Annotated in this window: 61 protein-coding genes, 1 rRNA gene, 1 pseudogene and 1 riboswitch (1 of these 64 only partly in view); of the genes and pseudogenes, 10 read left to right on the forward strand and 53 right to left on the reverse strand. The window is 45.5% G+C overall.

Annotation, left to right across the window (positions count from 1 at the left end):
- Positions 1-214: 214 nt before the first annotated feature.
- Both KCTCHS21_RS22955 and KCTCHS21_RS22960 read right to left on the reverse strand, forming a co-directional pair.
- A 16S ribosomal RNA gene (locus KCTCHS21_RS22955) occupies positions 215-1,771 on the reverse strand.
- A 427-nt stretch (positions 1,772-2,198) separates the two neighbouring features.
- Positions 2,199-3,080, reverse strand: coding sequence for a nucleotidyltransferase-like protein (locus KCTCHS21_RS22960; RefSeq protein ID WP_130613724.1), 882 nt, complete (start codon positions 3,078-3,080; stop codon positions 2,199-2,201).
- Between the two features lie 210 nt (positions 3,081-3,290).
- On the opposite strand from KCTCHS21_RS22960, the gene KCTCHS21_RS22965 reads away from it, so the two are divergent.
- Entirely contained in the window at positions 3,291-3,668 is a 378-nt protein-coding gene (locus KCTCHS21_RS22965) for a DUF2614 family zinc ribbon-containing protein (protein WP_130613727.1), read from the forward strand.
- A 109-nt stretch (positions 3,669-3,777) separates the two neighbouring features.
- On the opposite strand, the gene KCTCHS21_RS22970 is transcribed toward KCTCHS21_RS22965, so the two are convergent.
- The 8 genes from KCTCHS21_RS22970 to gatC form a co-directional block, all read right to left on the reverse strand.
- A complete protein-coding gene (locus tag KCTCHS21_RS22970; RefSeq protein WP_232057932.1) occupies positions 3,778-5,517 on the reverse strand; it encodes a glycosyl hydrolase family 18 protein in 1,740 nt (579 codons plus the stop codon).
- A gap of 169 nt (positions 5,518-5,686) precedes the next feature.
- The gene (locus KCTCHS21_RS22975; RefSeq protein WP_130613729.1) at positions 5,687-6,118 is read right to left on the reverse strand and encodes a Fur family transcriptional regulator; all 432 of its coding nucleotides are present in this window, start codon (positions 6,116-6,118) and stop codon (positions 5,687-5,689) included.
- A gap of 127 nt (positions 6,119-6,245) precedes the next feature.
- Entirely contained in the window at positions 6,246-6,911 is a 666-nt protein-coding gene (locus KCTCHS21_RS22980) for a DUF6677 family protein (RefSeq protein WP_130613731.1), read from the reverse strand.
- A gap of 20 nt (positions 6,912-6,931) precedes the next feature.
- Positions 6,932-7,636 carry an MgtC/SapB family protein gene (locus KCTCHS21_RS22985; RefSeq protein WP_130613733.1) on the reverse strand — a complete coding sequence of 235 codons (705 nt, stop codon included), beginning with the start codon at positions 7,634-7,636 and terminating at the stop codon, positions 6,932-6,934.
- A gap of 111 nt (positions 7,637-7,747) precedes the next feature.
- Positions 7,748-8,230, reverse strand: coding sequence for a GNAT family N-acetyltransferase (locus tag KCTCHS21_RS22990; RefSeq protein WP_130613735.1), 483 nt, complete (start codon positions 8,228-8,230; stop codon positions 7,748-7,750).
- 84 nt (positions 8,231-8,314) lie between these two features.
- On the reverse strand, positions 8,315-9,748 hold the full coding sequence (gene gatB, locus KCTCHS21_RS22995) for an Asp-tRNA(Asn)/Glu-tRNA(Gln) amidotransferase subunit GatB (protein ID WP_130613737.1): 1,434 nt from the start codon (positions 9,746-9,748) through the stop codon (positions 8,315-8,317).
- Positions 9,749-9,760: 12 nt separating this feature from the next.
- A complete protein-coding gene (gene gatA / locus KCTCHS21_RS23000) occupies positions 9,761-11,221 on the reverse strand; it encodes an Asp-tRNA(Asn)/Glu-tRNA(Gln) amidotransferase subunit GatA (RefSeq protein ID WP_130613739.1) in 1,461 nt (486 codons plus the stop codon).
- 18 nt (positions 11,222-11,239) lie between these two features.
- On the reverse strand, positions 11,240-11,527 hold the full coding sequence (gene gatC / locus KCTCHS21_RS23005; RefSeq protein WP_130613742.1) for an Asp-tRNA(Asn)/Glu-tRNA(Gln) amidotransferase subunit GatC: 288 nt from the start codon (positions 11,525-11,527) through the stop codon (positions 11,240-11,242).
- Positions 11,528-11,676: 149 nt separating this feature from the next.
- On the opposite strand from gatC, the gene KCTCHS21_RS23010 reads away from it, so the two are divergent.
- A complete protein-coding gene (locus KCTCHS21_RS23010; RefSeq protein ID WP_157994107.1) occupies positions 11,677-12,738 on the forward strand; it encodes an EAL domain-containing protein in 1,062 nt (353 codons plus the stop codon).
- A gap of 105 nt (positions 12,739-12,843) precedes the next feature.
- Here the strand turns inward: KCTCHS21_RS23010 and KCTCHS21_RS23015 are convergent, their stop codons facing one another.
- From KCTCHS21_RS23015 to KCTCHS21_RS23060, 11 genes and pseudogenes are all read right to left on the reverse strand, one after another.
- Positions 12,844-13,230 carry an ATPase gene (locus tag KCTCHS21_RS23015; protein WP_130613746.1) on the reverse strand — a complete coding sequence of 129 codons (387 nt, stop codon included), beginning with the start codon at positions 13,228-13,230 and terminating at the stop codon, positions 12,844-12,846.
- 103 nt (positions 13,231-13,333) lie between these two features.
- Positions 13,334-14,104 (reverse strand): ABC transporter permease, encoded by a 771-nt coding sequence (locus KCTCHS21_RS23020; protein ID WP_130613748.1) that lies wholly within the window; start codon positions 14,102-14,104, stop codon positions 13,334-13,336.
- On the reverse strand, positions 14,101-15,012 hold the full coding sequence (locus KCTCHS21_RS23025) for an ABC transporter ATP-binding protein (protein WP_130613750.1): 912 nt from the start codon (positions 15,010-15,012) through the stop codon (positions 14,101-14,103). The genes KCTCHS21_RS23020 and KCTCHS21_RS23025 overlap by 4 nt, the downstream gene beginning before the upstream one ends.
- Complete coding sequence (locus tag KCTCHS21_RS23030; RefSeq protein WP_130613752.1) at positions 15,009-15,206, reverse strand: PLD nuclease N-terminal domain-containing protein; 198 nt, start codon at positions 15,204-15,206, stop codon at positions 15,009-15,011. Before KCTCHS21_RS23030 ends, KCTCHS21_RS23025 begins: the two co-directional genes overlap by 4 nt.
- A 5-nt stretch (positions 15,207-15,211) precedes the next feature.
- The gene (locus tag KCTCHS21_RS23035; protein WP_130613755.1) at positions 15,212-15,445 is read right to left on the reverse strand and encodes a sigmaY antisigma factor component; all 234 of its coding nucleotides are present in this window, start codon (positions 15,443-15,445) and stop codon (positions 15,212-15,214) included.
- Entirely contained in the window at positions 15,438-15,776 is a 339-nt protein-coding gene (locus tag KCTCHS21_RS23040) for a YxlC family protein (protein ID WP_130613757.1), read from the reverse strand. The genes KCTCHS21_RS23035 and KCTCHS21_RS23040 overlap by 8 nt, the downstream gene beginning before the upstream one ends.
- Positions 15,760-16,293 carry an RNA polymerase sigma factor SigY gene (gene sigY, locus KCTCHS21_RS23045; RefSeq protein ID WP_130613760.1) on the reverse strand — a complete coding sequence of 178 codons (534 nt, stop codon included), beginning with the start codon at positions 16,291-16,293 and terminating at the stop codon, positions 15,760-15,762. The genes KCTCHS21_RS23040 and sigY overlap by 17 nt, the downstream gene beginning before the upstream one ends.
- A gap of 148 nt (positions 16,294-16,441) precedes the next feature.
- A complete protein-coding gene (locus tag KCTCHS21_RS23050; RefSeq protein ID WP_130613763.1) occupies positions 16,442-17,653 on the reverse strand; it encodes a M24 family metallopeptidase in 1,212 nt (403 codons plus the stop codon).
- Between the two features lie 566 nt (positions 17,654-18,219).
- A pseudogene (locus KCTCHS21_RS32175) lies at positions 18,220-18,598 on the reverse strand (hypothetical protein); the annotation flags it as partial.
- 106 nt (positions 18,599-18,704) lie between these two features.
- Entirely contained in the window at positions 18,705-19,607 is a 903-nt protein-coding gene (locus KCTCHS21_RS23055; RefSeq protein WP_130613765.1) for an aldo/keto reductase, read from the reverse strand.
- Entirely contained in the window at positions 19,604-20,263 is a 660-nt protein-coding gene (locus tag KCTCHS21_RS23060) for a GGDEF domain-containing protein (protein ID WP_130613767.1), read from the reverse strand. The genes KCTCHS21_RS23055 and KCTCHS21_RS23060 overlap by 4 nt, the downstream gene beginning before the upstream one ends.
- A 231-nt stretch (positions 20,264-20,494) precedes the next feature.
- On the opposite strand from KCTCHS21_RS23060, the gene KCTCHS21_RS23065 reads away from it, so the two are divergent.
- On the forward strand, positions 20,495-20,683 hold the full coding sequence (locus KCTCHS21_RS23065; protein WP_130613769.1) for a hypothetical protein: 189 nt from the start codon (positions 20,495-20,497) through the stop codon (positions 20,681-20,683).
- Between the two features lie 339 nt (positions 20,684-21,022).
- On the opposite strand, the gene KCTCHS21_RS23070 is transcribed toward KCTCHS21_RS23065, so the two are convergent.
- The 12 genes from KCTCHS21_RS23070 to KCTCHS21_RS23115 all read right to left on the reverse strand — a co-directional run bounded on the left by KCTCHS21_RS23070 (position 21,023) and on the right by KCTCHS21_RS23115 (position 29,105).
- A complete protein-coding gene (locus KCTCHS21_RS23070) occupies positions 21,023-21,505 on the reverse strand; it encodes a hypothetical protein (RefSeq protein ID WP_130613771.1) in 483 nt (160 codons plus the stop codon).
- Between the two features lie 24 nt (positions 21,506-21,529).
- On the reverse strand, positions 21,530-21,940 hold the full coding sequence (locus KCTCHS21_RS23075; protein ID WP_232057933.1) for a hypothetical protein: 411 nt from the start codon (positions 21,938-21,940) through the stop codon (positions 21,530-21,532).
- A gap of 11 nt (positions 21,941-21,951) precedes the next feature.
- Positions 21,952-22,083, reverse strand: coding sequence for a hypothetical protein (locus tag KCTCHS21_RS31990; protein ID WP_269472730.1), 132 nt, complete (start codon positions 22,081-22,083; stop codon positions 21,952-21,954).
- Between the two features lie 34 nt (positions 22,084-22,117).
- Entirely contained in the window at positions 22,118-22,267 is a 150-nt protein-coding gene (locus tag KCTCHS21_RS31415; protein ID WP_170211441.1) for a hypothetical protein, read from the reverse strand.
- Positions 22,268-22,282: 15 nt separating this feature from the next.
- Positions 22,283-23,176, reverse strand: a complete 894-nt coding sequence (locus tag KCTCHS21_RS23080) for a hypothetical protein (protein ID WP_232057934.1) — start codon at positions 23,174-23,176, stop codon at positions 22,283-22,285.
- Between the two features lie 22 nt (positions 23,177-23,198).
- Positions 23,199-24,134 carry a hypothetical protein gene (locus KCTCHS21_RS23085; protein ID WP_130613775.1) on the reverse strand — a complete coding sequence of 312 codons (936 nt, stop codon included), beginning with the start codon at positions 24,132-24,134 and terminating at the stop codon, positions 23,199-23,201.
- Entirely contained in the window at positions 24,128-25,543 is a 1,416-nt protein-coding gene (locus KCTCHS21_RS23090) for an ATPase, T2SS/T4P/T4SS family (protein WP_130613777.1), read from the reverse strand. The genes KCTCHS21_RS23085 and KCTCHS21_RS23090 overlap by 7 nt, the downstream gene beginning before the upstream one ends.
- Positions 25,540-26,376, reverse strand: a complete 837-nt coding sequence (locus KCTCHS21_RS23095; RefSeq protein WP_232057935.1) for a CpaE/TadZ family protein — start codon at positions 26,374-26,376, stop codon at positions 25,540-25,542. The genes KCTCHS21_RS23090 and KCTCHS21_RS23095 overlap by 4 nt, the downstream gene beginning before the upstream one ends.
- Before the next feature lies 1 nt (position 26,377).
- Entirely contained in the window at positions 26,378-27,082 is a 705-nt protein-coding gene (locus tag KCTCHS21_RS23100) for an SAF domain-containing protein (protein ID WP_130613782.1), read from the reverse strand.
- Between the two features lie 171 nt (positions 27,083-27,253).
- Positions 27,254-27,880, reverse strand: a complete 627-nt coding sequence (locus KCTCHS21_RS23105) for an MBL fold metallo-hydrolase (protein ID WP_130613784.1) — start codon at positions 27,878-27,880, stop codon at positions 27,254-27,256.
- 13 nt (positions 27,881-27,893) lie between these two features.
- Positions 27,894-28,460, reverse strand: coding sequence for a thioredoxin family protein (locus KCTCHS21_RS23110; RefSeq protein WP_130613786.1), 567 nt, complete (start codon positions 28,458-28,460; stop codon positions 27,894-27,896).
- Between the two features lie 36 nt (positions 28,461-28,496).
- Positions 28,497-29,105, reverse strand: a complete 609-nt coding sequence (locus KCTCHS21_RS23115) for an undecaprenyl phosphate transporter UptA (RefSeq protein WP_170211463.1) — start codon at positions 29,103-29,105, stop codon at positions 28,497-28,499.
- 209 nt (positions 29,106-29,314) lie between these two features.
- Between KCTCHS21_RS23115 and KCTCHS21_RS23120 the strand changes: the two genes are divergently transcribed.
- Positions 29,315-29,776, forward strand: a complete 462-nt coding sequence (locus KCTCHS21_RS23120; RefSeq protein ID WP_130613790.1) for a cupredoxin domain-containing protein — start codon at positions 29,315-29,317, stop codon at positions 29,774-29,776.
- Positions 29,777-29,829: 53 nt separating this feature from the next.
- On the forward strand, positions 29,830-30,141 hold the full coding sequence (locus KCTCHS21_RS23125) for a dehydrogenase (protein ID WP_130613792.1): 312 nt from the start codon (positions 29,830-29,832) through the stop codon (positions 30,139-30,141).
- 98 nt (positions 30,142-30,239) lie between these two features.
- Here the strand turns inward: KCTCHS21_RS23125 and KCTCHS21_RS23130 are convergent, their stop codons facing one another.
- The 9 genes from KCTCHS21_RS23130 to yyaC form a co-directional block, all read right to left on the reverse strand.
- Positions 30,240-30,596 (reverse strand): hypothetical protein, encoded by a 357-nt coding sequence (locus KCTCHS21_RS23130; RefSeq protein WP_130613794.1) that lies wholly within the window; start codon positions 30,594-30,596, stop codon positions 30,240-30,242.
- Between the two features lie 123 nt (positions 30,597-30,719).
- On the reverse strand, positions 30,720-32,948 hold the full coding sequence (locus tag KCTCHS21_RS23135) for an O-antigen ligase family protein (protein WP_145988974.1): 2,229 nt from the start codon (positions 32,946-32,948) through the stop codon (positions 30,720-30,722).
- A 587-nt stretch (positions 32,949-33,535) separates the two neighbouring features.
- Positions 33,536-34,780: an IS4 family transposase gene (locus tag KCTCHS21_RS23140; protein WP_130613799.1), complete on the reverse strand. Its 1,245-nt coding sequence runs from the start codon at positions 34,778-34,780 to the stop codon at positions 33,536-33,538.
- A gap of 833 nt (positions 34,781-35,613) precedes the next feature.
- A complete protein-coding gene (locus KCTCHS21_RS23145) occupies positions 35,614-36,321 on the reverse strand; it encodes a PilZ domain-containing protein (protein ID WP_130613801.1) in 708 nt (235 codons plus the stop codon).
- 266 nt (positions 36,322-36,587) lie between these two features.
- Positions 36,588-36,675: riboswitch (cyclic di-GMP riboswitch) on the reverse strand.
- An 83-nt stretch (positions 36,676-36,758) separates the two neighbouring features.
- A complete protein-coding gene (locus KCTCHS21_RS23150) occupies positions 36,759-38,417 on the reverse strand; it encodes a histidine kinase N-terminal 7TM domain-containing diguanylate cyclase (RefSeq protein ID WP_130613803.1) in 1,659 nt (552 codons plus the stop codon).
- A 175-nt stretch (positions 38,418-38,592) separates the two neighbouring features.
- On the reverse strand, positions 38,593-39,756 hold the full coding sequence (locus KCTCHS21_RS23155; RefSeq protein ID WP_130613805.1) for a class I SAM-dependent methyltransferase: 1,164 nt from the start codon (positions 39,754-39,756) through the stop codon (positions 38,593-38,595).
- Complete coding sequence (locus KCTCHS21_RS23160) at positions 39,756-40,415, reverse strand: DUF6483 family protein (protein WP_130613807.1); 660 nt, start codon at positions 40,413-40,415, stop codon at positions 39,756-39,758. Before KCTCHS21_RS23160 ends, KCTCHS21_RS23155 begins: the two co-directional genes overlap by 1 nt.
- Before the next feature lies 1 nt (position 40,416).
- A complete protein-coding gene (locus KCTCHS21_RS23165; protein WP_130613809.1) occupies positions 40,417-41,214 on the reverse strand; it encodes an alpha/beta fold hydrolase in 798 nt (265 codons plus the stop codon).
- A 22-nt stretch (positions 41,215-41,236) separates the two neighbouring features.
- Positions 41,237-41,755, reverse strand: a complete 519-nt coding sequence (gene yyaC / locus KCTCHS21_RS23170) for a spore protease YyaC (RefSeq protein WP_130613811.1) — start codon at positions 41,753-41,755, stop codon at positions 41,237-41,239.
- Positions 41,756-41,958: 203 nt separating this feature from the next.
- Between yyaC and KCTCHS21_RS23175 the strand changes: the two genes are divergently transcribed.
- A complete protein-coding gene (locus tag KCTCHS21_RS23175) occupies positions 41,959-42,180 on the forward strand; it encodes a DUF1128 domain-containing protein (protein ID WP_130613813.1) in 222 nt (73 codons plus the stop codon).
- 88 nt (positions 42,181-42,268) lie between these two features.
- Here KCTCHS21_RS23175 and KCTCHS21_RS23180 read toward each other — a convergent pair whose 3' ends face one another.
- The 4 genes from KCTCHS21_RS23180 to KCTCHS21_RS23195 all read right to left on the reverse strand — a co-directional run bounded on the left by KCTCHS21_RS23180 (position 42,269) and on the right by KCTCHS21_RS23195 (position 46,712).
- The gene (locus tag KCTCHS21_RS23180; protein WP_130613816.1) at positions 42,269-42,739 is read right to left on the reverse strand and encodes a DUF4362 domain-containing protein; all 471 of its coding nucleotides are present in this window, start codon (positions 42,737-42,739) and stop codon (positions 42,269-42,271) included.
- A 190-nt stretch (positions 42,740-42,929) separates the two neighbouring features.
- Positions 42,930-44,525, reverse strand: a complete 1,596-nt coding sequence (locus tag KCTCHS21_RS23185; protein WP_130613818.1) for a UDP-glucose--hexose-1-phosphate uridylyltransferase — start codon at positions 44,523-44,525, stop codon at positions 42,930-42,932.
- Between the two features lie 15 nt (positions 44,526-44,540).
- Positions 44,541-45,527: a UDP-glucose 4-epimerase GalE gene (gene galE, locus KCTCHS21_RS23190; protein WP_130613820.1), complete on the reverse strand. Its 987-nt coding sequence runs from the start codon at positions 45,525-45,527 to the stop codon at positions 44,541-44,543.
- A 3-nt stretch (positions 45,528-45,530) separates the two neighbouring features.
- Positions 45,531-46,712, reverse strand: coding sequence for a galactokinase (locus tag KCTCHS21_RS23195; RefSeq protein ID WP_130613822.1), 1,182 nt, complete (start codon positions 46,710-46,712; stop codon positions 45,531-45,533).
- A 178-nt stretch (positions 46,713-46,890) separates the two neighbouring features.
- Between KCTCHS21_RS23195 and KCTCHS21_RS23200 the strand changes: the two genes are divergently transcribed.
- On the forward strand, positions 46,891-47,754 hold the full coding sequence (locus KCTCHS21_RS23200) for an AraC family transcriptional regulator (RefSeq protein ID WP_130613824.1): 864 nt from the start codon (positions 46,891-46,893) through the stop codon (positions 47,752-47,754).
- 79 nt (positions 47,755-47,833) lie between these two features.
- Here the strand turns inward: KCTCHS21_RS23200 and KCTCHS21_RS23205 are convergent, their stop codons facing one another.
- Genes KCTCHS21_RS23205 through KCTCHS21_RS23215 form a run of 3 tightly spaced genes read right to left on the reverse strand, consistent with a single transcriptional unit; the run spans position 47,834 to position 51,707 of the window.
- Positions 47,834-48,847, reverse strand: a complete 1,014-nt coding sequence (locus KCTCHS21_RS23205) for an asparaginase (protein ID WP_130613826.1) — start codon at positions 48,845-48,847, stop codon at positions 47,834-47,836.
- 46 nt (positions 48,848-48,893) lie between these two features.
- The gene (locus KCTCHS21_RS23210; protein WP_197726479.1) at positions 48,894-49,895 is read right to left on the reverse strand and encodes a glycosyltransferase family 2 protein; all 1,002 of its coding nucleotides are present in this window, start codon (positions 49,893-49,895) and stop codon (positions 48,894-48,896) included.
- A gap of 15 nt (positions 49,896-49,910) precedes the next feature.
- The gene (locus KCTCHS21_RS23215) at positions 49,911-51,707 is read right to left on the reverse strand and encodes a glycosyltransferase family 39 protein (protein ID WP_130613828.1); all 1,797 of its coding nucleotides are present in this window, start codon (positions 51,705-51,707) and stop codon (positions 49,911-49,913) included.
- Between the two features lie 150 nt (positions 51,708-51,857).
- Here KCTCHS21_RS23215 and KCTCHS21_RS23220 point away from each other — a divergent pair, with 150 nt between their 5' ends.
- Complete coding sequence (locus KCTCHS21_RS23220; RefSeq protein WP_130613830.1) at positions 51,858-52,190, forward strand: YtxH domain-containing protein; 333 nt, start codon at positions 51,858-51,860, stop codon at positions 52,188-52,190.
- 87 nt (positions 52,191-52,277) lie between these two features.
- Entirely contained in the window at positions 52,278-52,772 is a 495-nt protein-coding gene (locus KCTCHS21_RS23225; RefSeq protein WP_130613832.1) for a hypothetical protein, read from the forward strand.
- Positions 52,773-53,857: 1,085 nt separating this feature from the next.
- On the opposite strand, the gene KCTCHS21_RS23230 is transcribed toward KCTCHS21_RS23225, so the two are convergent.
- The 4 genes from KCTCHS21_RS23230 to KCTCHS21_RS23245 all read right to left on the reverse strand — a co-directional run bounded on the left by KCTCHS21_RS23230 (position 53,858) and on the right by KCTCHS21_RS23245 (position 55,862).
- On the reverse strand, positions 53,858-54,202 hold the full coding sequence (locus KCTCHS21_RS23230) for a hypothetical protein (RefSeq protein ID WP_130613834.1): 345 nt from the start codon (positions 54,200-54,202) through the stop codon (positions 53,858-53,860).
- An 88-nt stretch (positions 54,203-54,290) separates the two neighbouring features.
- Entirely contained in the window at positions 54,291-55,067 is a 777-nt protein-coding gene (locus KCTCHS21_RS23235; protein WP_130613836.1) for a sigma-70 family RNA polymerase sigma factor, read from the reverse strand.
- Complete coding sequence (gene rsbW, locus KCTCHS21_RS23240; RefSeq protein ID WP_130613839.1) at positions 55,064-55,504, reverse strand: anti-sigma B factor RsbW; 441 nt, start codon at positions 55,502-55,504, stop codon at positions 55,064-55,066. The genes KCTCHS21_RS23235 and rsbW overlap by 4 nt, the downstream gene beginning before the upstream one ends.
- A gap of 34 nt (positions 55,505-55,538) precedes the next feature.
- Entirely contained in the window at positions 55,539-55,862 is a 324-nt protein-coding gene (locus KCTCHS21_RS23245; RefSeq protein WP_130613842.1) for an STAS domain-containing protein, read from the reverse strand.
- A 264-nt stretch (positions 55,863-56,126) separates the two neighbouring features.
- On the opposite strand from KCTCHS21_RS23245, the gene KCTCHS21_RS23250 reads away from it, so the two are divergent.
- On the forward strand, positions 56,127-56,305 hold the beginning of the coding sequence (locus KCTCHS21_RS23250; protein ID WP_130613845.1) for an NAD(P)/FAD-dependent oxidoreductase. Its footprint extends 1,054 nt past the window's final position; 179 of the gene's 1,233 nt are visible here — the first part of the coding sequence; its start codon is at positions 56,127-56,129; its stop codon lies beyond the right edge, outside the window.

Genomic DNA, 56,305 nt, shown 5'->3' on the forward strand with positions numbered 1-56,305 from the left:
ATCCAGTTTTCAAGGTACAAGATTTCCTGCTTCTTCGGCAGGGAAAAACATATTATCATGTTTTCGATCAAAGATTCAACCCACAAAGATTGACAATCGAGGAAAACAAGATGGTTGAAAGATTGCTCTTTCAAAACTGAACTTGAGCGTAAGAAACGAATTGCCATCCTACCGAGGTAGCTATGGACTTTTATAACCCCGAAGGGTTCCTTAGAAAGGAGGTGATCCAGCCGCACCTTCCGATACGGCTACCTTGTTACGACTTCACCCCAATCATCTACCCCACCTTCGGCGGCTGGCTCCCTTGCGGGTTACCCCACCGACTTCGGGTGTTGTAAACTCTCGTGGTGTGACGGGCGGTGTGTACAAGACCCGGGAACGTATTCACCGCGGCATGCTGATCCGCGATTACTAGCAATTCCGACTTCATGCAGGCGAGTTGCAGCCTGCAATCCGAACTGAGACCGGCTTTGTTGGGATTGGCTCCACCTCGCGGTTTCGCAGCCCGTTGTACCGGCCATTGTAGTACGTGTGTAGCCCAGGTCATAAGGGGCATGATGATTTGACGTCATCCCCGCCTTCCTCCGGTTTGTCACCGGCAGTCAACCTAGAGTGCCCAGCTTAACCTGCTGGCAACTAAGTTTAGGGGTTGCGCTCGTTGCGGGACTTAACCCAACATCTCACGACACGAGCTGACGACAACCATGCACCACCTGTCTCCTCTGTCCCGAAGGCCGCCTCTATCTCTAGAGGATTCAGAGGGATGTCAAGACCTGGTAAGGTTCTTCGCGTTGCTTCGAATTAAACCACATACTCCACTGCTTGTGCGGGTCCCCGTCAATTCCTTTGAGTTTCAGTCTTGCGACCGTACTCCCCAGGCGGAGTGCTTAATGTGTTAACTTCGGCACCGAGGGCATGATACCCCCAACACCTAGCACTCATCGTTTACAGCGTGGACTACCAGGGTATCTAATCCTGTTTGCTCCCCACGCTTTCGCGCCTCAGCGTCAGTTACAGTCCAGAGAGCCGCCTTCGCCACTGGTGTTCCTCCACATCTCTACGCATTTCACCGCTACACGTGGAATTCCGCTCTCCTCTTCTGCACTCAAGTTCCCCAGTTTCCAGTGCATCACGGGGTTGAGCCCCGCACTTAGACACCAGACTTAAAGAACCGCCTGCGCGCGCTTTACGCCCAATAAATCCGGACAACGCTTGCCCCCTACGTATTACCGCGGCTGCTGGCACGTAGTTAGCCGGGGCTTTCTTCTCAGGTACCGTCATCGGATGAGCAGTTACTCTCACCCTTATTCTTCCCTGGCAACAGAGCTTTACGACCCGAAAGCCTTCCTCACTCACGCGGCGTTGCTCCATCAGGCTTTCGCCCATTGTGGAAGATTCCCTACTGCTGCCTCCCGTAGGAGTCTGGGCCGTGTCTCAGTCCCAGTGTGGCCGTTCACCCTCTCAGGTCGGCTACGCATCGTCGCCTTGGTGAGCCATTACCCCACCAACTAGCTAATGCGCCGCAGGCCCATCCACAAGCCGCAGATTGCTCCGCGTTTCCCAATTCGACCATGCGATCAAATTGTTTATCCGGTCTTAGCATTCGTTTCCGAATGTTATCCCGATCTTATGGGCAGGTTGCCTACGTGTTACTCACCCGTCCGCCACTAACCAAGTTTAGAAGCAAGCTTCTAAACAAGATCCGTTCGACTTGCATGTATTAGGCACGCCGCCAGCGTTCGTCCTGAGCCAGGATCAAACTCTCCATAATAGTGAAGCCGAAGCTTCGCATTAAAGAGCCTTTGAGGCTCAATCTTTACAACTGGTTTGTCTTCCAACAACCGAAGTTGTCTTCCAACGATTTGTTCGTTCTTTATGACGACTGTGCGCGATGAAACATCGCTGGCAATCAGTCACATCTTACGCTCAATGTTCAGTTTTCAAAGAACAATTCGTTTTGGTATTATGTATACTCCGCAACTATCAGCGGCTTTATAATATACCACAGCTTGTATCAACATTGCAAGCTCTTAATTTGCAGCGTTTGATTTATGCTGTTTCCGCTTTGCACTACTTTTTCAGCGGCGAGATATAATTTATCACAGAATGATATAACAAGTCAACAGTTTTTTCGACATTTATTTTAAGCCTCTTATAATCGACCTTCTGAAGCATACCGCGCTCTACTATTCCAATGATTATAATCGGCCTGCTGAAGCGTATTGAAGCTCTACTATTCCACTGACGCGATTACGTGCAGGCTTAGCTAGTTCACGAATGCAGCCCCGTCTAACAAGCTTCTGAAGAAGCACGGATAGCTCCAAAGTTAAGCCTGCTAAATCAGGATGCTGCAGCAGCTCTGCAGGTGTCCACGACTCTTTACGACTTTCTATTAAACGAATAAGCAGCACGCACGAGGATTCCATTTTATTAAGAATAGAAAACTCACAAGCCAGCAATACAAGCTGTACTCGTTGTTCTAGCGTTTCTCCACTGGTCGTCAATTGCTCTAACAATTTGTAAATACCAGGATTAACCCTTCTCATCTGCTCCCAAACCGTCAGCTCCGGATGCATCCCCTGCTCTACCAATGTAATATGGGCTAAATTGTGAAGAGAGGCTAACAATTGAGAATAAGCATCTAATACCTGACCATCTTGAATATCTTGTTTAGCTTGCAAATAAGTTCGGACGAACTGAGAAAACTCGCATAACAATTTTTGTTCCCGCAGCAGTGGAGACCATTCCATTAGTCTAGAGCGCAAATCCGTTAAATAGCTATCTTGGTCAATGAGAATGTCACCTTGGACTAACCAATGTATAACATTGCGATTATGCCCGCTAACGATCCAGCTTTCCAGCATCTCTGGGGTTACTCTTCTTACTTGAATGCGAGCGTCATTCCATATCCAGTGCTCCATTTTCTTATCTGCATCAGCTACATTCGTAACAATTAAAGCCAAACGATCCATTCCATCAATTAATGGCTGGTACGAGAAAGGGTTGGCAACAAGAAGTAGACTGATTAAGCCCTCCTCCTGCCCCAATTGCTCTAAGTAGAAAATCCCGCTATTATCCATTTGAACCACCCTAATCACATCCTTATAAACTTAAATCACCTCTTTTGAGCTGGCCAAGGTGGTCTGTCCACAAAATGTGAGCTATAATTAAAATCACGAGTATGGTCTAGTTCTACAATGCACCTCCTGTTTCCTGCCTAATCGAGTGAGACAGATTAATCTGTAGCGTAAAACGACCATTTAATGTGCTCTATAGAAGGAGATAACAACATGAAATGGAAAGCCAGTAAAATATCGACTATGCGTACTTGGGGACTATTGCTAGTACTAGCCGGTATGGGAATTATGATTTTTGGAACAAGCGGCATTCTGCTCTTCGGCGAAGTCGGGAAAATAATCGCTGCCATCTTCATGGTCTTCGGCATAATTAGCTGCTTTGTAAGTATGGGGATCTATTTCTGGGTCGGAATGTTATCTACAAGCGCTCCTGTAATCGATTGCCCAGAATGCAGCAAGCGAACAAAAATGCTTGGAACAACGGATCGTTGTATGTACTGTCACACGATTCTAACTCTCGACCCTGAGAAAGCTAATACGAACATTCAGCCTATCACTAGCGATGATACTCCCATTCAAGCTCAGCCTTAAAAGCTTAATCAGTAGTCCCGCAAATGAAAAATCTCCGGATACAATGACGATTACAGTCAATGTATCCGGAGATTTTGTTTTATAGCTTCTGCTTATGAACACTTCTGTGTTAAGGGCGGCTTTGTAGCGATTTATCCAACACAGACCAAATATCACTTGATTCGAATCCCCTGCGCCATGAGGCGACACCTGCTAGATCGTACTTCTTTGCTAGCTCAGCACGTGCCTTAATGGAGGACGCATCCTCAATCCATATTTTCTTAACTAGGTTACCTTCCTTAAACTCCACATATTGCTGACCTGTTTCCTCCGAGAAAACCGGTGTTAGCTTCTTCTCTTTAATTAATTTCTGTACTGCATCCATATTCATCGTCTTAGAGGAAACCTTGACGCCATCTGTGCCTTTTGGCTCCTCTGTCCATATCCGCGTGTAAAATGGAACGCCCAGAATTAATTTACTCGCTGGAACCCTGTCTTCTTCTAATATACGCTTGATGGATTTTTCTGAAAAGGATAGCGAAGAAACCGAGCCTGACACTGGACTTGATGCCCAATGCTCATCATAAGCCATCACCATCATAAAATCGACAATTGAGCCTAATCGCTCTCGATCCAGAAAAACAGACCATAGCTCACTATTCGATTTTGGAGTCACATCAATAGAAACAACCAAATTTTGTTCATGTAGCAGCGGAGTCATTTCTCGCATGAATTGTACGAGATTTTCCTTGTCCTTCGTATATACATTTTCGAAATCAATATTAACACCTTGCAGCTTAAACGTTTTTGCATAAGCTAGCATCTGCTGAATCATAGCAAATCTAGTCTCATATGAGGCTAATGCTGTGTGAGTCCTGTCTGGATCAAAACCATTGCTAAACAGCGCCCAAACTTGAATACCTTTGGCATTTGCCCATGAAGAATACCCAGCGTCCGCTTTACTGCGAATATTTCCTTTACCATCCAGCAATTCGAACCAGGTAGGACTCACTACATTAACACCAGTCATCTCACTTATTTTATTAGTATCGGGATTCGAGGAGTAGACTGGCTCCCAGGTCAAATTAATACGTTTCCCGCTTCCTTTCCAAGCAGCAAAAGATTTCTCCGAGGATGCTGTTGTAGGAATCTTCTCAATGCTGAGCAGAGTAACGCTTCCTTTGGAAATGTATCCGATATTCCCTGACTTGGATTGAGCTAAATACCAGCCTTCCTGCTCTCCCCACAATCGCATATCAGAGCCAGCTGTTATATCCTCGATGATAGCAAAAGATTTATTAGGCCCTTCACGAAGTTTAATTCCTTTTGTTTTCGTTTCAGGAACTCCTGCGTGTTGAATTGCTTCTCCAGGCATCGTTAACGTAACAATTCCAGTCGTTTCGGCAAGCTCAATTCGAGCCCCGAACAATTCCACAAGCGGGGCACTAGGCAAATATAGAACATCATCAATCTTCTTAGCAGCAAACCTCAAAGAGAATGGTTTACGATTTAACGTAGCATCCAATTCTCCAGTCTTAAAATGAAGCACCTTAGTATCCGTAGTCAATATTATGGAATCTGTTTTTTCCTCATAGTGAATCCCTTCCCCCATCACCTGCTGTGCAACAGATATAGGAATGAGCAAGCCTTCTGCTGTTCCTTGAGCAAAGGATGAGGTCCACTTCCCTTGTATCATAATCGGAAATGGCTTCGAGGAATATTCAGGCTTAATATAAGAAGAATTAGGTGCATTAGATGCATTCCACCATATGACGGCAACAGCCGCTAACACGAAAAGCAGAAGAAAGAGCATCCAAGGCCTAGATCGTTTTTTGGAACGACGAGGTTCCGTTGACAAATTGCTGTTCAAAACTATTCACTCTCCGTTTCTGCCTATCTAGCTGTAAGAAGGCTTGTCTTCTAAAAAAGGAACGTTTCAACAGGGAAGAAAGTTGCTTGCTGTATGTTTGTTTAAGGCTCTAAATAATAAAGCACGCCAAGGTAGTCATCCCTGCGTGCTCATGAAATTTAAAATTTAATTAGGAATGCATACCTTTACATGTAGGGCAAAGACCGTATATCTCCATCCGATGACCAAGCACACTGAATCCTGTAGAAGCAGCCGCTGCATCCTCGACCTGTTTTACAGGGGGATGATCAAAATCGACCATTGTTCCACAATTCGTACAAGTGACATGATAATGATCGGACATATCGGCATCAAACCGACTGGAATCATCCCCGTAAGTTAGCTCTCGAACAAGATCGGCATCTACAAAAACCTTTAAGTTATTGTAGACAGTAGCGACACTTAAGCTCGGGTATGCGGGAGAGAGCGCACGAAATATATCATCTGCAGTCGGATGAGTATATGATTCCATAAGATAACGTAATATAGCGTACCGTTGAGGAGTCATCCGGACACCGCCGGATCTGAGCTGGTCCACGGCATGCTCAACCCTGGATTCCATGCTCTCACAGCCTTTCATAATGAACGCCTGCATTAAAGTAACAGGTATAGCTTTATTCTACGTTCCATTTCCGAACATTGTCAATGGAAGATACACCCCGACCCCATTCGCTTAGCTAAATGTTCTTCTATCTCCTGCTTTGGTTCTGTATTTTGGATTCCCACAGCCACAGAGCTACTCCAGCACCAATAAGTACAATAGCCCCGAACATAGAGCCTTTGGAATTAAACAGCCAGTGTGTCCATCTCGTATTTACTATCACAAGGATGATGACTCCCGCTACTGCAAAGAGTAGGATACCCAATGGAGGAACTCCGCGAGCCATTCTCTCTTCTGCTGACGGATTAACCATCCCTTCTGACCATCCTCTTTGAGCGTTCAAAGCAAAGTTCGCGTTTCGTTCATTGACAGTATCCGTGCTTTGAAGGGCATCAAACAGGTTAAAGAAGTAGACAATTGGAACCAATAAACTTACTAATACAATAGATAGTACATTATCTCCTTCAACGGATACGTATACGATAGCCGTAATATTCAGCGCAAGAAGCAGCATGAGCACGATACCCTTAACCATCAAACCTAGATACATATGACCAACACCCGGAATTAGAAAGGCCAGTAAGCCGGCAATCCACTTCCTTCTTCGGCCCACCTGTTTACTAGGCTCTTGCGAATAGGCTGGTGGGGTTCCAAAGCCCCCCTGCCATTGCTCCTGTCTAGCTCCTTGAGTATTAAACCCCGGAGCTGGTGGCAATGGATAACCCTTGCTGTTGCTCTCATCCGACTCTATCATCTTCCCTACCTCCGACTCTACTATTCCGCTGTAACAGACCTAATTCCATTAATCCGGTTAAGCTCATCCGCTATTACAATTAAAAGCTCCCTATGGGGGAGTACGACCGATATCATTATTCTTTGAGCTTGAAGATCTGATCCCATTGGAGTAGCTTCTATGTCAAGGAAACGAACCTTGATCAATTTAACTCCATGCTGTGTCAATACGCTTTGAAAGGATTCCACATAAGAAGTGTCTGACGAAGCGGTTAAAATAAATGTACATTCCTTACGATTATTGACATATCGCTTCTCTACAATGTTTAACCCCCATAAGATGAGAAGAACCATAGCCGCGGAAAGAACAGCTGGCAAGTAAAATCCAGCGCCTACTGTGAGCCCCACAGCCATAACAACCCAGATGGAGGCAGCTGTAGTTAAGCCCGTAATTGATTTGCCAGTAAATAAAATAGTCCCCGCTCCCAAGAAGCCAACACCCGTAATCACTTGAGCGGCAAGGCGAGCAGGATCCAATCGAACATTCGGCTCACCTACGAAATCTGCAAATCCGTACATGGAAAGGATCATAAGCAAACAGGAGCCCAAGCAAACCAATGTATGAGTCCGTAAGCCAGCCGCATGGTTTTTGCGCTCTCTTTCAAAACCAACAAGCCCACCAAGTACAACAGATAAAAATAAACGTAACACAAGATGAGTGTTCTCTATAACCCAAGGATTATGCATAAATATCCCTTCTAACTATTTTTATAGTATCATATTGGAATTTGGCCAAACAATGGTTTGGGGACGGGGATAAACCTAGGCTGAGGTCTGAGTTGACAGGAAAAATGAATGTTAGCAGGGTGGACGAACTAGACTTACCATCTGGATGCCTTGAACAGGCTTGAATGTCTCTGCAAGCTCAAAACCGAAACGCTTATACATGTGAATGGCGGGTAGATTACGGATCTCTGCTGTTACGGACCAGGTTGGAGTGACATCATTCCTCTGATTTAATATATACGCCATTAGTAAACTCCCTATCCCTTGGCGAAAATAATTAGGGTGAACCATCATCCTACAAATGGAATAAAAACCGACCTTATCTTGCTGATAAGAAACGACGCCTATAAGATCTCCATCCTTGTCACGGTATCCCCAGAATGTTTCTTTACAAGCCTGAAGATCTTTGACCGTATCTAGAAGGGGAGGCAAATCAGCCACACCAATCAATGCAGCCTCTACTCGATAAGCATGATGCTGCAGAGACCAGATTTCCTCCGCAATCTCCCATTGCCTGATATCCAATGAAACAATTCCAGCTTCTATTGCAGCCACCTCCTCTTCTCAATTAACACGGCTTCATCGTCATTTATAAAACGACAAACCCGCTAGTAGCGAATTTGCCGTTTTCCTTACTATTTATGCATTCAAACGATCAATCAGTAGCTTGTTAACGAGTCCTGGATTTGCTTTGCCCTTCGTTTCCTTCATAATCTGACCCACGAGGAAACCAATGGCTTTCTCCTTACCGTTTCGGAAATCTTCTACCGATTGCGGATTAGCCGCAATAATGGCATCAACGATCGATAGTATCGCGCCTTCATCACTGATTTGCACCAAACCTTGCTCTTCAACGATTTGTTGCGGCGATTTACCCGTTTCGATCAAGGCCTTGAAGACGGTTTTAGCAATTTTGTTGCTTATCGTGCCCTTCTCGATTAATTGAATCATCTCACCTAAGCCGTGACCTGTAAGTTTAACGTCAGCAAGCTCCAAGCTATTAGCATTCAAATAACCGAGTAATTCTCCCATGATCCAGTTAGCGGAAGCTTTCGCATCGCTTGTATACTTAAGGCTTTCTTCGAACAAATCAGCCAGTTTCATTGAAGCAGTTAGAACACTGGCATCATACGAAGACAACCCATATTGTTGAATATATCTAGCTTGACGAGCATCTGGTAGCTCTGGAATAGAAGCTTGAACACGCTCACGCCATTCGGAATCAATATGCAGTCTTACTAAGTCCGGATCAGGGAAATAGCGGTAATCATGAGCTTCTTCCTTACTCCGCATGCTTATCGTCTTACCTTGACCTTCATCCCAGCGCCTAGTTTCCTGCACGACTACTCCGCCGCCATCAAGCACCTCAGCTTGACGAATTTCTTCATACTCTAAGCCGCGTTGAACACCTCTGAAGGAGTTCATGTTCTTCAATTCCGCACGAGTACCGAATTTCTCTTGCCCATACGGACGAATGCTTATATTAGCGTCACAGCGTAAGCTGCCTTCTTCCATCTTCACATCGGAAACGTCGCAATATTGCATAATCGCTCTGAGCTTCTCCAAATAAGCTTTTGCTTCCTCAGGCGAACGGATATCAGGCTCCGACACGATTTCCACAAGAGGTGTGCCCACGCGATTAAAGTCTGCTAAGGTGCCGAATCCCCCGTCGATATGTGTCAGCTTACCTGCATCCTCCTCTAGATGAAGGCGGGTAATACCAATTCGTTTCGTCTGACCATTCACTTCAATGTCAATCCAGCCATTCTCGCCGATCGGCTGGTCGAATTGTGAAATTTGATAAGCCTTAGGCGAATCGGGATAAAAATAGTTTTTCCGATCGAATTTGCACCATTCAGCAACCTGGCAATTAATAGCCATGGCTGCTTTCATAGCATATTCCACCGCTTGACGGTTTAATACGGGTAATACGCCGGGATGGCCTAAGCATACCGGGCAAGTGTGAGTATTAGCTGGTGCTCCAAAAGAAGTCGAGCATCCACAGAAAATTTTGGATTTCGTATGCAGCTCAACGTGTACTTCAAGACCGACTACCGTTTCATATTTGGACATATTGTGCTCCTCCTAAGACAGAGCCGGACGCAGGTTGTGAAACCCGGTTTGGCTTTCGAATGCGTGCGCCGCTCTCAGAACCGTCTGCTCATCAAACGGCTTACCGATAATTTGCAGTCCAACAGGTAAACCTTCTGCTGTTCCGCAAGGTACGCTAATTGCAGGCACACCCGCCAAGCTGACGGGGATCGTGCATATATCATTTAAATACATCGTAAGCGGATCTCCAACCTGCTCGCCCAATTTGAAAGCCGTTGTCGGGGCAGTTGGTCCAATAATGAGATCATACTTCTCAAACACTTGATCAAAGTCTTGCTTGATCAAAGTACGTACTTGCTGGGCTTTCTTATAATAAGCGTCATAATATCCAGAGCTAAGCGCATAAGTACCTAACATGATCCTGCGCTTTACTTCTGCTCCGAATCCTTCGCTGCGAGAACGACGATACAGATCAAGCAGGTTCGACGGATTATCAGCACGCACACCATAACGCACACCATCAAAACGAGCCAGGTTGGAGGATGCTTCCGAGGAAGCGAGCAAATAATAAGTCGCAATTGCGTATTCTGTGTGCGGCAGGGATACTTCTTCCCATACAGCGCCGAGTGATTCGAACACTTTTAAAGCTTCAAGCACACGTTCCTTCACTTGGGGATCGATTCCTTCTCCCAAATATTCTTTAGGAACACCAATTCGCAAGCCCTTAACATCACCTGTCAATGCAGACAAATAATCGGGGATCTCAACATTGGCTGAAGTGGTATCTCTGTCGTCGTGACCTGCAATAGCTTGCAAAACATAAGCAGAATCTTCAACATTTTTCGTAATCGGTCCGATCTGATCAAGTGACGAAGCAAATGCCACAAGCCCAAACCGGGAAACAAGACCGTATGTCGGCTTCAATCCAACGACGCCACAGTAAGCAGCTGGCTGACGGATTGATCCACCAGTATCGGAGCCAAGTGTAAAATAAACCTGTCCAGCAGCAACCGCTGCCGCAGATCCACCACTTGATCCACCTGGTACACGTTCAAGATCCCATGGGTTACGCACAGCACGGTACGCCGAATTTTCGTTGGACCCTCCCATAGCGAATTCGTCCATGTTCAGCTTGCCGATTGTAATCGATTGTGCGTCACGAAGCTTAGATACAACAGTCGCATCATAAATGGGATCATAGTTTTCCAGAAATTTGCTACCGCATGTTGTACGAAGGCCTTCAGTAACAATATTGTCCTTAATTCCTGCTGGGATACCGAACAATAAACCGCGATTTCCGCCTGCTGCAAGCTGTGCATCCAAAGCTAATGCTTCCTTACGTGCTCCCGCTTCATTCAAAGTAAGAAAAGCACCTATTTTGTCATCCGAGTCAGAAATCTGCTTAATGGAATGCTCCACTAGCTCAGCAACGGATAATTGTTTATTCTGAAGACGATTATGTATCTCTGATAGTCTCAAATCAAAAACCGACATTCTAAGTCCTCCTAATCTTTATTCCAAAACCGCAGGTACCTTGAAATGGCCGTCCTCATCTTCCGGAGCATTGAGAAGTACTTTCTCAATCGGCAGGGAAGGCTTCACCTTGTCATCTCTCATGACGTTAGCGAGGGGCAACACATGGCTTGTTGGCTCTATGCCGTCTGTATCCAGTTGATTCAATTTTTCCGCATATTTAAGAATAGCGTTTAATTGTCCCTCAAATTGTTCCTTCTCTTGTTCCGACAGCTCTAGACGCGCCAAATTCGCAACGTGCTCTACATCATTTCTAGTAATGCTCATACTTGTACTGACCTCCTTGAATCCACAATTCTGCTCATTCTTTTCATTATATCGGACAAACTAAGGGAACTCAATGAATCAATGCAGCTTGACTCTATAGAGAAATGGGTAAAATAACAGCGTACACCTATTTGTTAGGAGGAAATTGTATGCCCCGCTACCACAACTGTAAGTCTTCCACACCTTTACGGGACCATGGCTTGGTCGAGTTCGCCGCAGAAAATCCAGTTGAGCGAACCTTGTTACGTAAAGCGATATATGATGCAGCTGAACCCGAGGATTTGCCCCTAAATGTCGGGTACCATAATCAACAGCAATTACTCCAGTTAATGAGTAAGCTCCAGAAGCAATTATCGAGCTCTACTGCCCAAGATGTGAATTGCCGTATCTCTTACGCGAATGACCTGAATCAAGCGGAAGAAAATGAACCTGACGATGATAATCAAGGTTGGCATTCTCTGTCTCAGCTTTTTGGAGAAGTTAACGGTAGGAGTGTTTCGGACTATATATTGCATCACACCTTTACCTCCCATTTGCAGCCCATTGTACAACCCAGCGGTAAAATTATGGGATACGAATTTCTACTGCGCCCGTTGCCGGAGCAAATGCCTTTCAGACCAGCGGAGCTATTCGAGAAAGCTCGGAAGATCGGGCAGCATTCCTTTCTCGATCGGGAGGCCAGACATTCTGCCATTCGCCTTAGCGCTGCTCATCTTGAGAAGGGAATGAAGCGTTTCATTAACTTCCTACCCTCCTCGCTTCATAGCCCCTATTCTAGCCTTAAGGACACCTTTGAGTTGATGAAGGAAACCGGAACAGATCCAAGCGATTATGTATTTGAAGTGATTGAATCCGAGCCTCTGGATGACCCCGAGCTGTTGAAAATATTTGATGTGTATCGACAACAGGGGGTTCTACTTGCACTAGATGACGTTGGAACGGGTTTTGCAACCTTGGATACCGTAGAGCGACTACAGCCTGACTATGTAAAAATGGATCGAAAGTGGGTAAGCGGCTGCGACAAGGATGAAGGGAAGCAGCGTTACATCGACAATCTGCTTAATCGTGTTTCTCGCTTTCATGGCATTGTGTTAGCAGAAGGCGTGGAGAGGCAGGAGGAATGGGACTACGTCAGAAGGGCGGGTGTTTCCTTGTTCCAAGGTTACTTGTTTGGGCGTGCCTCTCCCGTTCCAGCTGCAGTTAGAGTGTAAATAGAAAAAGAGGTGTGTTACAAAGATTAAAGCATCCCTGTAATACACCTCTTACGTTTGCATGTGAAGCATTTTTTAAGAAAAATAGCTCGTTATTGAAAATCATCAAATCCATGCCTTCAAGTTAACTTGACGAATGAACTCATCACGAGTCAGCACTTCTTTGCTTGTTTCTTCTTCAATCGGCTGTTCCTCTTCTTTACCGCCATTCATGATTCTCTTGAATAGCTCTTCATTTCTAGTAACCAATGCGTAGTCAATGAGTGCCTCTCTCTCGATACGGTCCACCTCAAGCTCTAGCAAAGTTTCTTCTAATTCAATATCCTCGCAGGGCACATAAAACTGTCTATTAGCTTTTGGTACACGAATAATATAATCGAAAGCACTATCGTTATTACGGTCATACGCGATAACAAAGCCATATTCGCCTATAGGCAAATTCTGCTCGAACCGGTCATCCACGATAATGATTTTTTCCCCCAGCTTCAGCATACCGATTCTCCCCTTCTCTATGCATACTTTAGTAATACTTATATCCTACTAAAAAAGTATCACACTATGCAAATGGTGTCACATGGGGGGATATGGAATAGGTTTACTCTATGCTTCTCCTTAACCCTCTAACTGCCACTATCATAAGTAAAATGATACTTGCAGCTGCGGTTAAAGCTGAGCCAATCCAGCTCGAGAAATCTCCCATTGTGAGACGGGAAACAGCCTCCATGCCTAAACCAGAGGGTAACCATGATAGATCCCGTTCAAACAATCCACGGATCAACTGCATTAAAGTCGCGCTTCCGATGGCAACGAATGCCGCAGCAGCAGGAGATCGAAGCCAAGCACTGGCTGCAATGGCAATAGTTCCTACGAATACAAGCCAGCAATAATAGAGGAGTGCAGAAAATAAAGCGTCTCCTACATTGGGGTATCCGATTAAGAGATTCGTATAATACCATGCTCCTCCATACCCCAAACCGAAGGATAATCCGACAGTTATGATTAGCATGACCCATTTAGAGGCTACGTAAGCGAATGGAGAAACAGGTTTGACAAGAATCCACGCCGCTGTCCCGCTTCTTCTTTCACTAGATATCGTACCCATAAAAGCTAGACAAATCGCCAGTAAGCCTATTAATCCGAAGTTTCCCAGTGCTTGGCCTAGTACCTCTCCCGGCTTAGGTATCGGAAGCTGTATGATTGCACCTTCAGGAAGATTGCCTGCTGAGGCAATAATTTCCGGCATAAATTTCGCCGAAATCGGCTGTAACAAGCCTAGCAAAACAAACACCGCCGGCAACCATATCAATTTGGCGGTGCGAACCGCCTCACGCCATTCTTTGTGAAGCAAAATACGAAAGCCGTTCATATTTGCACCGCCTCAACAAACCATTGCTCTAATGATTTTCGGCTAACCTCGAATGTTTGAAGCTTTATTCCTTCATCTATTGCGCTACGCAAAACCTTCTCACGTACGTGGTCAATGTCGCCTGTTTGGATGTTACATTGAAAGCTTTCCCTCCCGACCTTAAGGACTCCCGAAATTCGGCTCAGCCCTTCTAACCATTGATCAGCAGCTTCATTTTCCTCTATAACGATCTTTAAGTACGGATGCCCTGCATTTCTGCGTAGCTGGTTCATCTCTCCTTGGATGATTACCTGCCCTTTATTCATTAAGATCAAATCGTCGCACACCTGCTCTGCATCATGAAGAACATGCGTTGAAAGCAAAATCGTCATCTCTTGTTTCCACGACTCCAGCATCTTTAATACATCGCGCCTTCCGATAGGATCCAATGCGGACACTGGCTCATCCAATATGAGTAGGCGGGGACGATGAACGACTGCCTGAGCTAAGCCCAATCGTTGCTTCATTCCTCCCGAATAACCAGACACACGTCTGTTCGCTGCTTCTTCTAATCCCGACATCTCAAGCAACTCTCTACTTCGATTCTCTGCCTCTGTTTTGGACAAGCCACATAGTCTACCTGCGGTCACTATCGTTTCGTGTCCTGTCATCCAACCGAAAAACGATGGACTTTGCGGAAGAAATCCCATCCATCGCCGCCGATCATTGTCCAATCCTTCTTTAAAAGAAAGCTTCCCAGATGTCGGTTCGAGTAGACCTGCCAATATAGACAGTGTTGTCGTTTTACCTGCGCCATTAGGTCCTAGCAACGCAATACATCGACGCTCACCAACACTAAAGCTTACTTCTCTGAGCACAGCTTTTGCCCCATAATTATGGGTCAACCTCTCTGTCGTCAACAGATTCATGATCCATTTTCCCTTCTGGCGAAAGCAAAGAAGACAATCGGTCCCACAATATTAAATAAGACTATGACAAGGACCCATACCCACTTGTTTCCACGAACCGAAGATGCGCGATATAGATACCTTAAGGCTGTAACCATCAAAATAAGTTGAATAACAAGTACAGGCAGCAGTAGCATAATCAGCTTATCATTCATTTGCGTTAGTCCTCCCTATCCCCTTTATTAGGAGCTTTAGCTTTACGTTTTTTCCACCAATGCAGTAGGAAATAAAGAAGTGAAGGAATCGGAAAATACGTAAGTCCCCACAATCCCCATAACCAAGCCCTCCGTCCATGACGGCGAGCATGCAGGAACAATATCGTACCTTGTGCGATTAGTAGCACTCCAAGGATGAGAAAAAGCCACCAAAAATCTTTAATGGGAACTTCATTCATAAGCCTCTTCCTCTTTTCTTCGTGCGCTCCTGATTTCACTAATGAGTAATGGAACTCCCGCGATTAGAAACAAGCCTTCTAGAAGCCAGAACCATAATGACAACCCATATCCAAGCATAACGATGCCTACAACGATCGGGATAGCTGCCAGCCAGAAGAGAGCCAAGTCGCGCCATAATTTTCTTTTTATAATTTGGCGACGCTCAGTGATGAACGTTTCCCAATCGTGAAGAGGTACTGGCGTTACAGAGTACGCATTGTCTAACTGATCCCATGTTTGCTTCAGCTCACTTATTAAGCTATCGTCAACATCCTTATCGGATGGCTTCATTTTCTTTCCACTCCTCTCGAATTTTACGGATTCCGTAAAAAATTCTTGATTTGACGGTTCCCGGAGGCAAGGACATTATCTCTCCGATTTCCTCGTAGGTGTATCCGTAATAATGCTTGAGGACAAGCGGCATTCGTTCTTCCTTCGATAGCTTCTCCAAGCTTTCCATGAGCTCCGACCATTCGGTGCCACGAGAAATGGTTTCCCACTGAAGTGCTGACATTCTTGATTCATCCTGCAATTGTTTTTGCTCTCGTTTACGTTTCCGAAGCGTATCTAGAAAAAGCCTTGTGCCGATAGTGATAAGCCATGAAGAAAACTTCGAGCTTCCGTCATATCTATCCGCTTTCTCTATCGCTCGAATCATCGTTTCCTGAGTCATATCCTCCGCTAATGAACGGTCCATGGTCACCTTTAGTAAATAGTGAAACACCATACTATAGTGCTCACGAAGCAAGGCCGCCAGCTCCGTATCCGTTATTCGAGCATTGCGGGAGAGCTTATTCATTGGTTTCATATTTCGTAGCCCCCGCCTCCTCATTGAACACGTTATTTTCACTATAATGCAGGTTATACGTTTACCAAGCTCAAATCGTTCAGACGCTAATAAAAAAAATCACCGACCAACCGACAATCGGTTTTCGATGATTGGGAATTCTTGATTATTAATCCTGCAGCTCATACAATTTCTCTGGTGAGATCGTTAATGCCATGCAGCCTGTTTCCGTAATGAGATAAGTGTTCTCTATTCCGACTACACCTAGTCCAGGAAAAGTAAATTTAGGTTCAACAGCTAATACCATTCCAGGCTCAAGGGGCTCTTGGAATCCTTTAGCCAGAACGGGCCATTCGTCGATCTCAAGTCCAATACCGTGGCCCAGAAATTTGACCTGATCATCTCCGAAGCCCATAAAATGATTAGATAGTCCTACCGTTTCGGCCATCTCCAAAGCTTCAGCATATAGTCGTTCAGGTGACACACCAGGACATAACAGCTCTTCGCTCCGCTTAATAATCGCTTTAGCCACCTTATATGCGTCCATAAGCTCAGATGGGAGCTCGCCAATGACAGCGGTCCGAGTCTGATCTATCGTATACCCGTCAATACAACAGCCAATGTCGATTAGTATTGGTTCATTACGTCCAATCGGACGTAGACTCACGCTTTGCGGAGCAGCGGGTGATAATCCACGTCCACCAGCAGGACCGTCAAAATAAGTTGGCTCAGCTGCAGCTTCACCCGCTGCAACGACTCCTGTCATAATCTCCTGGTTATAGCCACGCATTCTCATTATTCCGATATGACCTTGACTCCGCATCGCATTCTCAATAATAGTTATAAGCTCAAGCTCCGTCATACCTATTCTCAGGCTAGCGATTCCCTTCTCCAATGCTGTGGCAGCCACCTCAGCAGCTTTGGAAATCCGATCCACCTCGTAGGTGGATTTTACACTGCGAGTATTTCTAAGCAATGCTGACGCGTCTTTCCACTGTGCTTGGGGAATGGCCTCAGTTAGCCGGAAGTACAATTGCGCGGGCATTACGTCGAAATCAGCGCCAATTAGAGGCCTCTTATCTGATTGAGAGAATAGAGTAGGATAATCTGCTTCTAACAGCTTGCCAAAATTGCGAAAAGAGCCCAAGCCAACCGTCCGGACTTGAGACTCACTAACCGCACGAGATAGACTCCTTCTGACGTAATAAGTCGGCTCCCCTTCAGCTGGCATGAACAAATAACCGGTTTGCATAGAGCCGGTTAAATAATAGATGCCTACATTTTGTGAAACTAAACAGCTATCTAAACCGCTCTTAGCTAATAGCTGTTGCAGCCTTATCTTACGATTAATCCATTCTTCTTGTGGTGGAGTGATGTGCATTCCGTCGCCGCCCCTTCAATGTCCTTCCATTTGATATCATTAGAGCAAAGAAGGGACATGACGTCAACAGTTGGAGCTATAAAAATTAGACCGCTACCAGCGGCTTAAACCAGCCACAAACCTGGTTTTCACCTTTTAGACCGCTACCAGCGGCTTAAACCAACCACAAACCTGGTTTTTCACCTTTTAGACCGCTACCAGCGGCTTAAACCAGCCACAAATCCGGTTTCTCACCTTTTAGACCGCTACCAGCGGCTTAAACCAGCCACAAACCTGGTTTCTCACCTTTTAGACCGCTACCAGCGGCTTAAACTAGCCACAAACCTGGTTCCTCACCTTTTAGACCGCTACCAGCGGCTTAAACCAGCCACAAACCTGGTTTCTCACCTTTTAGACCGCTACCAGCGGCTTAAACTAGCCACAAACCTGGTTCCTCACCTTTTAGACCGCTATCAGCGGCTTAAACCAGCCACAAACCTGATTTCTCACCTTTTAGACCGCTACCAGCGGCTTAAACCGGCCACAAACCCGGTTTCTCGCCTTTTAGACCGCTACCAGCGGCTTAAACCAGGCTGTACTTTTACATTTCCACTTTGTTTCCGCGCGTGCACGTAGAAGCCTTCCTTGTTTTCCAAGTAGGCTGTCTACAACAACGGCTGAACCTTTGCTTCTCTTCCTCCGTCAACGATCGACGGATTAGCTTTGCACCACTCGTACCGCATCATCCATGAAATCTTTCAGCATCTCTGGGGGCTTAAGAAGATGTCCCGGAGTCCTTCATCGACGGTAAACATCATATGACGTTGGTTCACCTATAGCCTGTAGCCTGCAGCCCGGAAACTTCTTTACTTCCTTTTCAACTGATGGTCGAATCTGACTCCTGTTCCTCTCACAGAACCTTTCCTATTTTTCTAGAAATATCCACTTCAGTATATTGTTATCCACATTCTTAATTTATAAAATTTTCTGAAATAGGGTAGTGATTTTATACTTTCTAGTAGGTTGAGATAAGATATAGCCCTTAGCTCTAATACTCTCTCTTCTTTTTTCCCTATCGATGAAGCTCATACCTGCTCAGTTTACTCATACGGCGAATCACTTGCACTTCCTCTTCTGTAAGCACCGGAGCGTTTGCCGCCTCTATGTTCTGCAAGAGTTGTTCACGAGAGCTTGCTCCCGGAATAACGGTGGCTACGGCGGGATGGCTGAGCGAGTAACGAATAGCCAATTGAGACAAGCTTCGCTCATCCGTCACTAATGTTTGTAGCTGCTCTCGGAGCGACTGCAACTCCACTAACTCATAATCTAGATATCTCTTCGTCGGCTCCCGATTATCCGCAAGGACACCACTTGCAACGGGTCCTCTCGCGATTACACTGATTCCGTGCTTCTGTAGCAAAGGCAGCACTTCTTCTTCCGCGCGGCGGTCGACGATGCTATATTGATTCATCACGCTAACGATGGACGATCGTGCAACATATTCCCGGATCACGTTCGGTCTTATGGAGGATATCCCATAATATCGAATAACGCCTTCCTGCTTCAATTCCTCGAACGCTTCAATTGTCTCATCTATGGGGTCGTCGAGAGTCCCGCCATGCAACTGATACAAATCAATATAATCCGTCTTCAGTCTGCTCAGGCTCGCCTTTACTGCCGACTTGATATGCTGCTTAGACGGATCCCATACCCAGCTCTCTTGTCCGGCAACACGCCGATTACCTGCTTTCGTAGCCAACATGACGCGATCGCGGCATCCCTGAATTGCCTTACCTACGAGTTCCTCGTTGTGACCGTTATCATATAAATCTGCAGTGTCCAGCAGATTAATGCCCCGATCCAATGCTTCGTGCACAAGAGCTATCGCCTTCCGTTCATCTGTACCCAAGGACATACAGCCCAGACCAATTTCACTTACCATCAGCTCGGAAGAGCCTAATCGGTTCATTCTCATACGCGATCACCTCGCTCATCAAATGTTTTTGACTTCATTGTATACATTTTACGATCTGCAATATTAAGTAACGCATCTAATGTTTTGGCATCATTCGGGTACACAGAGCTTCCAATGGAAACAGAAACTTCAATCTTTATTTCTTCTGATAATCTCTGTACTGCACTTCTAACTCGCATAAGGATTACCTCCTCATTCTTTCCGTCTATAAGTGGAGAAATAATCAGAAATTCATCCCCCGACCAACGAGCAACAATGTCCTTTTTTGTTACATTCGCTAACAGGATACTTGAGATAGATTGAAGTACCTTATCTCCCATTTCATGTCCGTATGTGTCATTTATTTTCTTGAAGTAATCCACATCAATAAAAAACAATCTTAATTTACCATCTATCTTATTCATTCGCTTAAGAAGCCTAGGGAATTTCTGAATGACGAATCTCCTATTAAAGAGTTCGGTCAAGGTATCTTTTTCAGAGTAAAATCTGACCTTGTCATATTGGCTACCCAACCACCAGCAAATCAATAAAGATATAACCCCGAAATAAGGAAATTTGTAGGCAGGGTAATCATAATATATGTTTCCATAAAGCCTAGCAACAACAATCAATATACAAACGATAATCGTAATAACGATTCTTCCTATATATTTCATTGTCAATCTCCACTCTCTAAGGTGTGGTAAATGTCGAATTTTCTGTTGGGTGAATCTATTAAGTTGATTATAGCATCTGATTGTTCATTTACACCGAATAATCGTCAGAGTGAGCCCCCTAGAAAATAACACCATTTAAGCAGAGAAAATCCACAACCCGCATGAGGTTGTGGATCGGTTGACAGATACCTTTAAAGCCAGCGTGTAGGGATTCAGTACCATTTAAACGGAATGAGCCGAGAAGAGACAACTGGCTACATCCGGCACCATATGGAAGAAGCGAAGCTGACACGTCCAGTATTTGCGGAGAGTGCAATCCAGATGCTGCATGCGGCGAGCCAAAGGATTCCGAGAATAGTGAACCAAATTTGTGGACAAGCCTTGTTTGATGCAGAAGGAAAAGGCTTAGAGGTTATATAAGATAAACATATAGGTCGAGTCTTATCCGACATGGACCGGCAACGGGGAACGGCGGGGTAACTCGCCGGTTTTCTTACTACAGAGATGATTGACGTTACACCTCTCAACCGATTGTCGTGCCTAACGCACAAACGCTCACGTCATTGACGGTGATTATTGCACCGACAAAAAGCGTGAGCGGTAACAACCCTGCTGCATGGGAACCTGAGTATAAGACATTGAAATTAATTCTTTCTGTTCGTACAATCATAACGGCTGACGCCGTCCTTTAACAGCGTTCAACCTTTATGTCGGAGACCTATCAGAAAAGGTTCGAAAATTCTATATTTTCTGAAAGTTCTAGAAAACCAGCTCCGCTGAGCCTTTTAGGTCCCATTCAACCGGGGACAACACTCCGAATAATCTAGGGTATTTGACGTGAACGATCAGTACGATGCCCGGTCTATCGAGCGTAACCTCATAATCATAATTGGCATTTCGATAAGTATAGGGGAATTGCTTATCCTCGTTAATGATTGCAAATGCGCGTACTTCAACTGGGTCACGTAGAAAGCTACCTGGCACAGGAATCAAATTGGCGTCTACGGACAGGTTTTCCTGCAAGTAAGCCATAATCTCCGATTCGGCCCGGTCTGCTTTTATCGAAAGCACTCCCATTTCTAGCTTCTCCCTGTCAAGCTGCTGAGCTGCGGCGTGTGCAGCACGGTCCACGGCGCGTTTGGCTTCGTGGACCGTCCCCATTGCGATTTCTTCATCCATCTGCAGAGCGTGAAGCATCCACCATACGACGATCATAAGCACGCCAAACACTAGCTTAGCCATAAGCTGCCCACTCTCTTGCTTTGTTTAAGGCACATACTCGCTCATCTTCAATCCTCCCCCTGAAATTCTGGCATTCTCAGACGGAGGCTCAAGGCCAATTAAGCGGTCAATATTGAGCAAATTTTCGTAAGGATAGGCAATTCGTAGCCTAAGCCCCGTTCCTCGCGGTAATGGGGCGGTAGCATTATCTCCTTCTGCTCCCGTTGTTGAAGTCACTACATATTCAAGCTTAGGTGCAACAAACCCGTACTGTGCTAAACGGCCCCGAGACTCCGCAATCATTGCACCATCGATATAGCCAAATCTCCCGCTTGCGCCAATCTCCAGCAAGTAATCAACCTCTTGCTGGAGTAAAGCTTGTCGAACGACTAATACATGCTTGTAGATGGGAGAAAACATTAACCAGCAGAACAATGAAGCAAACAATACAAACACTAGGAGCTGCTTCACGGACTAATCCGGGAAATCTGTTCCGCCATATGGCCACCCGAGTTTTTAATTTGTGTTTTCGTGCCCTCATCGCCTTGAATGACAGAGGTATAGATGATTACAACGGTAACAATTAATAATGTAGTCATTAAAAGCTGTCGCATCTAAAAGCATCCCTTCCTATTAGGGGTGTAGGTTTCCGAGCGTCGTATTCGCCGTATTTCCTTGAGTCTCAATACGCGCACGAGTGCCCGTCGTATCCTTTGCAACAATGGAATTGAACATAAGTGCAACTACGATCAACATCATCACTGTGATTAAAATATTTCTCATCCAATCGCCTCCCTTCTAAGGATTAAGGGCATCAAAAAGCTTTGCTGCTTCCTGCACCCAGGGGTAAAGAAAAATTTGAAACGTATATAAAATAGGAATTCCCGCAAGTACGAACAGAAGATAGGAGGTTGTCTCCTTGCGACTGTCCTTAGCCAAATCCATTTGCGCTTTATAATCCTGAACCACTTCTCTGAGCAGATCGTAGATTTCCTGACTTTCGTTAAGACGAAGAGAACGCATGCTTTCCGCAAAGCCATAGGCTTCATCCGTGCCAAGCCGCTCCTTAAAGCGTTTCAGCGCAGCATCGGCATCATGGTACCATTCATTAAGCAGCAATCCCATTTCCGCACGGATATGTCGAGTTAAAGATAAGCATTTCATGAGCTTCCCATGAAGATGGAGCCTCGACCCTGTGTAATAAAGCAATTGGCTACTTACCGCTACGATTTCCCGGCGAATTCTATCTGTCCGATAGCGACGAAATGATTGCAGCCACATCCGATCACATGCAGCCATCACTATGATTACCAGGAGAACAAATAGGAGGTTCCAGCTAAACACAGAGGGCAATTGCCCCTTCGCCTCAAGCATGTAAACGGTAAAACCGACAATTGGGAGCACAAACAACAAGCAGCGGCGATATGCCAAATAGTTTTCCGGCGGGTAACGAATACCACAGCCAGCTAGCAGCATCCGTCTTTCCTGTAAGCTGACGCTTGACCTGTGGGTACGCCATAAAATAAGCCACCAACGAGGCGTTTGGCGCACACGCCATTCTCGCAAATGAATTCTCCAACGATTGCGAGGAACGAACGTTAGCCTCAGAATAACGGTAACCCCAGCAAAGATAAGGACAAACTGGATGAACCCGCCGATCCCGATGACAAGCATCTGTATGTAGCCAGTCATTGTCTGCCCTCCTAATCTAATCTCAAATTTTACGTCTCGATAAATACATGCCCATGAAAAGTGACCCAAAAAGCAAGAGAAGTGCATTAAGCAGCATGTCTCTTCCACTTGAATCCCTGATGTAATACTCATAGCTTCCCTCAGGATTTAACCTAAAGTTTATCCCCATAAATAGCACCAAGAAAAATAGAGGAGCAAAGTTAGCCATTCGAATTTCAAGTAATCTATTCCGTTCTACCTGATTAGCCAATTGGGCCTTACGCATATCAGATATCAGTTCCCTCAGGTTATCCGATACATTGTTTCCTTCCTCAAGCGCTACCTTCAAGATGCTGCCAAAATAATTCGCCCAAATATTTCCGAATGATAAGGAAAATCTCCGTAAGCTTCCTTCATCGTCTCCTTTGACTGACAGATTCCGATAGAGCTGTTCAAATACATGCTGAACCTCGCCTGGCAGCCGACGTTCTTCGACCGTTTTTTGCAGCGCGGTTCGGACATGACGACAGCCTGTAACAAGAAAGCTTTGATAAAACAGCTCCACTGCCGGCAAAAATTCCAATCTTGTAGCCATTTGCCGGTTTATAATGGACATCCTCAGCAGCAAGTACGGTAGGCAGCCAAGAATAATGAAAAGAATAGCTACTGAACGAGATGATTGGAAAATCAGCCCCCCCACCACCATGCCCATTAATCCCATTGCTAAGGAACAAATTACAAAGCCTTTGGGCTTCAGACGCCACCCTAATGCCAACAATAAATCAGAAACGTGCTGATGTGGCTTGCTTAACCGTATTAGCTGCCGTGATAAGTCAAGATTCCAATGGGCTTCTTTATTTGCATTTAATCGTCGTTTGCGACTTTGACCTTCCCACCATGCTAATAAACCGAAACGAAAACTGACATACATTAATAGAAACAAAACTCCAATCATCGAAAGGATTGCCAGCTTTAGCATGTTACATAGTCTCCCGAAAAAAATTTCATAATGGATTGTAAGCCTTCTGGATCAGCTCTAGCTATTTTTTGAGCGCCTTTGGTAGAGAAGCTATCCGTAAAAAGCCACTGATCGGACGACTCATCATAACGAACTAGCTCTCTAATTTTCACCTCTCCATTGAGCCATTCGAACTCTCCAACCCTCGCTAGCTTCCTCACACCAGCAATCATTCTCATCTCAAACCCAATATGCGTTACATGCTCAGTTATGCGCCTAATCATTGAATTGGGATTCATCCCTCTGCCATCGAGCATGCACATATCTGTGATTGTATCCGGCACATCCTCTAATCCATTAGCATGCACAGAGGTAATGCTTCCTTCATGGCCCCGGGTGCACGCACGAACGTAAATATTGGCGTCCTCGTCTCTGATCTCGGCATGACAGATTCGCTGTGGTGATTGTCTTAGCGCAAGCTTAAATGCCTGACGCGGGCCATGTATCGGATCGTCCTCATCTGATTCATATTCCACCACATTTTTTTCTGGAAAATCCCTTGCCAGCATTAGCTCATAACGACTTTCAATGGTCACGATCCTTTCCTCGTCTGGCATGGCAGAAATAAGAGCCTTGATCAAGTGTGTTTTACCCGTATTGGTCGCACCAATGACAACCATATTAAATCGGCTTCGTACGATAACAAGCAGTAGCTCGCGTACCCGCTCATCCATTGTCCGATATTCAGGTCGGCAAAGCGTATCCAAATTAAATCGTTTCACAGTATATAGGCGTATCGTTAACGTCGGCTGTGCGGTAAATCCAAAGCCAGTCAGTGTTACTCGAGAGCCGTCTAGCAGCAGTACCTCAGCCCATCTTTTCCGAGGATTAATTCTATCGTTGTTAAACAGCACTAGATTTTGCTGTATTCTTTCTACATGACTAAGCTCATTAAAGCTGTAAGGTGAAGCAGTAGCCTTGCCATCTCGCACTTCGAATATTCTAGTACCTACAACCTGAATTTCCTCTAGCCCCTCGCGATTTCTTAGAACAAGCTCCAGCACATTCATGCCGATTACTTCTGCGAATAAGGCTTCCGCTAGACTCGCATACGGAAGATTGCCGAATACAATGTGCTGCAATCGTTTCTTAATTATCCAATCTGATATAATCGCTAGCATCTCTGCCCTCTCCTGCGGAAACCCAATAACAGCTCGATTCAGCTTCTCAGCATAACGTCGACGCTCTTCCTCGCTCCAGCCTCTAGGGGTTGCGAGCATGTGACGAACTTCTTCCGAGTAAGCCCGTAAGCTAGTCAAACCATCCAGCTTGTCCTCTGTATCAGAAGGTGATGTCGTGGTGGAGGAATTCTGTAAGACAGTCGCGTAGGCTGAGGAAGAAAACTTCTTTACTGCTTGTTCAGCGCTCATGTCCCCCTCCGTCTGTGAACCATCAATCGGCGTAACCAAGGCCGATCTGTCTTTTGCAGCCTCTCCGACCAGTTCATCCGGTTTAACAAAGGGCTTGCCACTCCATCAAAAGCTGCCGCATTCCGCTCCTCTGAAGCAAGCCATTCATCTAATCTTCCGCTATCCAGCTGCAAATGAATGCTTTCTGTTAGTCGGAGCTCTGTAAAAGCATCGCAGCCGGTTTCCTTACGAATTTCCTTCATACGAAATCCTCCCGTCGTTCGATGATTACTATGCAGCAGTACAAGCTGGAACTGCTCCGGCGTTAGCCCGAATTGAGAGCCAACCTGGCCGGTCCAGCGATGAATATCCTCTTGAAAATGACTCAGGCTATTTGTTGTAACTAGAAACCTGTCATCAGCTTCCTTCATTGCACAGACTGTTGCTGCGTTATCCCAATAGGCGCTCACATCAGCAATTGTTAAATCAAAAGCTTCTCGTGAAGCTGCAAGCAATTTCTGAATATCCTCTGGCTCGTAATATTCTGCCTGCTCTCTCGTCATATTGCCGAATAATACGTGCAGTTCGCCAAGCCGAGGGGAACGAAAAGCATATTGTCTTAGCTTTTCACCGGAAAGCGTTCCTGCTCTCAACTCAGGTCTTACCCCGTCTAATGTAACGTCTGGTTTATCAACCCCAAGATACAAATGCGTCTTAGCACTTTTCAAATTGAGACACAAATACCCGACCTTACGACCTGTTAATGCTGCGATCCGGTAAGCCGTGCCGAATGCCGTCAAGGATGTTCCAATATTCGGCGTTGAGCCTGCAAAAGCTGCCAATTTTCCCGACATACTACTCACTCCCCTTAATGGACGAAGCCTGGAAAGCGATAATCAGCTTTGTGGTTCCTCCCTTACAAGCGGAGTCCAAAGCTAGCCACTGGTCCTCCGTCAAATTCAAGTTAATGGAATCTATCGTCCCATTGGCATCGCGTCTTGAAGCGTACATCCCTTCCTTATCATCATTCGCCATCGACATAAGATTAGGATTTTTGGGATTATCGATTTCAAGATTCGCCGCAGTTTTGACTCCTGCCACCCTGATCGATTCAGGATATAGCTTACGAGAGGGTTCTGCTTCATTGGATAAATACAGACTTACCTCATCCCCTGCCCTAATCCCATTAGAAACGGATTTCACGTATTCCCTTGGAATCTGAAAGGTTGATTGTCCATTGCGCGGTAATAGGGGATACTTATCCACCTTCCAACGAAGTAAGGGCTCGTTGCCCCCAAGCGGTACAGAGGTTTCCATTCCAATGGCATCCTTCATATCTGTTATCATCTCTGGTGACAAGGCTGTCAGAGGTAGGGTAATAATTCTCAAATGCTCTGCGCTAAGCTTGGTGCCAATCGGAATGAACTGCTTAGGAACTACGATCTCAACTGTCTCTTGAAGCTGAATTTGCCTTAATTGAAGCAAATAAACCCCGTACACTAGCATTCCGGATATGACCGCAGCCGACAAACTAATCGCCGCTTGTCTACGTCTGTTCATCTCTTCACCTCTTTTTTGGGAAATAAAAAAACGCAAGCGTCAGAGGTTTCCCCCTATCGCCTGCGTGCTTCGCAGTGTACATAAGCCTATAATGGCTTGGCAAGGCTCACTATATCAAATGAATGAGCGAGTGTAAAGCATTTTTTTACATTTTACAGCAAAAATTGATTTTTATCTCACATAAGGGTTCTCGCGTTTTTCTTCCCCGATGGTCGTTTCCTGTCCATGTCCGGGTAACACAAGCACGTCCTCCGGTAGTACATAAAGCTTCTCGCGAATGGAACGACTAAGCTGGTCCTGATTGCCTCCAGGCAAATCCGTTCTTCCGATTGAACGATGAAACAGTGCATCTCCCGCAAATAGTAGATCCCCCACCAAGAAGCTAACACTACCCGGAGAATGTCCCGGAGTATGCTTAACGTGGAAGGTTTCACCTATCAGTTCAAGTGTTTGTCCATCAGTCAAAAGATGCTCAGGCAAATCCGTAGTAATCGGCGGAGTGACATCGGCCCAGCGATTAGAGCCATTTTTCCCAGCATCGGTTAACCAAGATTGCTCAGCTGAATGAATATAGACAGGGCAGCCGTAACGCTTACGTACAGCATCTACCCCACCAATATGATCAAAATGAGCATGCGTCAGCAAGATGGCTTCGACCTTCAACCCATCTAACTTGCGCATTAATCCGCTATCTGCCGTTCCTGGGTCAATAACAATGGCATTCGTGCGCTCCGAGTTAACGACCACATATGCATTCGTCTGAAGGGCTCCTAAAGAGAAACGTTGAAAGGTTAGCATCGGTTAGTTAACCTCAAACGCCGGACAGAATGTCGCGGATTTCTTGTAAAATAATCGTTTGGTACCCGGTATCCTCACCGTAGCGACGTCCCATTTCCTGCCTTGCTACTGTAATATTATCCTGGTAATCCGCTGCTTCACGGTCTGGATTAGCTAGCTTGAACGCAGTCATAACCTCTTGAACGTGCTTCGGGCGAGCTCCCCATTTGCCAAGTAAATGTCCGCCTGTATCTGTAAAAAGAACGACAGGGATGGCACGTCCACCCATTGTCAGATGCTGATCCATAAGATCCAGATGTTGCTCCATAATTAATACTTCTGTTGGAATTCCTGCTTTGTCCATCGCTTGGAACACAACGGGCACGTTACGAACAACATCACCACACCAGTCCGCAGCCAAAATCAAGCAACGTAAATCGTCGCGATTATTTAAGGATTCGTAAAACTCCTCGAGCTCCGAATCATTCCATTCAAATTTCTCGTACCAAGAAGTGAAAGTATCCTCGTTTTTGGTCATGCTTTCTACGAACTGACGAGGTGATAAGCCTTGATTTAACTTACTAGCTAGGTTCTGACTCATATTAATCGCCTTCCTTTTCCGGTTATGTCATTCATATTAAATGCTTTTTCCTCTTTTACGCAAATACTGAATAAGAAAGAAGGCAACTAACAGCGCAATAGCTACTAAAATAATGGGTTGAACATACGGTGCTGCCTTTTCATTAATCGTCTCCCACTTGTCTCCAAGCGATCTGCCTAACCAAACAAATAAAATCGACCATGGTATGGAAGCGACCACCGTAAGCCATGTGAACCTCCACAAATTCATACGCGCCATTCCCGCAGGAATAGAAACGACCTGACGCATGACAGGCACGAATCGCCCCGTAAATACAATAATAGTGCCGTACTTATCAAACCATTTTTCCGCAAGATCGATATGTTTAGACTTCAGGTGTAAGTACTTACCGAACTTGTCCAGAAAGGGTCTGCCCCCATAACGACCGATGGCATAGAGTATCCACTGCTGCAGAATAGCTCCAATAACACCGCAAATAACGGCCACTAGGAATGAAATATCCCCCTTGGAAACAAGATACCCGGCATAGCCTAGCACAATCTCACTTGGAATGACTTCAATACCAAGTCCGATAATGATTCCCCAGTAACCTAAACTCTCGATCCATACAAGGATTTGAGCCAACCAGTCGTGCAAAGTGTCCATCATGGGCATATACCTGCTTTCTCATCCTTAATAACCGTCTCTATTCTAGCATAAGGAGGCAGCTACCTTCCAGTTCAGTAGGCTCTTTTAAAATAGAGATAGCTTGTCATGACTAGACGAGCCCGCGCATACACTCCGATAGATGGACAAACACGGAACGGCTTTGCTGTTCTTGGGAAAAGGATATTATTTAAGGAGGAGAGAGCGGAATGAGCAAAATCGTTATTCTTAGCCGGAAAAAGATTCAATTTTACTCGATCATCGCAGCCGTCGTCATTCTAGCAGGTGCCTACATCGGCTGGCAGCAGTCTAAACCAGCAGGAACTCCCGTTAAAAACGTATCAGGAGAAGGCACGCAGGTTCTTCAGCTTGTCACAGGAAAATTTACGGCTGTTGCTGATAATGGGAAAAATCTAGAGGCTTACCTCTTTTACCCTGGCACAGTCGTCGCTAATAAAGGCCAGCCGGTTGAGCTTCGCATTACCGGAATTAACGGACAGTCTCATCGTTTCGAGATCGAAGGCCTTAATATTTCTGGCGAGGTTCACAAAGGTAAAACAACGATTATCCGGTTCACTCCGAAGGAAGCGGGAGTATATTCTATCGTCTGCCAAACCCATGGTGATTCGAAATCCGGTGGACCTATGGTTGGTTATATCGTCGTGCAGTGACCTCCTCTCTCTCCCATGCATAGGGTATGGGAAGAGAGGTTTGGTGAAGCCTGATGAAAATGTTTCAGGAAAAGCACTCTTCCCAGCTCCCCAACCCGCGAAGCATTCGCAGAGCTTGCGGTAAGGAGCTATATCGCACTGTAAAAAGATTAAAGCAGCATATCCCAGCTGCCTTGGTTGAACAGGCCGAGCAATTGTACGTAAAACGGGTATTCGGAAATCTCATCTGGATTACGGAAAACCGGAGCAATCGCAAGGTGCTGGCGGATTGGTGGGACGAGGAAATAAGCGAGGAAATCGCACTGCTGTGGAATGTGGATCGGACTAAGCTTATGCAAGCCTTCCGCGATGCTTTCGGCGGCTAAAGACAAGGGACTATCCCATTGGGTCATTTTAGACCGCGGGATAGTCCCTTGTCTTTGGAAGGGAACATTAAATGAGAATAGATAATCTGCTTGTGTAATTAGCCAATAATAGCGAAGGTTTCCACACCTGCTGGAATAGTGCGCGTCCGGAACAAGACTCCATTGTTGCTAAACACTCTGAGTGTGTAGGATACATTCGTCAATGTACGGATGTTATTAAAAACTACGACGCCGAAACGGTCGAAGCTAGCCGTTGAAACGAGGGTATTACCTCTGGATAAACGAGCGAAGAACCCTGTTGTATCGAAGGGTACTCCGTTTCTTTGTACCCAAACTACCGTCAGGCGATTAAAGGTTGGATTGTTGTTAATGTTACGAGTACCGGCTATCTTCCTACGGATGATACGAGAGCCTTTAGAATCCCCTTGCTTTGGTCTGGGACGTTGAACTGCCATGAGATCACTCCTTGTCGCTTTTGCTTCAATGTATGAAATCTCATAGCTTGTCAGCAAGGATATTCCCCCATCTCTCTGTCCATTTTGCGATATTTCCACGAATGTCTTGCTATTGGGAATGAATTAAAGAAGCTTATTGTCCTGAAGCAGCTTGTACGCCTGCTCCTGCCAATCCTCGTCACCCTCTGTCATGATCTCTAGTAGCAGGACTCCAGCGTCCTCGTCTCGTGATAACAGCAGCAAGCACTCAGCAGTGCGTAGCTTAGCTGCCATAGTCATGCCGAATTTTTTGTCATTGGCGACATTTTTCATTTCAGTTACTTCGCGGTCAAGTGCTCTATACCGCTCAAACATAGATACCGTTGCTTCTGCAGCCTCTCCAGCTTGCACTTCATCGCCGTCATCATGGAGAGACTTCGCCAGATTCGCCATGCTCACGATGGCGGTAGTTTGCCCATCGCGGCTGAAGCGCTCGAGCCGCAACGCCTCGCGCAAGCGATCACGCGCTTGCGCAACATGGCCGAGCTCGGCATAAGTAATGCCGAGCTGCAAGAATAGCGGCGGGGCCTGCGGTTCATACCGCAGCCCCGCTTCAAGCAGGCTCGCTCGCTCCTGCAATGGCAGGAGCATGGCGAGCTCCATGCGAATCCGCGTCCACGCCGGATTCGCGTCAAGCGCCGCGCGCAGCTTCGCTTCGCGCGCGGCTGGCGCCGCCGCCGATACGGCGGCGGCGCGGGCACTGACGGCGGCATCGAGGCGCGACGCCGTCCACAGCCCTGCCCCTGCGCTGCATAGAAGCAGCAGGGCTAGGGCTATGCGGCCGATCGGCCGCCAGCCGCCACCTGAAGCAGGGCTTGCCTTAGATGAGCCCTCTCCTGCCCTTGGAACGCTATGAATCGTGAACCAAGCAATCAATAGCAGCCAAACAAACGAATAAGACCAATCAAAATCAACTGCCGCATGCACAACCAATACCGCAGCTGGAGCAATTGCATTCTTCTCCTGCTTCCACATTTTGATAACATACACACCAAGAAGGAGCAGAAGCATTCCCACTCCCACAATTCCAAGATCCAGCATCATTTCAAAATAGCCGCTATGTACCTCATTTCCTACGTAAGGCTGACTTTGGTATAAACCGAACAGCATCCTCCAGCTTTCCCCGCCATACCCGAAAATAGGGCTATCCTTGAACATCCTCCACGCATCCTCGTAGAACAGCCTTCGGGATGTCACTGTTCCATAATGCTCGGCGATCCGTGATCCCGCGCTTCCGAAGGCAAGCCAGCTAATAGCTGCTACTCCAACCCCCGCAGATAGCCAAGATAGCTTTGCACCAATTGGACTATCCATTACCGTTCTTACCTCAACAACCTTTCTAAATTCACCAATTTCCTCGTTTATACCACTCTTCCGACTCAATCTATCTTTTCTTAACCGGATAAGAATAATGGCTCCAACAATAGCACTGAATAATGCTATCCAGAAATGAACACTACCCACCACGCCGCGCCCTACTCCGTCTAAAGAACCGTCCATTCCCTGCATCCAATTCCATGAAAACTTCGCCATAATAGCAGAGCCTACCGCAGTAATCCCAAAAATATTTCTAAACCTTCTACGCTCATATGGTTTATGCAAAAAGTAAGCTAACAATATACCGAACAACAAAGCAACAATTGCGCCACGTGACTCGGTTAGAAACAAGGCAGCCCCATAAGGAATAACCGTTATGCTAGCAAGCCATGAATAAGCCCGAGGCTTCGAGTTGTCCGTCCATGACTGAAGCTGCATCAGCAGGAAAGCTGCCAGTACAGCACCATAAGCATTAGGGTACTGCATAAAGCCAGCTAAGCGAGCACCAGTCGCAGACAACTCTGCATCGTTAAATCTCAATACGATCTGAGGAAAAGTAGTCCAGCCATACCAGCCTGCCCAGCCCCCCGCCAGCAGCAAAACCCCCGTTGACTGAATAGCCCATCTGCCCCAAGCCCGGCCCAAGTCACTTCTCCATAACCCCCACAGCAGTATGGACCAGGAACCATAGGTCAGCCAACGTAGCATGGAGTCTATAGTTCCCTTAGTTGAAGCAGGTCCCAACCATAATTCCAACATATACAAAACAGACATCCCTAATGGCAGCAGTGCCGCTAAAGGGATACTATCAATTCTCTTAGTCGCAGCTAGTAGCACAACCCAGCCTATCAATCCCATATATATAATGGCTTCCATCCAGTAAAAATCCTCATTAAAAAACATCCCATACCGATAACCCGACCACTCAAGCGCCGCAGCCACTCCCAACGTAAATAGGATAATCATAGCTTTCCTATACATCTGAGCCTTAAACACAATTAATCCCTCCACCACTACCCACAATCTATCTCTATTTATTAATCTAATTTAGTTGGTACCTGCGCTTATCTTTCCTCCCTACGACGCCAGTTCCATGATTTAGTCGGCAACTCCGCCTATCTCTTCAGCATACGACACTAATTCCATGATTTAGTCGGCAACTCCGCCTATCTCTTCAGCATACCGACGCTATTTCCAAGATTTAGTCGGCATCTCCGCCTATCTCTTCAGCATACGTCGCCAATTCCAAGATTTAGTCGGTACCTCCGCTTAACTCTTCGCCATTCGACACCAATTCCAAGAATTAGTCGGCACCTCCGCTTAACTCTTCGCCACACGACGCCAATTCCATAATTTAGTCGGCATCTCCGCCTAACTCTTCAGCATACCGACGCTAATTCCATGATTTAGTCGGCATCTCCCATTAGCATTGCATGAAATGAAAAACCACTTGTCAATCCTCGCAAACGGCCAGTAAAAATGTACTGAATTTTCTGAAATTTAATTTGTCGCTCAAAAACGAAAAAACGGCAGGGACTCTAACAGAAGCGAGTGATGTCCACAATTTTACACTATTGTACTTTTCAGGAGATTGGGTCGTACGTCAAGTCGTCCAGGTGGTCGCATTCGCCACTTTCGTATTGTAATTGAGTTTCTTTAAACAGTCGTTCTGCTTTTGACTTTTGCCTGCCCCCAGACTTTTGCTTTGGTGGTCGAAACAGCAACTTTACGAAGTGTACGAGGTTTTCGTGCCAACACATTCTAATGCTTTTCGTTAATTCCCAAAGCGTACCTCTGTAGTGAAGCTCATCTCGTGTAAGCAGGACCAAGCAATAAGCGATTAATGCTGCATAGATCTGATTGTACACCGCATTTCTGCTCGTTCCGTAGAAGTGCTTCACATGCAAGTGTTGCTTAATCCACTTGAAAAAGATCTCGATCTGCCACCGATTACGATAAATATCGGCGATCTCTTCCACACTCAGTTCAAAATCATTGGTGCAAATGAGCACTTGTTCGCCCTTTTCGTCGAAGCATGTGATCAATCTGAGCGGATTTTTCATTTTGTATGCCGAAACGTCGCTACCTAGCAGAACCGTTGCATCACCTACATTGGCGTCAGATGCCACAGCGCGTTCTTCCAACACTTTCATGCATGCGCTTTGTCTCAGTCGGGTGACGAACCGAACGCCGTTGTTGCAGTAGGTATCAAACTTCTTATAGTCGACGTAACCGCGATCGAAGATGTTCAGTACCTCTTTATCCGCAGAGACTAGCTCACCCATGTATTTTCGCTCATGCACGTTTCCACTGGTTAAAACGACCTTTTCAGGAAAGGAAGCGGCGTCCGAATGAATGAATCTAAGGTGCAGTCTGACCCCAGCTTTTTTCTTCGAGTACGTCGCCCATCGATACTTCGACAAGCACATCGTAATGGTAGATGCGTCTACGAGATTAAGCGCACGGAGCTTCTGGGTCGTTTTCGCAGAACCGAATTTTTTGGTCGCTTGCCCTGCGATGTTGCTAAACACATAAGCGAGAAAAGAGTGATCTAAGTCGCGCCATTTACGAGAGAGCTGCGCCGTACTAATGGAGGAGAGACCAACTGTCTTTTGAAGCTTCCTGTTTGTATTCAAAAGCAAGCTAAGACTGGCGTAAGATGGGGTTTGCATCAATTGGGCAAACACGAACAATTGTAAGGCAACAAACGTATGAAGCTTTTTGACGTAACGATCTAACCCGCGACTCTGAATGGAAGCCAATAAAAAATTGTGGTTTAACGGGGAAAGGTATTCCGTTATGACCGATTTTGTAGTATTCTTGTCCATGCGGAAGTTCCTTTAATTAGGATTTGGACAGGACACCCTCTCCCCTAATTATAGGAGCTTTTTTATTGTCTGATTAAATAAAATCATACAAATTTAGCACATTTTACTTAGCTGGAGTAACCTTGACAACCTGCTGAAAATTTAATGCAATGCTACTGGGCATCTCCGCCTAACTCTTCAGCATACGACGCTAATTCCAAGATTTAGTCGGTACCTGCGCTTATCTCTCCACCCTACGACGCCAATCCCAAGATTTAGTCGGCATCTCCGCCTATCTCTTCAGCATACGACGCCAATCTCAAGAATTAGTCGGTACCTCCGCCTATCTCTTCAGCATACGACGCCAATCTCAAGAATTAGTCGGTACCTTCGCCTATCTCTCCACCCTACGACGCTAATTCCAAGATTTAGTCGGCATCTCCGCCTAACTCTTCAGCATACGACGCTATTTCCAAGATTTAGTCGGCATCTCCGCCTAACTCTTCAGCATACAACGTTAATTCCAAGATTTAGTCGGCATCTCCGCCTAACTCTTCAGCATACCGACTCCAGTTCCATGATTTAGTCGGCACCTCCGCCTAACTCTTCAGCATACCGACTCCAGTTCCATGATTTAGTCGGTACCTCCGCCTAACTCTTCAGCATACGACGCCAATCCCAAGATTTAGTCGGTACCTCCGCTCTTCTCTACTTAGTATAACGTCACACCAAATACGTAGGTTGCAGGAATGGATGCCGAGCTTCTCAATCTCTCAAAACTAAAAAACAGGCCTCTGCGCAGGCCTGTCAATCATCCGATCTTCTCTACTGTTATTTATCGATTTCCACTTAACTCAACCGTTAAAAATCCGTTTCTTTCCTAAGTCCCGGCGAGTCTTAGCATGCTTCTCAACCTGTTGTCTTAAAATGAGTGCCCGTAATGGACGAAGCATTTCCGGCTCCAGAACATGCATTTTGGCACCACAGAGAACGCCATCCTCTTGTCGATCGCTACGAATGATTTCAAGCTCACAGCTAAACCCAATCCCAATGTGCACATTTGCCCTCAGCTTTGATTTAGCAGCAAAATGTGGCTCATACTTTCCTGAAAAGCTAATACCCGAAATGCTAATATCTTGAATGATAAGCTCAGCAGTTTGGTTTAACGGAAGCACTTCTCCGGAATCTTTAAGTACTTGCACAATATGAGCATTACCGGCAATTTCTACTCTTGGATGCTCTCGTCTCTCCTTGAAACGTTTGCTTAAATCCGGCGGCTGAAGCAGTGCAATTGCACCTTCATATTTAGCGAATACAACAGAAGACATAGACTGTATCCCTGCTGGCGAGTAAATCGTCAGTTTAACTGTTTCGCCAAGCTCAAACTGCTCATACTCATGAACCTCAACCTCGAAAAGCTCACCTTCTACATGTGTCATTACTCCAGTAGTCAGGAAGCTCTTGCCTTCTACCACGGTTCTACAGTGAAGTAGTATATTTAACGGGAGTAAATCCTTATCCAGCTCGGATCCAGCTGCATTGTTGTCATCGTCATATGTCATTCCCGCCAAACCACCTCTCAAACATTGTTTAATGCAAGTAAAACGGCTTCACCGTCCTTGGGACGGTAGTATACGTTTGTATCGAGCGATTAGATGAGTATAAGGAATTCAAAACTTATACTTTCTAATTGTTCAAGTAAAACGGCTTCACCGTCCTTGGGACGGTAGTATACGTTTGTATCGAGCTACCAAGCTTTCTAATCGCACAAAAAAAGGCGACCTCCAGATGGAAGCAGCCTGTTTCGCCTTATGTGTCCCTAGGGACCTTCGGCAGCCAGGCTGTCATCGTTCTTGCGAACATTAGACCCTGTGGCTTTGCGTCCTTGCTTTTCAGCAAGTTTGCCCTTAATAATCCGATAATCTATTATCATGATTGTATCATAATGTAAGAAAGTTAGTAACATTTATTTCTAGTAAACCATAGGAACGATCGTTCCCTATAGTGCCATAACAACACGGTTTCGTCCCTCATTCTTTGCCTTGTACAATGCTGAATCTGCACTGGAAAATACCTCACGCATATATTCCTTCGGATCATCAAAGGATAAATCTTCACTAGTTTCGGATAGAACCCCCATGCTAATCGTAACATGAACCTTTTCCGTTCCTGCGTCCACCCAATTATCACCGACAGCAATCATAATTCTTTCCGCCAATAGCTCCGCCTGCTCACGATTCGTATGAGGCAAATAGATCGTAAACTCTTCTCCACCGTATCTTGCTAGAATATCTGTTCTCCTTAGCTTTGTACGTACGATATCTGCAGTGCTTCGTAGAACCTCATCACCTACAAGATGACCGTATTTATCGTTAATCTGTTTGAAATGATCAATATCAAAAAGAACAATAGCAAATGGGATTTGATATCTCATATTGAGCAGTACCTCATGCTCCAACTGCTGCATCAAATACCTACGATTAAAGCAGCCTGTTAGCCCATCAGTTACAGCCATCTGCTCCAGCTTCTGATTGACTCGGAATAGCTCCTCTTGTATCGTGATCAATTCCAAATTACGTTCGTGCAGTGCTTCATTTTTGCGATTCATCTCCACGACAAGCTTGCGAAGCTCTGTAACGTCATGAAACGTAATAATACGTCCCAGCAACGTCTTGCGGTCGTCCACCACTGGCGAAATCTGAATAGATACATGCCGGCCACCATTTTCCGGTAGAGAAAATTCCATTTGCATCTTCTCATAGGGATGATGCAAGTAGCGGTACAGAAACTCATAGACCTCTCCTTGAGCCTGTAACGGAGCAAGAAATCTGTCCATCTCGAAAATTTCCCCTTTAGCTGATTGCACGAAAGGAGAAGCTCCGCGATTAACCTCAAGTACCTTGTCATTCTCATCTACAACGATAATACCGGTAGTCATATGCTCGAATATATCACGCTGTGCCATACTTAGAATATCAAACATTCCAAATCGATAGATAGCAATAACAAAGCATAAATCAGACAATAAAATGCCCGACGCCAGCAGTCCAGGAACAATTGGAAGCCATTGCGACAAGAGTACGTTAATAAGCACATCGAGAAGCCCAAACCCGGTTAAAACGAACATACCGATAAGAGCGGTTCCAAGCTGCTTACGTTGATTAACGGAGCTGACTGTTTTGAGAGCATGGAACATACTCATTAAAGCGGTAAAGAAATAGGCGAACTGAACGAGAACAAGCAACCAGAATAACGGCCCATAAACACGTTCTAAGTAATTGCCGGCTACAGGGGACATAAACAATCCATTCGGATTCCACAAAGCTCCGATTATACATAGCGCTGCTGGAAGAAGATACAATAAAGTACGACTGGCTTTTAGCTGAGCTGCCCTCCCGGTGAGGAAAAAAACGAAAATAAGCCAGCCTGGCCCCAGCAGCCCCATCGCTACAAATGAAGTATTAATGAAGAAAAGCTGGAACTGCGTATAGTCGGTCATCTTCACAGCAAACTGGCCCAAAGGCCAAAGCATCATCACAAAATGAAAGGCTAAATATACCTTATGAGTTTGAGTGATTCTATTAAAAGCGATTACGCTTACGAATAACATGAAAAGCAATACAAATAGGGTAAAATCCGTCCATTGAAATCCCAACATATTCACCTTTTCACAAAAGGGCTATAGTAAAAACTAGGACAGGCTCTGCTTGATTTTACCATAGTGCTGCTTTTATCTACAACAGGTTATCCGTCAAAAGAATCGGTTTTATGCAATTTTTAAATCAATTCAAGGACTATTTAACCTGCAACTCGTGACTTTAGGCATATTTATCTCATTGTTTTTCCATAAAAGGGGAAACACCCAAAAAGTCCCTGAATTTTACGTATTCCTGTTTTACCTCTTCTAGATCCGTCTTCCTAGCTTTTACAGCGCGTATAAGAATATTTTTGGGCGTGTGCTCCATATCGATAAACTCCAGCAATTGCGTTCGGTAACCAGCCAATTCGAGAAGATTAGCGCGAATAGCATCTGTAACCAATGCGGAAAAGCGCTCCTTAAGAATGCCATGCTTAAGTAACGGCTTTAAAATCGGCTGAGAGATTTGACGAAACAGCTCATGCTGACAGCACGGCACAGATAGAATAACACTCGCTTCCCAACCAATCGCCTTTAGTAACGCAGCATCTGTTGCCGTATCGCACGCATGGAGAGTAACTACCATGTCTACAGAGGTATACCCTTCAAAATTTGAAATATCGCCAACGGAGAAAGTTAGATTGTCCCATTCTAACTCGCGTGCGAGCTTTGAGCACGTTTCAATTACGTCCTGCTTTAAATCCAAGCCGATAATGCGAACGGGAAGCTTCTCTTTAATGGCAAGCAAATGATACAACGCGAAGGTTAAATAAGATTTGCCGCATCCGAAATCAACAATAGTTAACGGCTTATCACGAGGCAGGTCAGGAATCACATCTGAGACCATCTCAAGGAAACGGTTGATTTGACGGAACTTATCATATTTGGCTTTAATAACCCGTCCCTCTGCGTTCATGACACCAAGTGCAAATAAGAAAGGCACAGGCTCGCCTTCTGGAAGTACATATGTTTTATTCCGATTATGCTCTTGTGGAATGTTTTCCCTCTTACTCACCTTCGAATGGGTAATTAAAGACAGCTTCCCCTTCTTGTTTGCCAATACCTGAACATCCGCATCCGTGATTTTGAACAAAGCCTGCTTATACTGTTCCATAACCGATTGGAGCTGCTCACCGACCTGCTCGGGGGTGATGTTCTCATGAAACACCTTGTTGCTCTGATGACGCTCGAATTGATAAAAGAGACCGTTCTTTAATTTAATCGGACGTACCGTCAGCTTGACTGGCGTATCCTCTTCCTTACGTCTTGGTGCGCTAAAAGAAGCCTGGATAAGCTGCTCCTCGGCTACGATTCTCTCTATAAAGTGAACCCATTCCTCTGGTTGTACCTTACCGTTCATTACGCATTCTCCTTCATTAAGGCACTCCATTGTCTGCGCCCTTCTACCATTTCGTTGCGAGACAGACCTCCAGCTTCCAGCTCGGAGTCGTCATATGCGGATAATCTCTCGTAAAATGCATCACCTGTCTCAGCAGTAACGTCACCTTGGTCCTGAAGCTCGTAAAGCAGATCCTCCGCTTGAGCGAGCTCTCCATTCGTTTCATACCATTGCCATAAAGCAAGCTTCGTATCCGAGTCTATCTCATAAGAAGATAGCGCCTCAATTAATTCTACTATGCGCTCGCGAACCTTCCAGTCCTCTACCTCCATGTTATTACGGATCAAGTAGATGTTTAGCCGCAACGCCTTGGCATATCTTGGCACGCTTTGGTCCTCTTGTCCTAAGTCTGCCAGCAGATCAGCTTCTTGCTGTAGAAGAGCGGCGACTACAGCAACGGATTCCGCATTGGGGGCACCGGTAACCGTAAGCATCGATAATAAGTCCTCATCTGATAAGCCCATTGCAAGCCGCGATCGGAGGCGCAGCTCCTTCCCGAGAAATTCATCAATAATATCGAGGGCTTCCTTTTGCTTTTTCTGTTCTCTTAATCCGATTGCTTTGGCAATCACAAGTCCTGCTTGCGTAAGTAATCTGACCAAATAATCACGTTCAAACATTTTATTCCCCTCGATTCCGTTCTAGAAATGTACCGACAGCTGCTGCGAATTCCTGTGGGTTTTCCAGCATCCCCATATGAGCGACACCTTCAATAGTGACCGCTGTTACGTTGATCTTCGCTACCGGGAATCTCTTCTCCGGTGGAATAACTTCGTCTCGTTCACCCGCTAGAAGCAGAATAGGAGCTTGAAGTTGTTCAAGAACAGCTCCACGATCAGGTCTCTCCCTCATGCCAAGCGAACAGCCTATTGCTCCAAGTGGCGACGTGCTGTAGCCAATCTCAATCGCTTTCCTTAATAGCTCCTGCCTGCTTTCGCTGGAGTTAGGCACAAATAGCTTAGGAATTAATCCCTCAACAAATGTGTTGATTCCATCCTGCTTAATGGCTTCCACTGCTTTTAAGCGATTAGCTTGCGCAGCCTCACTGTCTGGAAAGGAGGTGGAGTGCACTAGGCCAAGCGTAAGTAACCGCTCTGGATACTTCTCTGCAAAAGCTAGTGCAACGTATCCTCCCAAGGAGTGACCAAATAAATTTACCATTGGCAGGTCCAGCTCATCCAACAAATCAACTAGTTCATCAGCCAACAGCTCCATTGAATATACGCCCTCGGTAGCTGAGGAAGCTCCGTGTCCCCGTAAGTCAGGAGCTATAATATGACCATGACTTGATAATAATGGAAGCACCTCATCCCAGTATTGATGGCTTCCGCAAAAACCATGCAGCAGCACAATCGGCTGCCCGTTTCCTGCTTCTTCATATGCAATCGTCGTTCCTGAGGATAGAGTAACTTTTTTCATCCCTAACATCACCTTTCTATTATTATTTATTACCCCATTGAAGAGTTATCGCATCGGCTATCTGTCGAGCCATCCCCATTACCTGATATAGCGACGTTGACTGCAAGGTCCAATAAGGCTTTAAGCTTACGGCGTTAACTACTCCTGCTATGCTATAGGAGCCAATTGCCGGGAATCTCTTGTTAACAGATTGAGCTGGAACCAAAGGGCCATTTGACACCAAATAGGCACCTACGTTATCGGATCGTCCTAGACATGCATCTATGGCTACAATTGTTCCCATCTCCGTTAAACTAGGAATAAGCTGTCGTAATTTATCTGCATCACAAGGGTGCTGAAGCGTGCCAATGACTTTAGTAAAGCCCTGCTCCATTAACATTGTTCCTACCCATGGTCCAAGACTGTCCCCCGTTGAGCGATCTGTTCCAATACATACGAACGTCAGCTCCTCCTTGCTGTGCACAACGCCAATTTGACTCATAAATTTGCGCAAGCCCTCAGCGTCTGCCCGCTCCACGTCTTGCGACTTGTGGTCAATCATATCGTTCTCCCCCAAAATGCCACTTTCATTTTTCCGACATTTTCGCATAATACTCTATATGTAATCCTGTTTGTTTCTTTCAGGTTACCATTCCCTTAATAAGAATGCCAATTATGAGGTGTATGATTGTTTTTTGGCTGTGCTCCTTCCCACTGTGGTACAATAGCGTCATCCCTAATCCCGCAAGAGAGGAAGTTTTATTCATGGATTTAAGTCAACCGACACAAGAAAACGTTGAATATATGATCGAGGCTATTAAAACAAAGCTTCGCATGGCAACCGGAGCTGCAATGCAAGCCTCCAGCTTTACAAGCGAGAAATACGAGGATCTTAAAGATATCTATGACATGGTCTCCTCTAAAGACAGGTTCAGTATTAGTGAGGTTGAAGCGCTAGTATCCGAATTGGGTAAGCTACGTTCTTAAGTTAAATAGCGCAGAGATTCAGCTCTAAAGCCAATAGAAATGACCATCCATTTGAACAAAAAATTGGATGGTCATTTCTCGTTTGTGTTCATTCTTTTTTCATACGTAAAAGAAAGTAACTCACTTCTGAAGCATTTTTTGTACACTCACTAATTGTATAGTCAATTTCACCTTGTTCGTTTTCCTCACTTGATACTTTGGAGCATGTATCTGTTTGTATACCTTTGTTGCTTCCACCAAATTTATCATTTGAATTATCGTAAGTGTAGCTTATTTCTTTACCGTCAAAATTCAAATCTTTGTATATCGGATCACCTTCATCAGTGTAGCCTGTGATTCGAATACTGTCTGCCTTCTTATTTTCGAGATTAGTTATAAAACGATCAAATTTATCGATATTGGCATAACTCTGGTGTAGATATACAACATCACCTTTACTAATTGCCTCGTTGGACGAATAAGGTTTGCTTGTTACTATTGATTTGCCATTATTATTGGAGCAACCCAATACACTTCCGAACAATGATATTGAAACTATAATAAATATTAATTTTTTCATTGCCCCTCCTTTTTACCAATTTTATCCTGACTCATTCATGACGTAATTAAATCAAAAAAGTTTCAATGATGGACTTCCTTTTCAATTCAGAAACAAATGAAAGATAGCAAATTCAATAAAAAAAGCAGAAAACCCTATATAATTTAAGGTTCTCTGCTCGAAATATATTTTTCACTTCCCGTGTAAGTATCTATACAATATCCGAGGATGTAAGGAAGTGCTCAAAAGCTTTACGCCCGCTTTCGTCACCCTTGTATACTCCAGCATGCTGCAGCACAGCATGAAACTTATCGCCGACATCTGCCTGAAGCAGCAATTGAACAGCAGCATCGGATCCATCTGTACCATAGCGATCAACAAGTGTCCAAACCCAATCCGCGTGCTTGCTTAGGGGATGATCTGGAGCAGCTATGGCTGCCTCATCATATGGTGTACGACCTGTAAGGATATCCGCAATCAAACCGAGCTCTGCCTGTAGCCGCCCCGGTAGAACCGCTAATCCCATAACCTCAATTAAGCCGATATTTTCTTTTTTAATATGATGCAGTTCTTGATGAGGGTGAAAAATTCCGTCCGGATGCTCTTCGCTCGTTCGATTGTTACGCAAAACAAGATCAAGCTCATAAACGCCATTATCCTTTAACCTTGCGATTGGAGTTATCGTGTTATGCTCTACACGACCGCCCTCATTCTCGCTAAACGCGATAATGTCTACCGAAGAATCACTGTATTGGCGCCACTTCGCTAGAATATCCGAAGCTACATTCAGAAGGGCTTGGCGATTGCTTGACCGTAATCTCAGAACGGACATCGGCCATTGCACAATTCCTATCGTAACCTCAGGCTCTTGAGAGCTATTTGTCCATCCGATTACTCCTGCTGACTCCATCGGAAACACATGACGTCCTGCTTGAAAATGGTCGTGATTCAATATCGATCCGCCCACAATAGGTAAATCCGCATTTGAGCCGATAAAATAGTGTGGAAATTGTTCAACGAAATCGAGCAAACGCGAGAATGTTACCGGTGAAATGACCATCGGGATATGCTCGCCACAGAAGACGATGCTATGCTCGTTGTAATACACGTAAGGAGAGTATTGAAAAAACCACGATTCGTTCTGTAGCGTCAGCGGCAATATCCGCAAGTTCTGTCTTGCCGGGTGGTCGGGACGACCGGCATAACCGACATTTTCCTTACATAGCAGACATTTCGGATAATTGGACTGTGGCAATGTTTTAAGCAGAGCGATTTCCCGTGGATCCTTCTCTGGCTTAGACAGATTTATCGTGATCTCCAAATCGCCATCTACCGTACGATGCTTCCAATACCCATTCTTCTGAATACGATCCATCCGAATATAGTTAGCATCGATGTTCAGCTTATAGAACCAATCTGTCGCTTTAACAATTCCGGATTGCTTTGACAGCTGCTGGAATTGTCGCACGACCTCCGATGCTCTAGGAATAAGCAGCCCCATAATACGTGCATCAAACAAATCTCTGAAAGTCAGTGTATCGTCAGCCATTAAACCCAAAGCAGCAGCTGAGGCAAGTAAGGGCTCCAGAAGTGGCACGGGACTTGTCGGTAAATAGCTCTCATCGATTATTCCAAAGCCTTCAGCCGGTTCTTTCAGTTGAAATAGATCAAGTAAAGAATTTCGTGAAGCATCTATATCTATCGATTCTATAAGTCCATTATGAAACGCGAATGCCACTAGCCTCTCAATAGCTAAGCCTAACATGTCCTCGGAGGATGCTGACGGGATTGTTGCTGCTGTCTTCATGCCTAGACCTCCCTATTACTTCTCATAGCCATTCGGATGAGTACGATGCCAATTCCACGAGCTGGTCACGATATCTTCCAGCTTCTCGCGCCTTGGTGCCCATCCGAGCTCGGTACGAGCACGCTCGGAGGAAGCAATCAGAACAGCGGGATCTCCTGCTCTGCGGGGCTCTATTTTAGCAGGTATCGGATGGCCTGTTACTTGTCTGGAAACGTCAATCACTTGTTTAACGGAGTATCCATTACCACTACCTAGATTATAAATGGCGCTTTCCTCGCCCTGACGAAGCCGTTCAAGCGCAAGAATGTGAGCATCGGCAAGATCGCTTACGTGAATGTAATCTCGGATACAGGTTCCGTCCTCTGTTGGGTAATCTTCTCCGAACACTGAAATATGCTCGCGCTGGCCAAGAGCAACTTGAAGTACTAAAGGAACCAAGTGGCTTTCGGGATTATGATCTTCGCCAATTTTACCGGATTCATGAGCACCTGCTGCGTTAAAATAACGCAACGATACGAACTTAATCCCGTGTGCGACATCAAACCAACGAATCATTTTCTCCATAGCAAGCTTTGTTTCGCCATAAGCATTAGTAGGCACAGTACGGTCATACTCATCAATCGGCACACGTTCTGGCTCTCCATAAGTAGCTGCGGTAGAGGAAAATACAATGCGAGCTACGCCTGCCTTCTGCATTTGCTCTAAGAGGCACAATGTGCCGTAAACATTGTTGTGATAATATTTGCCCGGATCCTTCATGCTTTCGCCAACCAAAGAGTTCGCCGCAAAATGGATAACGCCATCTATTTCATTTTCTTGAAAAACTTTAGCTAGAAATTCGGCATCGCGCAGGTCGCCCTCATACAGCTTTCCGCCCAGCACCGCATCGCGATGACCTTGATATAGGTTGTCAACGATGACAACCTGTTCTCCCTTTTCCAGCAAAGCTGCAACCGCATGAGAACCGATGTACCCCGCGCCTCCAGTAACAAGTACTGCCATCGCTTATTCTCCTCCTTTAATCTCACGAACTCCGTCGCCGATATTACAAACATAGAAATCTGGCTTCAGCCCAGTTGCCGCTTCATAGCTACTGCCGACATCTGCAAGAAACTGATCTACGGAATCTTGATGAACTAAGCTCACTGTGCAGCCACCGAACCCTGCTCCCGTCATACGTGAACCAAGAACTCCAGGAACTAAACGAGCTGCGTCCACCATCGTATCCAATTCAACACCTGTCACCTCGTATAAATCCCGCAATGAATCGTGAGAAGCATTCATAAGCTGGCCGAAGGCTGCCAAATCATTATTGTTGAGTACTTCCATTGAACGTTCAACACGATTGATTTCTTCGATGACGTGGCGCGCACGGCGACGAACGGTTTCATCTTTAATTAGATGCTCATTCGCTTCATACTTAGCTAATGAAAGTTGGCCTAGCAATGTGATCTCTGGAAAGGCTTGGCGGAGATCTTGAACCGCTTGCTCGCACTGTCCACGACGTTCGTTATATTTGGAATCCACCAATCCGCGGCGCTTGTTCGTATTTCCAATTACAAGCTTATAATCTCCGGATTGAAAAGGGACAAGCTCATACTTCAAAGTATCGCAATCCAGCAGAATAGCATGATCCTTACGGCCATTAGCTACTGCGAATTGATCCATAATTCCACATTTGACGCCGATAAATTCATTTTCCGCATGCTGGGACCAAAGTGCAATTTGCACGGTGTCTGTTGGCTTTCCCTCGAGAGAAAGAAGCGCATAAGCAGTCACAACTTCAATAGAAGCCGATGAGGAAAGTCCCGCTCCATTTGGAATTTCACCGTGAAAGAGTAGGTTGTAACCATGGCTGAGATAAATGTCTCTTTGGGTAAGCTCCCATACAACACCTTTAGGATAATTCGCCCAATCGTCTTCTTCAATAAATGTGAGATTATCTAATGAAACTTCCTTCGTAAGCGGGAAATTCGTCGAGGCAAATCCAAGATTGCGATCCTCCCTTGGAGCGATAAGCAGTGTGGTACCAAATGTAAGTGCCGCTGGAAATACGGAACCACCGTTATAATCCGTGTGCTCTCCGATCAGATTGACCCGTCCCGGTGCTTGGAATACCGATATGCTGCTCTCGTTGCCGCCGAATTGCTGAACAAACTTCTGTTTCAACTCTGTTAGCTGTGCCATATTGGGTTCATCTCTCCTTGGAATGCTCTTGTATGACTCTAGTATAGCGAAAAATAGCACATTAACGAAATGGCGGGAAATGCCTTCCATATGGAGAAATGTGACTTATGTACAACAATCTATCGAGTGAGCATGATACAATTAAATGATTGAATGAAACTGGGAAAGGAGATCTCCTATGAACAAACCTGCCACCTATCGCGTTGTTTCCAACCCTGTAAGCTTTAGCGCTCAGCAGCTAACCGTTCTTTTTGCTGGAGAAAGCCAAACAGGACCCCTTCATCACATTGGGCCTAAGGTCGTTGATTATTATTTGTTGCATCATGTGACTTCAGGAAAGGGAATATTCCGGACAGGAGATTTCGAAGGTGAGCTTACTGCAGGGGACAGCTTTATGATCCATCCCGGTCAGCTATTTCATTATGTGTCGGACGAGGAGGATCCCTGGCATTATCATTGGGTAGCATTTGCTGGTTCGCATTCGGAGTCTCTTATAACTGAAGCTGGGCTCGGTCCTGCACACCCGGTAGTCCACTCTGGAACCAACGAAAGTCCTGGAAATTACTGTCAGGCTATATATGAGGCTTTTCGTGAGCGTAGAAGCTCGGCCTCACTTGCTGCCACCGGTCATTTGCACTTATTGTTCGCGAATCTTCATGAGGCGACCGTAGAGGAAACGACTTCACCGCTACGCCCAGATTCACACAGCCAAGAGCTAGTGAGGCAGGTGGTTGGCTACTTGTCGACCCAATACGCTGAGCCCGTTACCATCGAAGGAATGGCTGAAACTCTCGGCTACAACCGCGCTTATCTATCTCGACTTTTCAAGCAAAATACGAGCCTCTCTCCGATTACCTTTCTTACAAAGCTAAGAATTGATCACGGTAGACGATTGCTTCGGGAACGACCAGAGCTAACAATCGAACAAATAGCTTCTTCCGTTGGTTTCCAAGACGCGCTTTATTTCTCTAAGCAATTCCGTCGTTGGTACAATCAATCACCTACAGATTATCGAGTAACGGTTGAACGAGCGTCGAAATAATTACACATATAGCTGAATTCAGACTATCCAAACGACTATATGTGTAATTTGACGGTTATACGGGAAACTCTTTACTCCCTTATTCAAACAACGCTTTCCACTGCCCAGCAATTTCTTTCGTATCATTAAGGAACTCTGAAGGGAAAACTTCGTCTAGCTTCTGCATCGTAAAATCGGATACTCCACCTGTTCGCTTCAGGATAGCCTTCACGATATGCGGCCATGCGATTTCAGCTCCATCTGAAACGGTGATTGATACACCTAACTTCTCCCGGCGTAATCCGAAAACAAACACTCCGTGTGCACCGCTCTTGGCAACAACGTTCGGGTCGGATAGCAGTAGGCTTGCTAAACGGTTATGACCTTCCACATGATTGGGGTAGGCATTCATTGCCTGTGTGATTGTTCGGGCGATAGCGCCCTCGTCCTGATTCTCAGCGAGATCTGGGTTAGCTAATCGACCATAAATGAACGCCAATTTCCACAAAGGCATCGCTGCAACAGGAAACCCACAGCCATCCTTGCCAAGTGTGACTTGCTCCTTTTCTGCCTTTGCCCATGACTTTATGAAGCTCAGTATTGCCTGTTGTGCCGGGTGATCCGGATGGATATACCCTTCCATTGGCCACCCTTTCAGCTTACACCATGCGAGCACACCCAAATGCTTACCTGCACATGTGTGAAGCAGCTTGCGAGGCTTGCCTCCTGCAGCAATATATTCATCTCTGGCTTGCCTTCCAACAGGTAAGGTCGGCTGAATCGCAAGCTGCTCTTCGTCTATACCTGTCAAGCTCAGAATTTCCTCAAGCGTCGCAATCTGTTCACGGCTTCCCCTATGGGATGCAGCCATAAGCGCAAGGTGACGTTCCTCGTAGCCATACGCCTGTGCAGTCCCATCTAATAAGGATGCCATAGCTTGAACCGGTTTAGCAGTTGAACGAACGTATGCTGGAGCTTGAACATCCCCACAGGAATATACCAACTGACCATCTATTGCCGAAACAATGCTAATTCTTCCACGATGGACGTTCTCCGCTTGTCCGCCTCTTTTCATGACCAGGAGGGGGACATCATTAATTGTATCTAAACTCATAGCAAGCGTTCACCTCTTCTGCTATCATACTGCCACTAAAGATCACTTAACTGTGTAAGCCTTCAGTAACCCTAATCCCTTGCTTTTCCCGTGTAGCTTCAGGCTCATCCCCGGAGAAGTTGATCGCTTCAGACACAAGGTAAAGCGGTCGTCTCTTCGTCTCCTCATAAGTACGACCAATATACTCCCCGAGTACCCCTAGCAAGGAAAGTGTAATGCCATGGAACAGTAGGCTGATTGCGACCATCGAAGTCCAGCCCTGTTGCGTTGAATTTGTGAAAAAATGCTGATACAAGACAACAAACAAATAAACGAATCCGACCGCTGATAAAACAAAACCAAGAATACCGGCAATTTTGAGCGGCTTGGTAGAGAATGAAGTCATGGCGTCCAAAGATAACCTGAGCATTTTACGTAGTGGATACTTCGTCTCTCCAGCAAAACGTTCATCACGGACATAGTCAACCGAGGTTTGCTTAAACCCCGCCCAGCTGACCATCCCCCGGATAAAACGGCTTCGTTCACGCATCGAAGACAGAGCATCGCATACCTTACGATCCATCAGTCGGAAATCGCCAGTATCTACGGGAATGTTAACGGAAGTCATAGAACGCAGAAGCCGGTAGAACATAGCCGCTGTTAGCTTTTTAAACCAAGACTCCCCTTTACGCTCTATTCGTTTACCGTATACGACGTCAAAGCCTTCACGCCAACGGGCGACCATATCAACGATCAGCTCAGGAGGATCCTGCAAATCCGCATCAATGAGTACGACTGTTCTTCCGCTCGAATGATCCATACCCGCAGTAACTGCAATCTGATGACCAAAATTACGAGAAAACTCCACTAGCTTAACCGTAGAATCCGCTTCACACATAGCCCGTACAATATCAGAGGTCTTATCCCGACTTCCATCGTTAACGAACACAATCTCATAGGTTTCACCAAGCGTATCTAGAACAGCCTTAAGCCGGCGATACGTTACTTCAATAACCTCTTCTTCGTTGTACATGGGCACTACAACAGAAAGAAAGCATGGCTTCGGCACAAATATATCCCCTCTCTAGAAACCCCAGCTTGGCAACCATCTGATTGCTATATTCATCCATTCACGACTTATGGTCATTCCTGTGTAAATCGGATAGAACCATATGAAAAGCGCTGCAGCCGCACTAATGAAAATTAGCGTGAACCTTCGACCGTTGCGGTAATTCTCCTCGAACCAGCGAAGCATCCAAACAATAGACAGGATAATTAACGGAACCATCGGAAAATAGTGATAAAGAAACGTAATACTTCGTGGAGCTACCATCCATGGTACATAGAAGGATAAGTAAGCGACCGCCAATGTAAGTACAACCCTATCCCTTCGACGGAATCCAAGCCACCATGATGCAAGTAATGCTAGTAATCCGCCCCACCAAATAAGAGGGTTTCCTATAGCTGCGATGCTCTGGGCTTCACCTTTCTCCAAATCCTTGCCGCCATAGTACCACACTGGTCGCAGCATTACTGGCCATGTGTACCACTTTGAAGCATATGGATGGTCTTCTTTAACCCCTTTATGATAGTCGTACATGTTTTTCTGATATTTCCAGAGATCCTTGTAGCTATCTTCGGCTTTAGTCGCCTTAATATAAGGGATATAGGACACAGAATATACGGTAACAGGGATTGCGACAAATAGAATAATACATGACATCAGTGTAAGGATCATACGACGAACGAAATCATAATCCCCATCGCTTCTTGCCTCTCGCCAGCGACGAACAAGTGCAAACACTAACAGTATAGCCAGTCCGGCTCCTCCGTAAAGGTAGTTCCATTTAACAGCTGCTGCCGCTCCAAAGAAAAAGCCGCTGAGCGCGAGATAGCCGAAGCTTCGCCGGAATCCCCCGTTGCGCCAAGCCATCTCACCATATCGGTACATGGCGTAAAACATAATGATAGTAAAGGTTACGCCTATAATATCCACGTTAGATGAACGAGAATGTACAAGGTGGAAGCCCTCTAGCACGAGTAAGAGCGTAGCAAGAAAAGCATATCTTGTTCGAGCGAACATTCCTTTCGCAGCTGCGTAGAAAATCGGCACCATCAATGTACCGAACACACCAGCCATGAACCGCCATCCGTAAGGCGTCATATCGAACATTTTAACACCTAAAGCAAGAATGACTTTACCCAAAGGAGGATGCGTATTCTCATACGGCTCCATCAGCTTGACAAATTCGTAGGCGGTGCGTCCATGATAGATTTCATCGAAGTACATCCCATTACGATAATCTGGACGGTAGGGTGCCCACTGCTGCTCATCGAACACCTCTAAGCCGCTACCTTCAGAAGTAGTTGAATTGTTAGCGCCTAATTGGATATCCATAACCTGAATTGGCTTAGTGACATCTTTCGTGAAAAAGGCTGCTTCATAAAGACGATAACCTTTTTGTACGGTAGTGAACCGCATGTAACGTGCTTCTACCGTTTTTTCATCAAGCTTCCATGTGAAGACGCGATTTGTTTTATGTTCTACATCTAAATAGAGATCCCAAGTCTGTCCATCCTTCGACGATTCGATCTTGGTGTTCCCCTTAGCTCCTGGACCTTCATATAGATTTATGCGATCTACTTTCCTAAGCTCCCCGAAGTCCGCAGTGAAGGTTTCCCCCACCTTATCAGGCATCCAAAATGTTTGTGGAGCTGTCCGATTTCCAAGATCGGTAAAAGTCATTAAAGCTGCTATTACGGTTAATAAAATGACCAATACAATATCAAGCGGTCGCCATTGTCGATCCTCTTGGTTTCGAACGGAATTTGATCCCCATTGCATTGGTGATACAGTTCTGACGTCATCTCTGAAATCCATGTCCGTCCTCACTTTCGCCTATTGTCCCCATTTTTACCTTTCCCTATTGTAGTCGATTGAGCTGTCTTCTGGAAAGAGCACGTTTCATTTTGATGGGTTTGGGTAAGTAATCATCATGGACGTATCGCTATCTTAAAGGAGGAGTTACAAATGGCTCAATCAAACGGAACGTTAAAAGGTGTTTTAATAGGTGGAGTTATCGGTGCGGCGGCTGCTTTGCTACTCGCTCCCAAATCAGGACGCGAATTACGCGGAGATATCCGTGACCGTTATACGGATGTGCAGGATCGCACCAAACAAATGATAGCCGACGCAAGCAATAAAACTCAAGAAATGGTCAAGCAGGTGGGGCAGCAAGCTTCTAATGTCGTTGATAAAACGCGCTCAGCCGTTGCAACCGCTAAAGAAGAGGTTCAATCTTGGAAAGATGAACATAAAGCAGATGCAACAGATCAGGCAAAGAACGAGCAGAAAGTGAATTAACACTCCTCTTTTGAAAAAACAGTAGGCTGCCCCCGGTGATCGCCTACCGGAGGCTGGCTTACGTTAATTGAAAGGAGCTTAAATCCAATGAAGCCTAAACATTTGATGTTAATTAGCGGCCCCTCCATGAAGGTTAAGGAAGCTCTATCCCAAGCTGGATTCGTTCGTGATTTTGTTCATCGGTCAACTTACCGTACGGAATTGGACTCTTCCTTAGGTGGTGCCTATATATTTCTCATTCCCTGTCATGAATCCGATGGAGTAATGACTCTCTATGGCGAGTCCGCCTTCTTCGATGGAATCTCAGACAGCGATGTGCCTGAAGATATTCAAGCTGCTGCTTTGGACAGGTGGCATGCCTTGCGGGTGCGCATTAGTAACGCAGCTCCTCCCGTTTATTCACCTGAGCGGGGTGACCGTCGACCTTCGGCTCCTATTGCTTCCAGACCTATTGAATTAGCGCGGAATGGTTCAATGGTGCAAGATTTCGCCGACCTTCAGCGCCTAGGTCACGACATGGACCGAATGAAAAACGAGCAGCAGCTTAACGAAGAAGGTCTCGTTAACGACCCTATTCAATGACAAGCTGCCGGTAAGCCTCTAGTTAGGCTGTCCCAAAAGTGAAAACCTTTTGGGGCTTTTTTTGTTTTTTTCGACGTAGGAGCGTGATATCGCCATCGTTGCTCGAATTTGTGATTCTTAGTAGCCCTCAGTGCGTTATCCCGCCACATGTGCCTCAATTCGCGATTCTTAGTAGCCCTCAGTGCGTTATCCCGCCACATGTGCCTCAATTCGCGATTCTTAGTAGCCCTCAGTGCATTACGTGGTTACTTTCCCCTCCCCCAGACCAATTGCTCGATATATTCGTACATCTAACTCCATACGTACCTCTCCAAACACCCGTTGTTCGAAAATATCGTACATCTAACTCCATAGGTACCTCTCCAAACACTCATTGTTCGAAAATATCGTACATCTAACTCCATACGCACCTCTCCAAACACCCGTTGTTCGAAAATATCGTACATCTAACTCCATACGCACCTCTCCAAACACCCGTTGTTCGAAAATATCGTATATCTAACTTTAGGTTAAGCTGCTGGAGGCAGAAAAAATAATTGGTCTGGAGAGGGGCGCGGCTAATGAGCGTGTACTAGACATTAGTGCAACTTGTTTGTGGAGCGGGTGCGGAAAGTCGTGGTGTAGGCAATATTAGAGCAACTTGTTTGTGGAGTGGAGCGCAGCTAGCCATCGTGTATGCAACATCAGAGCAACTTGTTTGTGGAGCGGGTGCGGATAGTCGTGGTGTACTCAATATTAGAGCAACTAGTTTGGGGAGTGGAGTGGAGCGCAGCTAGCTCATCGTGTATGCAATATCAGAGCAACTAGTTTGTGGAGAAGGAGCGGCTTGTCAGGGTGTACGCAACATTAGAGCAACTAGTTTGGGGAGAGGGGCGCTGCTGAGTCGCGGTGTACGCAATATTAGAGCAACTAGTTTGTGTAGTGGGGCGCGGCTAGTGTTGATGTATGCAATATCAGAGCAACTAGTTTGTGGAGAAGGAGCGGCTTGTCATGGTGTACGCAATATTAGGGCAACTAGTTTGGGGAAATGTACATTTAGATACTAGAAAAGGGTTGCCCATGTAGTGGACAACCCCGCTTGATGATCAATTTATACTTTGTTTAGCAATCAATGTATTCCTGTCGAGCATATCCCTCAATGCTTCAGTACTTATTTCCTTATCGAGCAGCTCTGGAACCAGGATTGACTGCATCCCTTCCTTCTGAAAATTAGGCCCCTCTAGGTGATAGCCATATTCCTTAAAGAGGGTATACACTTCGCAGAACTTATCAGCTGCATCAATTGCTCGCCCCAGTGAAACGTAATCTGAAATTTTGTTGCCGAAGCTGAGTGGATTAACCTTAGAACCGATCGTTAGATGGAATCCGTCTTCCTTCGCCAGTACGAAAATGTCGCTTTCCGAGCATGGGATCCGATATTTGACTGTCATGATCTCCAACTCCTTTACGGATATATACGATCACCGGTAATGGTTATTACACCGACAAGAGGAAGATGAAACAGCCCGTTTCGGTTAATTATCCAGACTCTTCCTCTACCTCCTGGACCAAAAGCTTTAATTTATCGATGCCCCGTTTCTGTATCCGAGATATACTCATTTGGGAAACCCCTAGCTCATCGGCTATGGCCCTTTGGGATAATCCACTTTCGAATACGAGCAGAAGTACTTGCCGCTCCTCAGGCTTCAGATGGTCCATAGCAGCCTGTAGATCAAGCTTTCTCTCCAATGTCTGGAAATCGTCTGCGGGACTACCGATTAATTCCCCGAGCGTAGCAGTATTATCTTCATCAGAAATCGGCGTGTCCAATGAAACGTAATGATATAAGTCACGACCAGCTAATATTTCAAGTGTTTCCTCTGTATCTAGACCAAGATGCTCGGCTATCTCATCAATATTAGGAGATCGCTCTAGTTTGCTCATTAGCTCATCAATTGCTTGCTGCACAGCAAGTCCTTTTTCTTTAATTCTACGGGGAACTTGGATATACCAGGATTTGTCCCTTAAATAGTTTTTCATATGTCCGATAATGCTCTTCATTGCGTAGGGCTCGAAGGGCATTCCCAATGCTGGATCAAATTGCTTAAGTAACCGAAACATAGCCATTTGCCCTACTTGAAAAAGATCATCGTATAAATCCGGACGATTACGCGACATTTTGTTTGCTGCCATCTTGACCATTGGTTCATAGTTACGGATCAGTATTTCAGCTAGATCTTTACATAGCGTTTGCTGATATTCAAGCAACATCGCAATCGCGTCGTCGGGCAAACGCGCGGAAGGGGATAGACTCATGCGGTCTCTTCGGATTTCATCCGTTTCTTCGTTAATAAGACCGTTGTTCCGCCCTCGTGCCTAACCTCAACACGGTCCATGAGAGCTTGCATTAAATATAGACCCAATCCGCCCGACTGGATTTCATCAATGGTTTTACCATGAAGCGATGGCGTTTCTTTATTTTCTGCAACTGTGAAGCTTCGGCCAGAATCTCGGACCGTAATCGAAAGCTCATTAGCATGCATTTCGAATTCCACCTCGATTTTGCCATCTTCTCCATCATAAGCATGCAGCACAGCATTATTGCAAGCTTCAGATACCGCTACCTTCATGTCCTCGATATCTTCGAAGGTAAATTTCATTTTACTTGCTATTCCGTATAGAGTAAGCCGAACCAAATCTACGAATTCCGGTTGCGCAGGGACTGTTAATTTTACATTACTTTCTCTTTTCATAGGGGTCTCTCCTCATTCCTCTCTTATAAAATGGTTATTCTGCCTTGGCTAGAAAGGGAGTAATCCCCGTCATATCGAACAGCTTGCGTATAGATGTTGGAACATGCTCTACATCGAAAGGAGCGCTACGTGCATGACGAGCCTTTACAATTGAAATCAAAATCCCGATTCCTGTACTATCAATATATTTGAGATCCTGAAGATTTAAGGTTAGCCTTCGGTCGACTAATTCGATAAGAGGCTCCATTACTGCACGCATTTGCGTTGCAACCTCCAGATCGAATTCACCGCCTACGAATACGATAGTCTGGTCTTCCCTATTTTCTGTGCGGAGCGTGAATTTATTATTAGTTACCATAAAAAATCTCCCCTCTTCCTTTGCATCCATTGAATTGGTTTATTAATAACTGTCCAATTGATGCTCTAATTTGGTTATAACCCTTTTTCCTAATCTTTGAAACATCAATAACGTTTTAGTAAGAAAACCATCTGATCTTTTTTCATGAAGTATATTTTTCCTTGGTTTAAGTCATCGTAACAAAAAGCTCTCAGTTAACATTGCTGGTGCTTCTTCATTTGAACTGGCAATTCATATTGTGAACCAGCAAGGTATTGGAGGTAAATGATGAGCTTACATTATGGATCTTTGTTCTGGCCTAGCACTTATTCGGCACCCCCTAGATATCCATCGCTGAAAATTCCGGGAAAAACACGTGTCGTCATTATTGGGGGCGGGATGTCCGGCGTTATCTGCGGATATGTGCTTGCCAAGAGCGGTATTGATGCCATTCTAATCGAGCA

This window comes from Cohnella abietis (assembly GCF_004295585.1).
Taxonomy (GTDB): Bacteria; Bacillota; Bacilli; order Paenibacillales; family Paenibacillaceae; genus Cohnella; species Cohnella abietis.

Excerpts from the sequence above, each read along its gene's own strand:
- KCTCHS21_RS23200 (WP_130613824.1), top strand. The coding sequence starts at position 46,891 with ATGAACAAACCTGCCACCTATCGCGTTGTTTCCAACCCTGTAAGCTTT.
- KCTCHS21_RS23225 (WP_130613832.1), top strand. The coding sequence starts at position 52,278 with ATGAAGCCTAAACATTTGATGTTAATTAGCGGCCCCTCCATGAAGGTT.
- KCTCHS21_RS22985 (WP_130613733.1), bottom strand. The coding sequence starts at position 7,636 with ATGCATAATCCTTGGGTTATAGAGAACACTCATCTTGTGTTACGTTTA.
- KCTCHS21_RS23085 (WP_130613775.1), bottom strand. The coding sequence starts at position 24,134 with ATGCTAAAGCTGGCAATCCTTTCGATGATTGGAGTTTTGTTTCTATTA.
- sigY (WP_130613760.1), bottom strand. The coding sequence starts at position 16,293 with ATGAAACCAATGAATAAGCTCTCCCGCAATGCTCGAATAACGGATACG.
- KCTCHS21_RS23145 (WP_130613801.1), bottom strand. The coding sequence starts at position 36,321 with ATGACATATGACGATGACAACAATGCAGCTGGATCCGAGCTGGATAAG.
- KCTCHS21_RS23185 (WP_130613818.1), bottom strand. The coding sequence starts at position 44,525 with ATGAAGACAGCAGCAACAATCCCGTCAGCATCCTCCGAGGACATGTTA.
- KCTCHS21_RS23100 (WP_130613782.1), bottom strand. The coding sequence starts at position 27,082 with ATGAACAGACGTAGACAAGCGGCGATTAGTTTGTCGGCTGCGGTCATA.
- KCTCHS21_RS22980 (WP_130613731.1), bottom strand. The coding sequence starts at position 6,911 with ATGATAGAGTCGGATGAGAGCAACAGCAAGGGTTATCCATTGCCACCA.
- gatB (WP_130613737.1), bottom strand. The coding sequence starts at position 9,748 with ATGTCCAAATATGAAACGGTAGTCGGTCTTGAAGTACACGTTGAGCTG.
- KCTCHS21_RS23025 (WP_130613750.1), bottom strand. The coding sequence starts at position 15,012 with ATGAATCTGTTGACGACAGAGAGGTTGACCCATAATTATGGGGCAAAA.
- KCTCHS21_RS23060 (WP_130613767.1), bottom strand. The coding sequence starts at position 20,263 with ATGAAATATATAGGAAGAATCGTTATTACGATTATCGTTTGTATATTG.
- KCTCHS21_RS23055 (WP_130613765.1), bottom strand. The coding sequence starts at position 19,607 with ATGAGAATGAACCGATTAGGCTCTTCCGAGCTGATGGTAAGTGAAATT.
- KCTCHS21_RS23110 (WP_130613786.1), bottom strand. The coding sequence starts at position 28,460 with ATGAGTCAGAACCTAGCTAGTAAGTTAAATCAAGGCTTATCACCTCGT.
- KCTCHS21_RS23050 (WP_130613763.1), bottom strand. The coding sequence starts at position 17,653 with ATGCACATCACTCCACCACAAGAAGAATGGATTAATCGTAAGATAAGG.
- KCTCHS21_RS22960 (WP_130613724.1), bottom strand. The coding sequence starts at position 3,080 with ATGGATAATAGCGGGATTTTCTACTTAGAGCAATTGGGGCAGGAGGAG.
- galE (WP_130613820.1), bottom strand. The coding sequence starts at position 45,527 with ATGGCAGTACTTGTTACTGGAGGCGCGGGGTACATCGGTTCTCATGCG.
- KCTCHS21_RS23130 (WP_130613794.1), bottom strand. The coding sequence starts at position 30,596 with ATGGCAGTTCAACGTCCCAGACCAAAGCAAGGGGATTCTAAAGGCTCT.
- KCTCHS21_RS23165 (WP_130613809.1), bottom strand. The coding sequence starts at position 41,214 with ATGAAAAAAGTTACTCTATCCTCAGGAACGACGATTGCATATGAAGAA.
- KCTCHS21_RS23040 (WP_130613757.1), bottom strand. The coding sequence starts at position 15,776 with ATGAAGCCATCCGATAAGGATGTTGACGATAGCTTAATAAGTGAGCTG.
- KCTCHS21_RS23035 (WP_130613755.1), bottom strand. The coding sequence starts at position 15,445 with ATGAATGAAGTTCCCATTAAAGATTTTTGGTGGCTTTTTCTCATCCTT.
- KCTCHS21_RS23020 (WP_130613748.1), bottom strand. The coding sequence starts at position 14,104 with ATGAACGGCTTTCGTATTTTGCTTCACAAAGAATGGCGTGAGGCGGTT.
- gatA (WP_130613739.1), bottom strand. The coding sequence starts at position 11,221 with ATGTCGGTTTTTGATTTGAGACTATCAGAGATACATAATCGTCTTCAG.
- KCTCHS21_RS23230 (WP_130613834.1), bottom strand. The coding sequence starts at position 54,202 with ATGACAGTCAAATATCGGATCCCATGCTCGGAAAGCGACATTTTCGTA.
- KCTCHS21_RS22965 (WP_130613727.1), top strand. The coding sequence starts at position 3,291 with ATGAAATGGAAAGCCAGTAAAATATCGACTATGCGTACTTGGGGACTA.
- KCTCHS21_RS31990 (WP_269472730.1), bottom strand. The coding sequence starts at position 22,083 with ATGACTACATTATTAATTGTTACCGTTGTAATCATCTATACCTCTGTC.
- rsbW (WP_130613839.1), bottom strand. The coding sequence starts at position 55,504 with ATGAAAAGAGAAAGTAATGTAAAATTAACAGTCCCTGCGCAACCGGAA.
- KCTCHS21_RS23180 (WP_130613816.1), bottom strand. The coding sequence starts at position 42,739 with ATGAAAAAATTAATATTTATTATAGTTTCAATATCATTGTTCGGAAGT.
- KCTCHS21_RS23235 (WP_130613836.1), bottom strand. The coding sequence starts at position 55,067 with ATGAGTCTATCCCCTTCCGCGCGTTTGCCCGACGACGCGATTGCGATG.
- KCTCHS21_RS22975 (WP_130613729.1), bottom strand. The coding sequence starts at position 6,118 with ATGGAATCCAGGGTTGAGCATGCCGTGGACCAGCTCAGATCCGGCGGT.
- KCTCHS21_RS23160 (WP_130613807.1), bottom strand. The coding sequence starts at position 40,415 with ATGTTTGAACGTGATTATTTGGTCAGATTACTTACGCAAGCAGGACTT.
- KCTCHS21_RS23095 (WP_232057935.1), bottom strand. The coding sequence starts at position 26,376 with ATGTCGGGAAAATTGGCAGCTTTTGCAGGCTCAACGCCGAATATTGGA.
- KCTCHS21_RS23220 (WP_130613830.1), top strand. The coding sequence starts at position 51,858 with ATGGCTCAATCAAACGGAACGTTAAAAGGTGTTTTAATAGGTGGAGTT.
- KCTCHS21_RS23125 (WP_130613792.1), top strand. The coding sequence starts at position 29,830 with ATGAAAATGTTTCAGGAAAAGCACTCTTCCCAGCTCCCCAACCCGCGA.
- KCTCHS21_RS23015 (WP_130613746.1), bottom strand. The coding sequence starts at position 13,230 with ATGCTGAAGCTGGGGGAAAAAATCATTATCGTGGATGACCGGTTCGAG.
- KCTCHS21_RS23105 (WP_130613784.1), bottom strand. The coding sequence starts at position 27,880 with ATGCTAACCTTTCAACGTTTCTCTTTAGGAGCCCTTCAGACGAATGCA.
- KCTCHS21_RS23195 (WP_130613822.1), bottom strand. The coding sequence starts at position 46,712 with ATGGCACAGCTAACAGAGTTGAAACAGAAGTTTGTTCAGCAATTCGGC.
- KCTCHS21_RS23030 (WP_130613752.1), bottom strand. The coding sequence starts at position 15,206 with ATGAATGATAAGCTGATTATGCTACTGCTGCCTGTACTTGTTATTCAA.
- gatC (WP_130613742.1), bottom strand. The coding sequence starts at position 11,527 with ATGAGCATTACTAGAAATGATGTAGAGCACGTTGCGAATTTGGCGCGT.
- KCTCHS21_RS23115 (WP_170211463.1), bottom strand. The coding sequence starts at position 29,105 with ATGGACACTTTGCACGACTGGTTGGCTCAAATCCTTGTATGGATCGAG.
- KCTCHS21_RS23155 (WP_130613805.1), bottom strand. The coding sequence starts at position 39,756 with ATGAACGGTAAGGTACAACCAGAGGAATGGGTTCACTTTATAGAGAGA.
- KCTCHS21_RS23175 (WP_130613813.1), top strand. The coding sequence starts at position 41,959 with ATGGATTTAAGTCAACCGACACAAGAAAACGTTGAATATATGATCGAG.
- yyaC (WP_130613811.1), bottom strand. The coding sequence starts at position 41,755 with ATGATTGACCACAAGTCGCAAGACGTGGAGCGGGCAGACGCTGAGGGC.
- KCTCHS21_RS23065 (WP_130613769.1), top strand. The coding sequence starts at position 20,495 with ATGAGCCGAGAAGAGACAACTGGCTACATCCGGCACCATATGGAAGAA.
- KCTCHS21_RS23205 (WP_130613826.1), bottom strand. The coding sequence starts at position 48,847 with ATGAGTTTAGATACAATTAATGATGTCCCCCTCCTGGTCATGAAAAGA.
- KCTCHS21_RS23010 (WP_157994107.1), top strand. The coding sequence starts at position 11,677 with ATGCCCCGCTACCACAACTGTAAGTCTTCCACACCTTTACGGGACCAT.
- KCTCHS21_RS23245 (WP_130613842.1), bottom strand. The coding sequence starts at position 55,862 with ATGGTAACTAATAATAAATTCACGCTCCGCACAGAAAATAGGGAAGAC.
- KCTCHS21_RS23120 (WP_130613790.1), top strand. The coding sequence starts at position 29,315 with ATGAGCAAAATCGTTATTCTTAGCCGGAAAAAGATTCAATTTTACTCG.
- KCTCHS21_RS23140 (WP_130613799.1), bottom strand. The coding sequence starts at position 34,780 with ATGGACAAGAATACTACAAAATCGGTCATAACGGAATACCTTTCCCCG.
- KCTCHS21_RS31415 (WP_170211441.1), bottom strand. The coding sequence starts at position 22,267 with ATGAGAAATATTTTAATCACAGTGATGATGTTGATCGTAGTTGCACTT.
- KCTCHS21_RS23215 (WP_130613828.1), bottom strand. The coding sequence starts at position 51,707 with ATGGATTTCAGAGATGACGTCAGAACTGTATCACCAATGCAATGGGGA.
- KCTCHS21_RS23090 (WP_130613777.1), bottom strand. The coding sequence starts at position 25,543 with ATGAGCGCTGAACAAGCAGTAAAGAAGTTTTCTTCCTCAGCCTACGCG.
- KCTCHS21_RS23070 (WP_130613771.1), bottom strand. The coding sequence starts at position 21,505 with ATGGCTAAGCTAGTGTTTGGCGTGCTTATGATCGTCGTATGGTGGATG.
- KCTCHS21_RS23150 (WP_130613803.1), bottom strand. The coding sequence starts at position 38,417 with ATGTTGGGATTTCAATGGACGGATTTTACCCTATTTGTATTGCTTTTC.
- KCTCHS21_RS23080 (WP_232057934.1), bottom strand. The coding sequence starts at position 23,176 with ATGACTGGCTACATACAGATGCTTGTCATCGGGATCGGCGGGTTCATC.